Annotated in this window: 58 protein-coding genes and 1 tRNA gene (1 of these 59 cut by a window edge); 31 read left to right on the top strand and 28 right to left on the bottom strand. The window is 61.8% G+C overall.

The genetic code is table 11. The features are described 5' to 3' along the window. Together GTP27_RS00295 and GTP27_RS00290 are read left to right on the top strand one after the other, a co-directional pair. A protein-coding gene (locus tag GTP27_RS00295) for a hypothetical protein (protein WP_161037209.1) crosses the window boundary here: on the top strand, positions 1–171 show its 3' portion. Its footprint begins 144 nt before the window's first position; the window shows 171 of its 315 coding nt (coding positions 145–315); the start codon falls outside the window, past its left edge; it ends in the stop codon at positions 169–171. Positions 172–311: 140 nt separating this feature from the next. After that, entirely contained in the window at positions 312–803 is a 492-nt protein-coding gene (locus GTP27_RS00290) for a chemotaxis protein CheW (RefSeq protein WP_161037208.1), read from the top strand. Here the strand turns inward: GTP27_RS00290 and GTP27_RS00285 are convergent. The 3 genes from GTP27_RS00285 to GTP27_RS00275 form a co-directional block, all read right to left on the bottom strand. After that, a complete protein-coding gene (locus GTP27_RS00285) occupies positions 784–1,515 on the bottom strand; it encodes a ribonuclease HI family protein (RefSeq protein WP_229633254.1) in 732 nt (243 codons plus the stop codon). The genes GTP27_RS00290 and GTP27_RS00285 overlap by 20 nt on opposite strands. Positions 1,516–1,533: 18 nt before the next feature. After that, positions 1,534–2,031 (bottom strand): YXWGXW repeat-containing protein, encoded by a 498-nt coding sequence (locus GTP27_RS00280; protein ID WP_161037207.1) that lies wholly within the window; start codon positions 2,029–2,031, stop codon positions 1,534–1,536. 200 nt (positions 2,032–2,231) lie between these two features. Beyond that, complete coding sequence (locus tag GTP27_RS00275) at positions 2,232–2,468, bottom strand: hypothetical protein (RefSeq protein ID WP_161037206.1); 237 nt, start codon at positions 2,466–2,468, stop codon at positions 2,232–2,234. Positions 2,469–2,671: 203 nt separating this feature from the next. Between GTP27_RS00275 and GTP27_RS00270 the strand changes: the two genes are divergently transcribed. From GTP27_RS00270 to GTP27_RS00225, 10 genes are all read left to right on the top strand, one after another. Continuing rightward, positions 2,672–6,079, top strand: coding sequence for a penicillin-binding transpeptidase domain-containing protein (locus GTP27_RS00270; RefSeq protein ID WP_161037205.1), 3,408 nt, complete (start codon positions 2,672–2,674; stop codon positions 6,077–6,079). 140 nt (positions 6,080–6,219) lie between these two features. After that, positions 6,220–7,536 (top strand): hypothetical protein, encoded by a 1,317-nt coding sequence (locus GTP27_RS00265; protein WP_161037204.1) that lies wholly within the window; start codon positions 6,220–6,222, stop codon positions 7,534–7,536. An 11-nt stretch (positions 7,537–7,547) separates the two neighbouring features. Continuing rightward, positions 7,548–8,141: a glutathione S-transferase family protein gene (locus GTP27_RS00260; protein WP_371865868.1), complete on the top strand. Its 594-nt coding sequence runs from the start codon at positions 7,548–7,550 to the stop codon at positions 8,139–8,141. Next, positions 8,141–9,199, top strand: a complete 1,059-nt coding sequence (locus GTP27_RS00255; RefSeq protein ID WP_161037202.1) for a hypothetical protein — start codon at positions 8,141–8,143, stop codon at positions 9,197–9,199. Before GTP27_RS00260 ends, GTP27_RS00255 begins: the two co-directional genes overlap by 1 nt. Further along, positions 9,196–10,368, top strand: coding sequence for a hypothetical protein (locus GTP27_RS00250; RefSeq protein WP_161037201.1), 1,173 nt, complete (start codon positions 9,196–9,198; stop codon positions 10,366–10,368). The genes GTP27_RS00255 and GTP27_RS00250 overlap by 4 nt, the downstream gene beginning before the upstream one ends. A 93-nt stretch (positions 10,369–10,461) precedes the next feature. After that, positions 10,462–12,555: an SPFH domain-containing protein gene (locus tag GTP27_RS00245; protein WP_161037200.1), complete on the top strand. Its 2,094-nt coding sequence runs from the start codon at positions 10,462–10,464 to the stop codon at positions 12,553–12,555. 18 nt (positions 12,556–12,573) lie between these two features. Next, the gene (locus tag GTP27_RS00240; RefSeq protein WP_161037199.1) at positions 12,574–14,880 is read left to right on the top strand and encodes an SUMF1/EgtB/PvdO family nonheme iron enzyme; all 2,307 of its coding nucleotides are present in this window, start codon (positions 12,574–12,576) and stop codon (positions 14,878–14,880) included. A 57-nt stretch (positions 14,881–14,937) separates the two neighbouring features. Beyond that, positions 14,938–15,282 carry a zinc ribbon domain-containing protein YjdM gene (locus GTP27_RS00235; RefSeq protein WP_161037198.1) on the top strand — a complete coding sequence of 115 codons (345 nt, stop codon included), beginning with the start codon at positions 14,938–14,940 and terminating at the stop codon, positions 15,280–15,282. An 85-nt stretch (positions 15,283–15,367) separates the two neighbouring features. Beyond that, positions 15,368–15,766, top strand: a complete 399-nt coding sequence (locus tag GTP27_RS00230) for an OsmC family protein (protein ID WP_161037197.1) — start codon at positions 15,368–15,370, stop codon at positions 15,764–15,766. 4 nt (positions 15,767–15,770) lie between these two features. Continuing rightward, entirely contained in the window at positions 15,771–16,649 is an 879-nt protein-coding gene (locus tag GTP27_RS00225; protein ID WP_161037196.1) for a pirin family protein, read from the top strand. Positions 16,650–16,715: 66 nt separating this feature from the next. Here the strand turns inward: GTP27_RS00225 and GTP27_RS00220 are convergent, their stop codons facing one another. The 8 genes from GTP27_RS00220 to GTP27_RS00185 form a co-directional block, all read right to left on the bottom strand. Continuing rightward, positions 16,716–18,242 carry an FHA domain-containing protein gene (locus GTP27_RS00220; RefSeq protein ID WP_161037195.1) on the bottom strand — a complete coding sequence of 509 codons (1,527 nt, stop codon included), beginning with the start codon at positions 18,240–18,242 and terminating at the stop codon, positions 16,716–16,718. A gap of 118 nt (positions 18,243–18,360) precedes the next feature. Next, positions 18,361–19,356 carry a PP2C family protein-serine/threonine phosphatase gene (locus GTP27_RS00215; protein ID WP_161037194.1) on the bottom strand — a complete coding sequence of 332 codons (996 nt, stop codon included), beginning with the start codon at positions 19,354–19,356 and terminating at the stop codon, positions 18,361–18,363. An 82-nt stretch (positions 19,357–19,438) separates the two neighbouring features. Then, entirely contained in the window at positions 19,439–19,969 is a 531-nt protein-coding gene (locus GTP27_RS00210) for an SH3 domain-containing protein (RefSeq protein ID WP_161037193.1), read from the bottom strand. Between the two features lie 14 nt (positions 19,970–19,983). Next, entirely contained in the window at positions 19,984–21,657 is a 1,674-nt protein-coding gene (locus GTP27_RS00205) for a hypothetical protein (RefSeq protein WP_161037192.1), read from the bottom strand. A 3-nt stretch (positions 21,658–21,660) separates the two neighbouring features. Continuing rightward, complete coding sequence (locus GTP27_RS00200; RefSeq protein WP_161037191.1) at positions 21,661–24,222, bottom strand: FtsW/RodA/SpoVE family cell cycle protein; 2,562 nt, start codon at positions 24,220–24,222, stop codon at positions 21,661–21,663. A gap of 2 nt (positions 24,223–24,224) precedes the next feature. Beyond that, positions 24,225–25,250 carry a serine/threonine-protein kinase gene (locus tag GTP27_RS00195; protein ID WP_161037190.1) on the bottom strand — a complete coding sequence of 342 codons (1,026 nt, stop codon included), beginning with the start codon at positions 25,248–25,250 and terminating at the stop codon, positions 24,225–24,227. Between the two features lie 114 nt (positions 25,251–25,364). Then, a complete protein-coding gene (locus GTP27_RS00190) occupies positions 25,365–25,796 on the bottom strand; it encodes a YMGG-like glycine zipper-containing protein (protein WP_161037189.1) in 432 nt (143 codons plus the stop codon). A gap of 137 nt (positions 25,797–25,933) precedes the next feature. Next, positions 25,934–26,464, bottom strand: coding sequence for a GNAT family N-acetyltransferase (locus tag GTP27_RS00185; protein WP_161037188.1), 531 nt, complete (start codon positions 26,462–26,464; stop codon positions 25,934–25,936). Between the two features lie 163 nt (positions 26,465–26,627). Between GTP27_RS00185 and GTP27_RS00180 the strand changes: the two genes are divergently transcribed. From GTP27_RS00180 to GTP27_RS00155, 6 genes are all read left to right on the top strand, one after another. Beyond that, a complete protein-coding gene (locus GTP27_RS00180) occupies positions 26,628–28,061 on the top strand; it encodes a M20/M25/M40 family metallo-hydrolase (RefSeq protein WP_161037187.1) in 1,434 nt (477 codons plus the stop codon). 88 nt (positions 28,062–28,149) lie between these two features. Continuing rightward, complete coding sequence (locus GTP27_RS00175) at positions 28,150–28,389, top strand: hypothetical protein (RefSeq protein ID WP_161037186.1); 240 nt, start codon at positions 28,150–28,152, stop codon at positions 28,387–28,389. A gap of 55 nt (positions 28,390–28,444) precedes the next feature. After that, entirely contained in the window at positions 28,445–29,692 is a 1,248-nt protein-coding gene (locus tag GTP27_RS00170) for a voltage-gated chloride channel family protein (RefSeq protein WP_161037185.1), read from the top strand. A 57-nt stretch (positions 29,693–29,749) separates the two neighbouring features. Next, positions 29,750–30,223, top strand: a complete 474-nt coding sequence (locus tag GTP27_RS00165) for a DUF2059 domain-containing protein (RefSeq protein WP_161037184.1) — start codon at positions 29,750–29,752, stop codon at positions 30,221–30,223. A 23-nt stretch (positions 30,224–30,246) separates the two neighbouring features. After that, positions 30,247–30,591 carry a hypothetical protein gene (locus GTP27_RS00160; protein WP_161037183.1) on the top strand — a complete coding sequence of 115 codons (345 nt, stop codon included), beginning with the start codon at positions 30,247–30,249 and terminating at the stop codon, positions 30,589–30,591. Between the two features lie 334 nt (positions 30,592–30,925). Beyond that, positions 30,926–31,153: a DUF6434 domain-containing protein gene (locus GTP27_RS00155; protein WP_161037182.1), complete on the top strand. Its 228-nt coding sequence runs from the start codon at positions 30,926–30,928 to the stop codon at positions 31,151–31,153. Positions 31,154–31,163: 10 nt separating this feature from the next. Here GTP27_RS00155 and GTP27_RS00150 read toward each other — a convergent pair whose 3' ends face one another. Continuing rightward, positions 31,164–31,721, bottom strand: a complete 558-nt coding sequence (locus GTP27_RS00150; protein WP_161037181.1) for a cytochrome b — start codon at positions 31,719–31,721, stop codon at positions 31,164–31,166. 114 nt (positions 31,722–31,835) lie between these two features. Then, positions 31,836–32,021 carry a hypothetical protein gene (locus tag GTP27_RS00145; protein WP_161037180.1) on the bottom strand — a complete coding sequence of 62 codons (186 nt, stop codon included), beginning with the start codon at positions 32,019–32,021 and terminating at the stop codon, positions 31,836–31,838. Between the two features lie 184 nt (positions 32,022–32,205). Between GTP27_RS00145 and GTP27_RS00140 the strand changes: the two genes are divergently transcribed. Beyond that, entirely contained in the window at positions 32,206–32,685 is a 480-nt protein-coding gene (locus GTP27_RS00140) for a DsrE family protein (protein WP_161037179.1), read from the top strand. Between the two features lie 181 nt (positions 32,686–32,866). Here the strand turns inward: GTP27_RS00140 and GTP27_RS00135 are convergent, their stop codons facing one another. Beyond that, entirely contained in the window at positions 32,867–33,214 is a 348-nt protein-coding gene (locus tag GTP27_RS00135) for a CCDC90 family protein (protein ID WP_161037178.1), read from the bottom strand. Positions 33,215–33,729: 515 nt separating this feature from the next. Continuing rightward, positions 33,730–33,814: transfer RNA gene (locus GTP27_RS00130), tRNA-Leu, on the bottom strand. 76 nt (positions 33,815–33,890) lie between these two features. On the opposite strand from GTP27_RS00130, the gene GTP27_RS00125 reads away from it, so the two are divergent. Then, positions 33,891–34,736, top strand: coding sequence for an SIR2 family NAD-dependent protein deacylase (locus GTP27_RS00125; RefSeq protein ID WP_161037177.1), 846 nt, complete (start codon positions 33,891–33,893; stop codon positions 34,734–34,736). A gap of 42 nt (positions 34,737–34,778) precedes the next feature. Here GTP27_RS00125 and GTP27_RS00120 read toward each other — a convergent pair whose 3' ends face one another. After that, positions 34,779–35,000 (bottom strand): hypothetical protein, encoded by a 222-nt coding sequence (locus GTP27_RS00120; RefSeq protein WP_161037176.1) that lies wholly within the window; start codon positions 34,998–35,000, stop codon positions 34,779–34,781. Between the two features lie 302 nt (positions 35,001–35,302). Between GTP27_RS00120 and GTP27_RS00115 the strand changes: the two genes are divergently transcribed. Beyond that, complete coding sequence (locus GTP27_RS00115) at positions 35,303–35,758, top strand: hemerythrin domain-containing protein (protein WP_161037175.1); 456 nt, start codon at positions 35,303–35,305, stop codon at positions 35,756–35,758. 82 nt (positions 35,759–35,840) lie between these two features. Next, the gene (locus GTP27_RS00110; protein ID WP_161037174.1) at positions 35,841–36,188 is read left to right on the top strand and encodes a carboxymuconolactone decarboxylase family protein; all 348 of its coding nucleotides are present in this window, start codon (positions 35,841–35,843) and stop codon (positions 36,186–36,188) included. An 11-nt stretch (positions 36,189–36,199) separates the two neighbouring features. On the opposite strand, the gene GTP27_RS00105 is transcribed toward GTP27_RS00110, so the two are convergent. Next, complete coding sequence (locus tag GTP27_RS00105) at positions 36,200–36,442, bottom strand: hypothetical protein (protein WP_161037173.1); 243 nt, start codon at positions 36,440–36,442, stop codon at positions 36,200–36,202. A 260-nt stretch (positions 36,443–36,702) separates the two neighbouring features. Between GTP27_RS00105 and GTP27_RS00100 the strand changes: the two genes are divergently transcribed. Further along, a complete protein-coding gene (locus tag GTP27_RS00100; RefSeq protein WP_161037172.1) occupies positions 36,703–36,897 on the top strand; it encodes a YgaP family membrane protein in 195 nt (64 codons plus the stop codon). A gap of 89 nt (positions 36,898–36,986) precedes the next feature. On the opposite strand, the gene GTP27_RS00095 is transcribed toward GTP27_RS00100, so the two are convergent. Then, positions 36,987–37,631, bottom strand: coding sequence for a helix-turn-helix domain-containing protein (locus GTP27_RS00095; protein ID WP_161037171.1), 645 nt, complete (start codon positions 37,629–37,631; stop codon positions 36,987–36,989). Positions 37,632–37,781: 150 nt separating this feature from the next. Here GTP27_RS00095 and GTP27_RS00090 point away from each other — a divergent pair, with 150 nt between their 5' ends. Together GTP27_RS00090 and GTP27_RS00085 are read left to right on the top strand one after the other, a co-directional pair. Then, positions 37,782–38,843, top strand: coding sequence for an HD domain-containing phosphohydrolase (locus GTP27_RS00090; RefSeq protein ID WP_161037170.1), 1,062 nt, complete (start codon positions 37,782–37,784; stop codon positions 38,841–38,843). Then, positions 38,840–39,118: a helix-turn-helix domain-containing protein gene (locus GTP27_RS00085; RefSeq protein WP_161037169.1), complete on the top strand. Its 279-nt coding sequence runs from the start codon at positions 38,840–38,842 to the stop codon at positions 39,116–39,118. Before GTP27_RS00090 ends, GTP27_RS00085 begins: the two co-directional genes overlap by 4 nt. 16 nt (positions 39,119–39,134) lie before the next feature. Here GTP27_RS00085 and GTP27_RS00080 read toward each other — a convergent pair whose 3' ends face one another. From GTP27_RS00080 to GTP27_RS00060, 5 genes are all read right to left on the bottom strand, one after another. Then, on the bottom strand, positions 39,135–40,391 hold the full coding sequence (locus GTP27_RS00080; RefSeq protein ID WP_161037168.1) for a cyclic di-GMP phosphodiesterase: 1,257 nt from the start codon (positions 40,389–40,391) through the stop codon (positions 39,135–39,137). Between the two features lie 22 nt (positions 40,392–40,413). Continuing rightward, complete coding sequence (locus GTP27_RS00075) at positions 40,414–41,781, bottom strand: chemotaxis protein CheW (protein WP_161037167.1); 1,368 nt, start codon at positions 41,779–41,781, stop codon at positions 40,414–40,416. Between the two features lies 1 nt (position 41,782). After that, positions 41,783–43,498 (bottom strand): methyl-accepting chemotaxis protein, encoded by a 1,716-nt coding sequence (locus GTP27_RS00070; RefSeq protein WP_161037166.1) that lies wholly within the window; start codon positions 43,496–43,498, stop codon positions 41,783–41,785. Positions 43,499–43,624: 126 nt separating this feature from the next. Beyond that, the gene (gene torT / locus GTP27_RS00065) at positions 43,625–44,770 is read right to left on the bottom strand and encodes a TMAO reductase system periplasmic protein TorT (RefSeq protein WP_161037165.1); all 1,146 of its coding nucleotides are present in this window, start codon (positions 44,768–44,770) and stop codon (positions 43,625–43,627) included. Between the two features lie 159 nt (positions 44,771–44,929). Next, positions 44,930–45,250, bottom strand: a complete 321-nt coding sequence (locus GTP27_RS00060) for a hypothetical protein (protein WP_161037164.1) — start codon at positions 45,248–45,250, stop codon at positions 44,930–44,932. A 155-nt stretch (positions 45,251–45,405) separates the two neighbouring features. Between GTP27_RS00060 and GTP27_RS00055 the strand changes: the two genes are divergently transcribed. Both GTP27_RS00055 and GTP27_RS00050 read left to right on the top strand, forming a co-directional pair. Beyond that, on the top strand, positions 45,406–46,257 hold the full coding sequence (locus GTP27_RS00055) for a hypothetical protein (RefSeq protein WP_161037163.1): 852 nt from the start codon (positions 45,406–45,408) through the stop codon (positions 46,255–46,257). Positions 46,258–46,305: 48 nt separating this feature from the next. Continuing rightward, positions 46,306–48,498 carry a penicillin acylase family protein gene (locus GTP27_RS00050; protein WP_161037162.1) on the top strand — a complete coding sequence of 731 codons (2,193 nt, stop codon included), beginning with the start codon at positions 46,306–46,308 and terminating at the stop codon, positions 48,496–48,498. On the opposite strand, the gene GTP27_RS00045 is transcribed toward GTP27_RS00050, so the two are convergent. Beyond that, the gene (locus GTP27_RS00045; RefSeq protein WP_161037161.1) at positions 48,428–48,868 is read right to left on the bottom strand and encodes an HNH endonuclease; all 441 of its coding nucleotides are present in this window, start codon (positions 48,866–48,868) and stop codon (positions 48,428–48,430) included. The genes GTP27_RS00050 and GTP27_RS00045 overlap by 71 nt on opposite strands. Positions 48,869–49,107: 239 nt before the next feature. On the opposite strand from GTP27_RS00045, the gene GTP27_RS00040 reads away from it, so the two are divergent. The 3 genes from GTP27_RS00040 to GTP27_RS00030 all read left to right on the top strand — a co-directional run bounded on the left by GTP27_RS00040 (position 49,108) and on the right by GTP27_RS00030 (position 51,213). Further along, complete coding sequence (locus GTP27_RS00040) at positions 49,108–49,668, top strand: thymidine kinase (RefSeq protein WP_161037160.1); 561 nt, start codon at positions 49,108–49,110, stop codon at positions 49,666–49,668. 44 nt (positions 49,669–49,712) lie between these two features. Continuing rightward, positions 49,713–50,231 carry a hypothetical protein gene (locus GTP27_RS00035; protein WP_161037159.1) on the top strand — a complete coding sequence of 173 codons (519 nt, stop codon included), beginning with the start codon at positions 49,713–49,715 and terminating at the stop codon, positions 50,229–50,231. Between the two features lie 109 nt (positions 50,232–50,340). Then, the gene (locus GTP27_RS00030) at positions 50,341–51,213 is read left to right on the top strand and encodes a TIGR02285 family protein (RefSeq protein ID WP_161037158.1); all 873 of its coding nucleotides are present in this window, start codon (positions 50,341–50,343) and stop codon (positions 51,211–51,213) included. A 65-nt stretch (positions 51,214–51,278) separates the two neighbouring features. Here GTP27_RS00030 and GTP27_RS00025 read toward each other — a convergent pair whose 3' ends face one another. From GTP27_RS00025 to GTP27_RS00015, 3 genes are read right to left on the bottom strand one after another with little or no spacing between them, the layout of a single operon-like run. Continuing rightward, on the bottom strand, positions 51,279–51,713 hold the full coding sequence (locus tag GTP27_RS00025; RefSeq protein WP_161037157.1) for a copper chaperone PCu(A)C: 435 nt from the start codon (positions 51,711–51,713) through the stop codon (positions 51,279–51,281). Next, positions 51,710–52,348 carry an SCO family protein gene (locus tag GTP27_RS00020; protein ID WP_161037156.1) on the bottom strand — a complete coding sequence of 213 codons (639 nt, stop codon included), beginning with the start codon at positions 52,346–52,348 and terminating at the stop codon, positions 51,710–51,712. The genes GTP27_RS00025 and GTP27_RS00020 overlap by 4 nt, the downstream gene beginning before the upstream one ends. Before the next feature lie 59 nt (positions 52,349–52,407). Then, positions 52,408–52,782 carry a DUF2946 family protein gene (locus GTP27_RS00015; protein WP_161037155.1) on the bottom strand — a complete coding sequence of 125 codons (375 nt, stop codon included), beginning with the start codon at positions 52,780–52,782 and terminating at the stop codon, positions 52,408–52,410. A gap of 169 nt (positions 52,783–52,951) precedes the next feature. Here GTP27_RS00015 and GTP27_RS00010 point away from each other — a divergent pair, with 169 nt between their 5' ends. Continuing rightward, positions 52,952–55,207: a carboxy terminal-processing peptidase gene (locus GTP27_RS00010; RefSeq protein ID WP_161037154.1), complete on the top strand. Its 2,256-nt coding sequence runs from the start codon at positions 52,952–52,954 to the stop codon at positions 55,205–55,207. Positions 55,208–55,407: 200 nt separating this feature from the next. On the opposite strand, the gene GTP27_RS00005 is transcribed toward GTP27_RS00010, so the two are convergent. Next, positions 55,408–55,528 (bottom strand): transposase (locus tag GTP27_RS00005; RefSeq protein WP_161037153.1); only part of this gene is annotated, 121 nt, incomplete at its 5' end.

The following is a 55,528-nucleotide window of genomic DNA, read 5'->3' as shown; positions in this document are numbered from 1 at the left end:
CTGCCTGGCGCGGCGACTGCAAGCCCTGCACGTACTGTTGCAGCGGAGAATGATGCTGTTCCTGCCACCGTGCGTGCTGCACCGCTGCGTCCGCAAACCTTGCCACTGACCCGTGTGCTGCCTGCGGAAGGTCATGGCGCCCCTACCAAGCTGCCCGCCAAACCTCTGTAAAACTGACGGAATCGCGGCAAAAAATCTTCAAATCGAGATTTTTATTGCCTCGAGGCATAAATTTCTGCCCTGCCTGCTGCTTTATTTATTGACTTGGGGTAATATTACGCTCAGTCAATTCTTTCCTGAGGTAAAGCATAATGTCCAACGTCACTGAACTGCACGCTGCTACTCCCGCTGCCGAATATCTGGCATTTACGCTGGGACAGGAGGAATATGGCATCGATATCCAGAAGGTGAGCGAGATCCGCAGCTACGAAACGCCCACCCGTATCGCCAATGCGCCGGAATTCCTCAAAGGCGTGGTCAATCTGCGCGGTATTATCGTGCCGATCGTGGATATGCGCATCAAGTTCAATCTGGGTACGCCCACCTATGACCAGTTTACCGTCGTCATCATTCTGAACATTGGCCACCGCGTGGTAGGCATGGTGGTGGACCGCGTTTCCGATGTCACCACGCTGCTGCCCGAGCAGATGAAGCCGGCACCGGATATCGGCGTGAACATGAACACCGACCACATCATCGGCCTCGGTACCGTGGATGAGCGCATGCTGATACTGGTCGATATCGACAAGATGATGTCCAGCGCCGACATGGGCCTGCTGGAAACTACGGCGCTGGCAGCTTAATTTCCAGCGCCTGCTGTGCCAGATGGTCTGCCGCCGCATTCCGATGCCGTGGCAGCCAGCGCAATTCGACCCTGCCTATTTGCGCCATCAGTGCGCATACCTGCTGCCGGTGCATCGCTAGCCCGCTGGCTCCTTGCCCGGCCGCGATGGCTTGCGGCGTCAGATTCACGTCATTCACCACTACCTGACTGTCGCCACAGATGTCCAGCCGGGTGGCACCGGCCTGTACAGCAGCTTGCAGCAGGGCGGTAAGCGCCAGATATTCCGCTTCGCTACTGTTGCCATAGCCAGCCGGCCGGCTGACGGTGATACTCTGCCCCTGCGGCCCGTGCAGCAGGGCGCCGATGCCGATGCGGCCCGGATTCGGCACGGCCGAACCGTCAAACCAGCCCTGCCACAATTGCCCGTCGCCGCTTGCGGGCTGGCTGCCCGCCGCAAGCCGGCTGCGCGACTGTCGCTGTGCCATGGCCGCGCTACGCGCCTGCTGGCGCAGCTGCACCTGCTGCAAGCCGGCCTGCCGCCGGGCCAGCAGCTGGTCGAGTCCGGCCTTGCCGGCTGCGAGCGTCAGCACCTGCCTGAGCGCCTGTTCTGGCGCTATCTGCTGGCGCGCTGCCAGCCGGGCAGCTTCGGCACGCTCGGCTTTATAGGCGAGTTGCTGTATCTGCTGCATCTGTTCTGCTGCTTCGTATTGCTGCCGGGCTTCGGGGTTCATTCGTATTCTTTGTCCTTATCAATCACGCCGCCGGTTGTCAGGATGGTGATCATACCGGTTCGGCACGCCATCGCCATCCCTGTCGCGATCATAGCGGTTGGGGATACCGTCGTGATCGCGGTCGCCATGGCCGCGGCCATGATGGTATTCGCGCCGGTCGTCGCGCTCCCAGTGCTGGGGACGCGGGGCGCGCGGGACGGTAACCCAGCCGCCCGGCTCGAAGCGCCAGCCTTCACGGTATTCGTGCCAGACCGGGGTCTGATACTGGTAGCCCTGGCGCAGCACTTCCCAGTGGCCGGTGCGCCAGATATAACGGTGGCCGTTCCAGCGCCAGTAGCCGGGCGCCCACACATAGCCGGAGCGTGGCGGCGGCAGGCTTTCGAAGCGCAGCGGCGGCGGTGCATTGCTGACCACGATGCTTACTTCAGTCTGGGCTTGGGCCGGTGTCAGGGGCAGGGCGAGCGTGCCCAGTGCGAGCAGCGTGGCGCTGCAGAGGTGGCTGAGGCGCATGTGCATGATAGTTCTCCATGTGAAATGCGGGTGCATGGAGTAAATATAGCAAGGAGGGGAGGAGGCTGGCGCTGCCTGATGCAAACGCTTACAAGTGATGCAGAAATGATGCAGAGTAAGGTGTGCTGGCGCACGGAGTGGACAAGCCAGCACGCCTGCAGCGACAGCAGATTAATCCGGCAGGCGTGTGGGCAGAAGGGGGGCGTTCAAATCTTGCTCGCAGTGCGGCTCTGGGCGGCCAGCGTGGCAGGGCGTTCCTGCTCCTGCAAGGCCTGTTTCTGTTCCGGGCTCAGGCGCTTGGCGCTGACCACCACCACCTGCATATTGCCGGCGGCAGCGTAGGCTGGCGTAGTTTCTACCGGCTTGTCGAGGGTGTAGCTGGCAGCGCTAGCCAGACCCAGTGCGACCACAAATACGGCTTCGAAGTTTCTCAGGATGTTCATTTTGCTTCCTTTCGACTGTGCGTTGATGTTCGATGTGTGTACGGTATGGCACTGGCCCGCTAGCCTCCAGCGGATTGCGACGAAGCGCCACGCGGACAGCGCGAATTGCAGATAGGCGCGATAAAACGTCGGCCGCGACACGGCGATTTTCGCTGGCCCCCGGCAAGTAGCAGGCGTCGCCAGACTATCCATGCGAGGAAGCCATGTTGCGTTTTATCTCTACCATCGTGCAGACTGCACAGGCGCGCAGTCGCGCCCGTCGTCGCGCCGCCAATTTCCGTGCGGGCGGGACGGATAGAACCCTAGCGCAGCTGCTGCCGACGCGCACGGCTTGGCGTCCGCGCTCGCCGCGCCTGCTGCGCTGGCACTGGCTGCTGATGGCTGGCGTGATGCTAGCCGGTGCTGCGCTGATCGTCGTGCATGCGCGTTTTCTCGCTGGCGGCAGCGGGGTGACGGTGCAGTCTGCCCGTGCCGAGCGCGCGGTGCAGGCGTTTCAGGGCGTGCTGCCCGGGGTGCGCTTCGAGGTACCGGAGCAGGCCGGTATTACGACTAGCCTGCAGCCCGAAGCTGCTTTGCTGGTGCTGGCCGGTATGCAGGCCGCACCACCTGTGCGTATCGATCTGTGCAGCCAGTTGCGTGCGCCGGATGACGCACGCCTGCTGCCGCTGCGTATCGGCTACCGTTTTGAAGATGTACAGCGCTGGGTAGGGCAGAATGAGGAAAGCAAGGCGCCGCAGGCCCTGCGCAATGTGCTGCTGGTATCGCAGCAGGGCGATATGGACGGTATGCCGCTGGTGCAGATCACTGGCAAGGCGGTGCGCGCATTCAGCGACCCTGCCAGCGAACCATTGCAGCTAAGCTGGCAGAGCAAGACTTCCGACGTGCGCTGGCTGAGCGATGCCAGCCTGGGACAGATCGAGCAGGGCAGCGCGGCTACGGTGGGCCTGCGCCAGTTAGGCTGGCTGGTGTGGGGCAAGCGGGCTGCACTGCGCATTGAACGGCGCAACAATATCATCTGCCCGCAGGCGGGCGAGCTGTCCTTGCAGCTGTATCGCGTGGCGCATCGCGACCTGGACGGCAAGGCTGGCGTCAGCACGCCTGCGCCGGCAGCATTGGTGCAGGCATTTCCGGCACGCGGGCGGCCTGTGAGCAGTCTGCTGATGGCAGGTGTGTATCAGGTGCCGGCCAGCCCCGCTGCCGCGCTGGAAGACGCCAGCCTGTTTGCATCCTTGCAGGCGCAAGGCTTGCTGCGTCTGAATAGTCAGGGCAGCATCGAGCTGGCGCCGCCCGACCTGCTGCAGTGGCAGGAACTGGGTACGGCACAGCGGGTGGATGGACCCGCCGCATGGCAGGACGTGGCGCATGATGCCGCTACGCGCAAGCTGCTCAAGCGCCTGTACTATCAGGCCGACGGCGCTTATGTGCGGCAGCAGATAGACCTGTTCAACAGCGAACGCTGGCTGCTTGCATGGCGCGTGCCGAAAGTGGCGCAGGCAGGCGCCGTTGCCGCTACGGTAGATCGGCGCCACACCGATGCACCCGCGCAGTGGCAGGCCGGCATGGTGGCCAAGGATGACGGTGTGTCGGTGCCGCTGGCGACGACGGCTCAGATGCCCGTCGCTGCGTCGCGGCTCTTCGATGCTTTGCCGCAGGGCTGGCAAAGCTGGAACCGGCTGGCCCACTGGCCGCAAAGCTTGCAGGCGCAGCAGCGCAAGGTGCGCTTGCAGTTTGCAGTGCCGCCTGCGGCTCAGGGCAGCACGCCGCTGCGGCTGATGCTGATCGGCCGCGTGCTGCAGGTGTCCGGAGCCAGCGTGCGCAGCATGCCCGCCTGTACAGGGCGGGCCTGCCGTGCTGCCAGCGATGTGCAGCAACTGGTGCTGGACCTGCTGCCGGGGGCACGCAGCGTCGTGCTGGACGTGGTACCGCTGGCTTTCCAGCCGGAAGAAGACCAGAAATACCGCCATCTGTCGCTGGATCACGGCATTTTGCGCTGGCAGGCCTTGCCCGTTGCGGCTGCCGGCAAGGCCAGTTTGCCCGCACAGGCCGGGATACCCGCCGCGCTGCAGCTGAGCGACCGGCATGGCACGCCGCTGTGGCGCGATGGCGCTCCTACTGCCGATGCCGCGCAAGCCGGACTGGCGCCCTTGCTGGGACTGGCCCGCGACCATGGCAGCAGCGTGGCGGGCATGCTGGCCCGTCTGCCGCACGGGCCGCAGCAGGCCCGTTTGTCGCTCGATCTGCCTTTGCAGGCATTGAGCCAGCAGGTGCTGGACTGTGTAGGCCTGCGCCGTGGCCGCTGGGAGGATGGCCAGTGTCGCGCTGCGCAGCCTGTGCCAGAAGGCCGCCATGCCGGCATGGTGATACTGGATGCGGAGAACGGCGATATTCTCGCTGCAGCGGGCGCCGGCACCGGTCTGGTGAATGCAGCCAACTGGGCCGAAGTGCGCGATTTCGACCGTACCAGTCCGGCCCGCAGTCCGCTGCGCCTGCCCGCGTGGCAGCATGATGGCGGCGCGCATCAGAGTCCCGGCTCTACCTTCAAGGTGGTTAGCGCGCTGGGGCTGGAGCTGGCAGCTCGCGACGATAGTCAGCTCGATGCACTGCTGGCAGGCCAGCCTTTACCCGCGCTGAACCAGCTGGCGCGCCAGCGTGGCTTCGGCTTCCAGACCGATGCGGCAAGCTACCCGCTCAATCCCCGTCTGGCCCATGTGACGAATTACCACGAACAGAGTCTGGAGCGGCGCGCGCAGGATGGCAAGCTGGGACTGGCGCAAGCCCTCACGTATAGCATCAATACGTGGTTTGCATGGACTGGTGAACTGAGCGACCGTTCCCTGTTTGGCCGCGCCGAAGGCGGTGCGCCGGATCTGCAGGCGCTCGATGCTGCTGCGCTCGATCCGGTGCGGCCTATCGTGGCGGCTGCCCGCCGGCTGGGTTTCGAGCAGGCGTGCCGGCTTGATGGCGGCCTGCTGCCGGCCGACTACGACTGGCGCTACTGGGACGCGCTGCAAGCCACGCCCGCCCACATCGACCCCATCCACACGCGCCACGAATTGCGCCAGATGAGCATAGGCTTGCGCATGCAGGCCACGCCGCTGCAGATGGCGCTGGCCTCGGCCGCGATTGCCCAGGGGCGGGTGGTCACCCCGCGCCTGCTGCTGGCACTGGACCAGCGCACCAGCGCAGCGCCGGAACCGGCGCCACTGGGCATACGGCTGGACCGCATACGGGCCGGCATGAAGGGTGTGGTCGATATCGGTACCGGCGCCGGTGCTTTCCGCCAGCCGGCGCTGGCCGGATTGCGGCGCGGTCTGTACGGCAAGACCGGTACGGCGCCTACTGGTCCGGATAGCGCCACCGTGTGGTTCACCGGCTGGCTGGAAGCGGGCAGCCTGCCGGGCCAGACGCACCGGCTGGCAGTGGCAATATTCGTCAGCCATTCCGATGCTACGGGTGGCGAGCACGCTGCGCCGGTGCTGGCCACGGTGCTGGCAGCGCTGGTCCGTGCCCAAGCCCAAGCCGGCAGCGACCATGTGCCGGCGCTAGCTGCCGTGCCGGTTGCCAGACTTGCCATGCAAGCCACTCAGAATGGCGAACAGAGGCAGAATTAGCCCTGTCACTGCGCAATTGAGCGGTGCGCCAGTGTGGGATGATCTTAAGGCGTTCGCCCTGTGGCGAACTTTGATCAATCACACAACAGGATAGTATGCGCCTGCCAGGAACGCGGTATCAGGAACCCGGCTGGGAACAAGTGCGGAAATTGCTGGGGCAAGCCAGTGTGCAGGTACTGCGCCAGCTTGCTCCCCATGAACTGCAGGACCCGGCTCTGCTAGATCGCTACGTCGACGAGACGGGCGCGCTGCTGCACGCCTGCCGCCACACGGCGCGTGCAGTGGCCGATGGCAATAGCTATGGCGACAGTGTGGGCGAACTGGCATTAAGCCTGCTCTACGAGCTGCCTGGCCAGCCGGCGTACTGGCAGGCTTTCATGGCCACGCTGGAGACGGAATTCGCCCGTAGTGGCGCATTCTGGCAGGAGCCGGCCTGCGAGGGCATACTGCGCAAGAAGGTCAATGACCTGTATGCAGGCTTGCGCGACCGGCTCGATGCCGATGCCTATATGGTCGCGACGGGACGCGATTGCTCGCCCAACCGCATCTACACTTACCGCATGCTCGATACGGCCTACCGCGAGATCGCCGCGCTATTTGCCGACTGGCAGGCGCATGGCGCCCAGGTGGGGGCCATACTGGGACGCGAGCTGCATGGTATTCCCATCGAAGTGCGGCAGATGAAGTCCGTATCAGGCTGCAAGGCCGAGTGGGTCATTGCATGGAGCGCTACGCTGGAGCAGTTCGGCGGTGCCGCTGGCCCGCTGCATACCCGTTCCAAGCGCTTCGCCAGCCTGAAAAACAGTCCGCAGAAGATCGCTGCCATGCTGGCCGAAATCGGCGAGTACGAGCAGCTCTCGGCCAATCAGGATAGCGTCGAGGCATTCCGTGGCGATGCGGGCGAGGCGGGCGCATGGCTGGAAGACTACTGGCGCGTCGTGCACGAATCCGAGCAGTGCGAGCAGCGCGGCGATTACGCTCAGGCAGACCAGTTGCTGGCGGATTCGGGCGAGGCCGAATACACGGAGGCGACAGACGAGGGCGAGGAGGAGGACGGGCAGGGCGAGGACGGGCAGGACGAGGACGAGGGCGCGGGCGCGCAAGCCGGTCTCGAAGCGCCGGACCAAGCCACCCGACTGCTAGAGCAGGACCGATCCAGCGCCGTTTCCCTGCCCCCCAACTATCTGCAACTGGCGCGGCTGGCGCAGCATGCCGGCAGCCGTATGCTGGGCATCCTGGCGCAGGAGAGTCTGCCGATACGGCTGGCGGTATTCCACAAGCTGCTGGGTGTGGCCGATGACAGTTATCCTGATGTCTGGCTGGACCCGGCGACGGGTGAACTACCCACCTTGCAGCAGCTGGCCGCACTGGATGGCATTTCCATGCCCACCCTGCGCAAGCGCCGCAATGAAGCAATCGATAAGCTGTATGCTGCCCGTGATAGCGTGGCGGTATGAAGGAGAATGCAGTGAAACCCACAATCCCCGAGCTCGAAGCCAGACTGCAGGAGCAACTGCTGCTGGGCCGCGCCGTAGCCGGCGACCGGCTGATGCTGGCCGATGCAACCCTGCTGGGTGCGCTCGACGGCAGCCGTCCGCTGACGCCTGCCGAACGTACCGCCTTGCAGGCTTCGCCCCTGACCTTGCGCCGGTTGCGCCATCTGGCACAGCAGCGCCGCCGCGAGGCGCAGGGGGCGCGCCATAAACACTGCGGCGCAGGCGCAGGCTGGCACGGCAGCCGTGGTCTGCTGCGCGCCGCCGCTACGGCTGCGGCGCTGGATACCCTGCGTACCGAGGATGGCTACTGGACGCTGGACTTTCTGCAGTCGGAACAGGGCTGGCGTGTGGTCCTCGCAGTGGTGGCCGATGCACCGTTTGCTGCACTGGCTGTGCAGCAGGGCTGGCAGGTCAAAGTGCGCGATGGTGCCGGCAGCCTGATACTGCAAGGCGGGCTGGATGGTGACGGCGAGTGCGAAGGCGCATGGCCGCATGCAGCGGCGCCTGCACAGCATTTCCAGCAGCATGGCGCCAGCTTTGCGGTGGAACCGGCAGGGCAGGACTAATGGGCCTATTCTCGCGCCGCAAAGCTGCCCATCCCGATATGCCGGCGCTAGGCAGCACGGTCATCGCACTGGCTTGCGAGGCGGGCAGCATTGCGCCAGCCGGCAGCACGCTGGTGCTGTGCGGCGCCAACGGACAGACGCGCCGGCAGGCTGCGGGCAAGGTCGTGCTGGCGCAGGGCGAGCGCGCGTGGTGCTTCCATGCCGGGCCATACACGTTTGATCTGCTGCCCTTTGCCGCCGCGCCAGAATGGGGCTTGCGTCTGCGCGTGCTGGTTGACGCGGCGGATCCGCGTGTGTCGCAGCAGCGCTTCGATCTGATGCTGCAAAGCGAAGTAGCACAGAAACTGAGCAGCGAACAGTTACGCCTCGCCCTGCAAAGTGCGCTGCAGAGCGCGCTGGCATTAGGCACGCTCGATCTGCCGCCTTGTACCACGGTGGAGGAGTGGCATGCTTTCCGCGCCGGGCTGAACCAGCTGGTGTACACCCGCTTTGGCCTGACGGTGGATGATTGCGTACCGTCCGATCTGGCGCCGCAGGCTGATTATGCCGCCATTCTGCGTGGCCGCGCCATGGCGCCGCTTGCCGCGCCGCTGCCGTTGATGATTACGCCGGCAGTACCGCAGCCGGTGGCGGGGGCGGTAGCCTATGGGGCCAGTGAAGATGCCAGCGGCTTGCGCCGCCTGTTTATCGAACTTCCAGCCCTGTGCAGCGGCCTGCGACTGCTGGAACTACCGGCCGGCGTCAGCACTTTCGAACAGCATCAGGCGCTATTGCTGCGGTTGGGGATGGCCAGCCTGAACGCCACCAGTATGCCCGCGCTGGGCTGGGCGGCGCCGGATCAGCCGTTGCCGGTGCTACAGCAGCAGCGCCGCATCGGCCACACGCTGCTGGCCGTGCAGGCACTCGATGAAGCATGGGCTGTGTTGGCGCGCATGCAGCTTGCGCGCAGTAGCGAATGGCTGGCATTGCTGGACGAAGCCGGGCGTATCTGCGCCAATCTGGAAACAGGTCTGGCCGGGCGACGCCAGTTGTATCCGCCCGTCGAGGAGGCAGCATGAAACAGACCGCTATCTCCGCGAACGCAGTGTGCCGCAGTGTTCTGGCCGATGGGCGTGTGCTGACGATTACCGCCAGCCGCCGGCCGCGCGCCAACCGTGCCGATGTCAAATGCAGCGTTGCAGCAGCACCCGCGCTGGCCCAGCGCATGCAGCAGGTAGTGCGTATGGCCCGCCTGACGGAAGCGGTGCTCGACACGCGCGATCAGGTGGTGCTGAGTATGGACCTTGCGCCTGCAGCGCTGGAGCGCGACTGGGAGCTGGCTGCCGTTCTGGCAGACCGCATGGCGCGCGGCGTCTATACGCCAGCCGATCCGGCCGCCGTCTTTGCCTTTGGTAGCTCCGACGTCTGGCATCTGGGCCGTTTGCGGCTGGCGGAATGGCCAGCTCACGGCGGCGCGCAGCCGCAGCGCCAGCAACAGCCTGCATTGGCCGGCACGGCGGGTATGTATGGCGATGCGGATCCGGCAGACCGCTACAGTAGGGCACTGGCCCTGCTGGGTAGTGGCGGTGTGCTGGTGTATAGCGAAGCCGCAGCAACGCTGCCACATGTAGCGGATAGCCGCTGCTTTGCGATCAGCCATCTGGGCGCCCTGCAGGGCCATGCCGATCAGGCGGACTGTGTGGCCTCCGTGCGCACCTGGTTCCCCCTGTATAGCGGCGGTCTGCATGACAGCCTGGCATGGGTGGAAGTGAGCGTGTATCCGCTCGACGCGGCCGATGCTACGTGCAGTGAAGAAGACAGTATCAGCGCACCCCAGCTGGAACCGTCCCGCTTGCAGGCGCTGCGCCAGACGCTGGCCGCTGCGCGTCATTTCGATGGTCATGGGCTGGGGCGCTGGCGCACGCTGGTGCGCTTCGGCCAGCCGGATTTTCAGGGCGCTTCGTATGAGCTGGCACTGGTGATGGCGGACCGTATGGCGCGCGGACGCGAGTTTCTGCCGCGTGGCCGGCTGATCGCCAGCGGCCAGTCCAGCGCATGGCATGCGGGACAGGTGGAAACGGTGGACGGCCAGCAGGCCAAGCTGGAATTGATAATCCGGCAAGCCGGCGCGGGCGACCGTGTGCTGCTGCCGGCGGACTGGTCGGCAAGCTTACCGGCCGGCTATCAGGCTCGGCTGCGCCAGCGTGGCGCCAGTCTGGCCTGTATCAGCCGCATCGGTATGATTTAAAACGTGCGCAAACGCGCGCAAGAATGGGTTTGCCCTGCTAGAATCGGCTGATGGCAGAGTAATCCGCAAAGTGAATGGTTGAGGGAGTCTGACATGTTCCAGAAGTTTGGTTTTGGTGGCGTCAACTGCCCGCGCTGCGAGCAGAAGAACGACGGCCAGTCGGGCTACTGCCAGCATTGCGGACTCACGCTTGGTGCGCCGCGCAATGCGCCCGTGCTGCGCGATAACCGCTGGATACCGGCTGACGACGAGCTGGCCGTGTATTTCGGCGTAAGTGCCCTGTCCGGCATTTTCACCAAGACACTGCGCGTGCCGGCCATGGCGCGCGCCTATATCCTGCAGGCCGACAAGGCCACCGAAGTGCCGCAGGGCGAATACGAAATCGAAGGATTTTTCACCCGTCTTAACCATCTGCTGCGTAACCAGCATGCAGAAATTCTGATCACCCGCAGTGTGGCTTTGCCGGTCAGCTTCGAATTCGAGCAGTTGCGCACGGCCGAGCAGCTCAAGGTGACGGCCAGTTTTACCGTTAGCCTCGCGGTGGATCAGGTAGCGGCGTTTGCGCGCCATTTCATGACTTCGCCCGGCACGGTGACGACGCGCCATCTGCAGGATTTGCTGGAACCCTCCGTGCGCCAGCTGGCAACGGAATTCATTGCCAGCCGCTCGATACGCGATATGGCTGACAACCCCCATCTGCGCCAGCAGCTCGATGAGCGCCTGCAATCAGGACTGAAGCTGCGTCTGGCCAGCTACGGTCTTGCCGTCGAGCGGGTGGAGACGGTGGCGCTGCGGCATGATAAATATGACCACAACCGCGAACGGGTGGGTAGTCTGTGGCTGGTGGCGGACGAACGGCAGGGCCAGCTCGAACATAGGCGCCAGCTCGACCAGCTATACGACGAGGAAGAATGGCAGGCCATTGCGCGCGAGGAGCGCAAGCTGCACACCGATCTGCGCCGCGCCGAACTGAAGCAGGACGCGACCATCGACAAGGCCGAGCTGACGCTGAAGGAATCCGAGCGCCTGCAGGCGCTGCGCGCGCGCGAAGTGGACCTGTACAGCCGCATCATGGAGGCCAAGACGCGCAAGGTGGCACTGGATAAAGGTGCGGGCACGGTGCTGGCCGATCTCGAACATGAGCTGGCCAAGAACCAGGCGCGCCGCGTCGGCGAGGAAGCGGATTGGGAACATGTACGCCAGCTGGCCCGCATCCGCATGCAGACCGAGCTGGAAGTGCTGCAGCAGACGGCGGCCGAGCAACGCCAGCTGGCGCAGCAGCGCCTGTCGCATCAGTTACGCCAGCAGGCCATTGAAAACCAGATCGAAAATGCCTTGCGCATCGAAGACGAGGCGCAGCGCCGCAATGAACTGCTGGCGCTGCGCGCGCAGGAGAAAGAGGAAAAGCAGCGTGAACTGGCGATCGAAGCGGAAGCGCACCAGCAGCAGCTGCAAAGTCTGACGCTGGCCAGTCTGGCGCGGCGGCGCGAGGCCGAGCGCGTGCAGGAATGGGAGGACCAGCAGGCGCTGGCACGCCAGCGCGATCTGCTGCGGGCCGATGCGGTGAAGGATGCTGCCAATGTGGTCGAGGTGGCGCAGGTGCAGCAGCGGCTGGCCGCATTACAGCGCGAAGGCGCAGCGGCAGAGGCGCTGGCCCAGCACGAAAAGCTGTTGCGTACACTGGAAGCCGACCAGCTGCATACGCGCCAGCAGCAGGCCAGCGCCAAGCAGGCCATGCTCGACCAGCTGGCCATAGACGAACAACGCCAGCTGTTGCGCCAGCGGGAGCAGGAGGCGCAATGGCAGCAGGAACTGCGCAAGCTGGACAAGGAAAGGGAAGAGCGCTATGCCCGCTGGAAGGGTGATTATGAGGTGCTGCTAGCACAGCAGAACCATGAACTGGCCCGCATGGAGACCATGCACCGCATCAGCGACACGGCCAAACTGGCCACAGCCGCCGCGCCGAATGTGCAGGCGCTGGCCGATGTCATGGGATTACAGATACAGGCGGGGATGAACGCAGCACAGATCCATGCCCATGCGCAGGTAGTGGGGGCGGGCCAGCCGGTGGCCGTGGCGGCGCCAGCGGCGCGCTGCAGCAACGGCCATGCGCTGCGTACCGACCATAGCGAAGATAGATTTTGCGCCACCTGTGGCGTGGCCTTGCAGGAAACCAGCAAGGCATAAGAGCCGACATTTCGAATCATGATGCAGACAGCAAGAGACCGGATCCGCGAACTGCGGGCTTTACATGACGACGGGCTATTAAGCCTGCAGGAGTTCGACCGCCGCAAGAACGCCATCCTCGATGCCGAATATGCGCCGCCCGGCGCCAGCGCCGTAGCAACGTTGCCAGCGCGGCAGGGTACGGAGCTGGGCTTTGTCGCGGGGCAGGAGATCGGCCCGCAGAACCGGCGCTACCGGCTGGAGCGGCTGATCGCCATGGGCGGCATGGGGCAGGTCTGGCAGGCCACCGATCTGGCCACGCACGCCGAACTAGGCCATAGCGAAATGGTGGCACTGAAAATTCTGCCGCCCCAGCTCACCCAGAGCGCCACCCACGCCAAGCTGCTGATCGAGGAAGCCACGCAGGCGCGCCGGCTGGCGCATGAAAACATCGTGCGCGTGTATGAATGGGCGCAGGATCCGGCCACCTCCAGCTATTTCATCATCATGGAATATCTGGAAGGCGAAGACCTCGATGCCTATCTGGCAGCACAAGGCAGGCTGGCGCCGGATGCGATCGACCGGCTGCTCGCGCCGGTGGCCGACGCGCTCGATTATGCGTGGGACAAGCACAAGCTGGTACACCGTGACATCAAGCCCGGCAATGTCTACCTGACCAGCCATGGCGATGTGAAGCTGCTCGACTTCGGCATCGCCTCGCGCGTGCGTAATGCCGGCAGCAGTCTCGGTTTGCAGACGCCCAATGCGGGTACGGTGGGCTATCGTGCGCCGGAAGCGGGCACCCGTCAGCGCCAGCCTGCCCGTACGCTCGATGTGTATGCCGTGGCCGTGATGATCTACCAGTTGCTGGAAGGCCGCATGCCGTTCGAGGCCATGCGCATGGCAGATTTCCATCCGTCGCCGCCGCAGGCCCTGAATCCGGCGCAATGGCAGGTGCTGCAGCAGGGCTTTGCCTATCTGGCCGAGCAGCGTCCGCCTTCGGTTGCCGCATTGCTGCAAGCCTTGCGGGCAGCAGCCGGCCCCAGCGAGGAAGAGCTGGCAGCACAGGCACGGCAGGCGCAGGAGGCCGAACAGCAGCGCAAGGCCGAGCAGGCTGCGGCGCAGGCAGCGCACCAAGAACGGCTGGCACAGCAACGCGCCGAAGCCGAGCAGCGCCGCGCACAGGCAGCCGAACTGGCGCAGAAGCGCGAGGCCGAGGCGCGCGCCGCCGCAGTAGAAAAAGCCCGGCTGGAGCAGCAGCGCAAAGTGCTGGAAGCGCGCCAGAAAGCGGAAGCGGAAGCCGCAGCGCAGGCGCGCAAGCAGGCCTTGCGCGAGCAGTTGCTGGCGCGGCGTGAAGCCGATGCGCAGAAAGCGCGCGAAGAGCGCGCCGAGCAGCAGCGCAAGGCCGCCCAGCTGAAAGCGGAAGCTGCCTATCGCGCCGAACAGGAACGCCATCGCAAACAGCAGGCCGAGCGCCATGCCGCCGAGCTGGCGGCTTTGCGCCCTACCGAGCGCAGTCCGGTAGCGGATGCCAATGGCGTACTGCGCGACCGCTTCCTTGACGGCAGCGGTGTGGGGCCCGATCTGGTACTGATACCGACGGGCCGCTTCCAGATGGGGTCGCACGAGCTGGAACGGGCCATGGCCATCAAGGCTGGTGCGCAGAAAGCCTGGCTGGAGCGCGAGTTGCCGCAGCACTGGGTGGGCATCGAATACTCGTTTGCGCTGGGCCGCTTCCCCGTGACGGTAGGGCAGTGGCGCCAGTTTGTGCGCGCCACCGGCTGGGAATCGCTGTCCGATACGGACTGGCGCGCCCCCGGTTTTGCCCAGACGGACGAACATCCGGTGGTGGGCGTGAGCTGGGTCGATGCGCAGAAGTACGTGAGCTGGCTATCCGCCCAGACCGGGCAGACCTATCGACTGCCCAGCGAGGCGGAATGGGAATATGCCTGCCGTGCCGGCACCCGTACTGCTTTCCACATGGGCGACAGCATTAGCACCGAACAGGCCAACTACGACGGCAACTACACCTACAACAATGGCCCGCGCGGCGCTTTCCTGCAGGGTACCAGCAAACTGGGCCAGTTCCAGCCCAATCCGTGGGGACTGTTCGATATGCATGGCAATGTGTGGGAATGGACCCAGGACGTCGTGCACGACAATTACGACGGCGCGCCTAGCGATGGCAGCGCGTGGGAGGAGGGCGGCGACAAGGTGCGCCGCATCCTGCGTGGCGGTTCCTGGCTGTACAACCCGCGCTACCTGCGCTCGGCCGTGCGCAACGGTTTTTCTGCCGTGCTGGCAAATGATATCGTGGGCTTCCGGGTGGCGCGAAAATTGGTCTAGCGGGCGGCGGGGTGTATACTGTCGCCCTCTTTCACCTTTCACTACTGGACTACTACCATGAGCGCACTGCCACCATGCCCTAAATGCCATTCCGAATACACCTATGAAGATGGCGCCATGCTGGTGTGCCCGGAGTGCGCGCACGAGTGGAGCGCCAGCGCCACCGAAGCAGTGGAAGAAGGTGCCCGCGTGTACCGCGACTCGGTCGGCAACATCCTGCAGGACGGTGACACTGTGACCGTGATCAAGGACCTGAAACTCAAGGGCGGTGGCGGCACCGTCAAAGTCGGCACCAAGGTCAAGAATATCCGTCTGGTGGATAACGACCACGATATCGACTGCAAAATCGACGGTTTCGGCGCCATGAGCCTGAAAACGGAATTCGTCAAAAAAGTCGTGTAAAACGCTGGCGCGAGCCGCCTCCTGCGAGCGCGCGCCAAACGGTGTAAATTAGCGGTTCTTTGTATCCTCCATAAAGGACCGCCGTATGACTATCCGAGTATTGCGCGACCAGTCGCTGCCTATGCGCCACATCGTTCATGTGCGCGATCACATCTTCTCGACCGACGGTTCGGAAGCCGAAGGCGGCAGCGATGCCGGCCCTTCGCCCCATGATCTGTACGATGCGGCCCTGAGCTCCTGCAAGGCGCTGACCGTGGTGTGGTACGCCAAGCGCAAGAACATCCCCCTTGAGAACGTGGAAGTCGATATCGAGCGTGACGCCAGCGAAGAGCGTCAGGGCGTGTATCGTCTCGCCGTAACGCTGCATCTGAACGGCGATCTGACGGAAGCGCAACGCGCCGAACTGCTGGCCGCTGCCCAGAAATGCCCCATCCACAAGCTGATGGCCTCCGTCACGACGGAAATTACCACCGTACTGGGCTAGGCATATGGGCGTCGCTAGCCTTATCAAGGGCCACGAGAAAGACCTGGGCGGCGGTTTCCTGGTGCGCCGCTATCTGCCTGCGGCCGTCAAGCAGGCGGTCGGGCCGTTTATATTTTTCGACCATTTCGGTCCGGTCGATGTACCGGCCGATGCCAACCACGATGTGCGGCCGCACCCCCACATCGGTCTGGCCACGGTGACCTATCTGTTCGAAGGCGCGATGGACCACCGCGATAGCGTGGGCAGCGTGCAGCGCATCGAACCGGGCGCCATCAACTGGATGACGGCAGGGCGCGGCATCGTCCATTCGGAACGTACTCCGGCAGATCTGGCGGGGGTGCCGCACCGTACTCACGGCCTGCAACTGTGGGCCGCGCTACCGGTGGCACACGAAGAGACCGAGCCCGGTTTCTGCCACACGCCGGCACAAGCCATCCCGGAATACGACGGCGCAGGGGTATGCGTGCGGGTGCTGGTGGGTTCAGCCTTCGGCCTGACGTCGCCCGTGCAGACCTATAGCAGTACGCTGTATCTGGACGTGATGCTGCAGGCTGGCGCTGTGCTGTCGCTCGATCAGCTTCCGGCGGAAGCCGCCATCTATCCGGTGAGCGGCGAGATTTCGGTGGATGGTCGGGAGCTGGCCTTGCATGCCATGGCTTTGCTGGATACGGCAGCCGTGCCCCGGATCGCTGCGCAAACGGAAGCACGCTTTGTGGTGATAGGCGGCGAGCCACTGGATGGGCATCGCTATATGTCGTGGAATTTTGTCTCGTCGCGCAAGGAGCGCATCGTGCAGGCCAGCGAGGACTGGGAAGCGCAGCGCTTCGATGCGGTGCCCGGCGAAACGGAGTTCATTCCCTTGCCGGCGCGGCTGCCCCGTTAAGGCACGCTAGAAACTTCCGCTGGTGTTGCTGCGGCGGCGCTGCAGCAGTGCTGTCGCCGCGCCGTATCAGGCGGTGGAGAGTGCACTGGCGGCCACCGTCTGATATAGATCGGTGGCGTTGGTGCGTATGATCCAGTGTTCCGGATACGGATCGCTGGCAAAGCGGCTAGGGCGGGCGATGCGGCTCAGCTTATCCAGCGGCGTGGCGGGAGCCAGCGCGGTTTCCTTGCCGGTGACCTGATCCAGATGCCAGAAGCCGCCGTCGCGGTGCAGCAGCACGGGCAGCGCAGCGGCCTGCGGCGTGGCCGGATAGGCTTTGAGCGGATAGCCGGGATGGGTTTCCGGCGTCAGGAGGACATAGCATTCGGCGCTGGCGCCTTGGTCCAGCCGGTGCAGTATCACGCCATGCGGCATGATGGCCGAAACCGTGAGCACCACGATGCCCTTGATGCTGGCAGTGAATTCGATGCGCATGCCGAGGCGCAGCATGGTCGGCTTGTGCTTGCCCGGCCAGACCCCATCGAGCAGCACGCCATAGCGCGACACATCCTCGATTTCGAAACCGGCACCGGCGCGGCGGATCACGGCATGGCGGCCGGACAGACGGCGCGTCAGGCCATTGGTGTCCTGCCCGTCCGCAGTGTAGTGGGTCAGCAGCAGATCGGCTTCCGGATCGACCAGCTCGAAGCGTCCCAGCACGCATTCGTCGAGCGCGAACAGGCGCACCTGACGCTGGGTGCCCGCTTCCGGCGCCACGTTCACCAGACTGGCGGCGCGGCTAGGATGCGGGTGCATCGCTGCACCTTGCGGCATATCGATTTCGATCAGGTCCTCATCCCACGCAATGGTCGGGAAGCTCAGGTCAACTTTACCTGCACTGGCGCCCAGATCCAGCTGGGCTATGCCGGCATTGCGTGCCGTGACGTCGATATCCACACTGTGGCCATCGGGCGCGCTGACGCGGGCGATCGCTGCATCATCGGCCATCACCCGCACGTTCTTGTGGGTGCTGAGGAAGATGCGGTGAATTTCCGTCAGGGTGGCATCGGGGCGGGGCACCAGTATCACGAAGGTGCAGACCCATTTGCGCGTGGCCAGTCCGGCATGGCGGCTCAGTAACTCGATGCTGATCTGGTACTGGCCGTGTTCTTTGCCGCGCGAGGAAAACTCGGCGAATACGGGGCGCCATTCGCCGTTACTGGCGCGCACCAGGGATTGCTGCGAGGCGCCGTTGGGAATCAGATCCGATTGCAGTTGCAGGATCAGTTCGGGCGCGCAGCCTTCGGGCATGCCGCGCAAACTCATCTTCAGTGCCTGACGGCCGCCGGCAGCGCGTGGATCGAAACCGCTGATATGCAGTTGCGGACGGGCAGACTGGGCACGCTGGACGGGGCGGGCGTAATTGGCGGGGATGTTTTCTGCAGGCGCAGCATCGAGCGCCGTGCCGGCGGAGGTGGCACGGGCCGTGCGCATGGCACTGAGCAGGTCAAAACTGGACGGTGCAGGCTGGGCGTGGCCGCCCTCGCAAGTCTGCGCTCCAGGCATGACCCAGTAAGTGCAATGCGGATGCTGGGCGTTACTGCATTTTTTCATGATGAACCGGCACTGGGATAGCCCTCAGTGTAGGCGCTTTTAGGCCATTTTGGCAATCTGCGTAGCTAGCGGAACGCCGATTTTATGACAGGCGGATGGCAGTTTTGCCACGCCAGCATCAATCCTGCGGCTTTGCTGCCTCGGGTAATGCCGTTTCATCAATATTGCCGGATGCTGTGCCGTGCGGGCGCAGCAGGATGGCGCTCAGGTTATCGATGTGCAGGGACGGCGGCGGATTGTGGCGATAGTCCTGATAGAGCGCATCGATGGCAGCCGCTACCGGCAGGCCGGATTGCGCCATTAACCGGGGCCAGCGGGCCACCCACAGATCGGGCCGGGCGCAGGACCAGAAACCATCGGTCGCCAGCAGGTAGAGCGCATCGCTGCGCAGCGTCAGCGCGCGGCGGTCCGGCAGGTGCTGCAGGAAACCGGGCAGGCTGGCTTGATCCAGGCCACGCAGGCTATCGTCCAGCACTTGCGGATTGCTGAAGGCGTTGCCAAGTATGTAGGCCTGCACGATCTGCGGCCGGTGTTCGCCATGCACCTGCTGCCACCATTGCTGCTCGTCGAGCAGGCCGTGCATGGCGTAGGCCGTGGCGGGAACGTGATCGACCGTCAGCGGGCGCGCATCGTCGGCACTGATTTCATACAGACGCGAATCGCCCACGTGATAAAGCATGGGCTGGCCCTGGGGGGGAATTTCCAGCAAAGTGAGGGTGGTGCCGGGGCGGCGGAAAGTATAGTCATCGTGCTGCTGGCGGAATTGCTCTTGCAGGTTGTGGTGCAGGGCATCGAGCTGCGCGCTCAACTGATCCAGGGTGGCGCAGGCGGGAATCTGCAGCAGCGCCTGCGCCACCGCTTCCGCCGCTTCACGGCCATGGCCATGACCGCCCATGCCATCCAGCACAGCAAGGCGCACATGGCCATGTGGCCAGCCTGCAACGGTGACGTGCAGTGCTTGCTGTTGCTGCATGAGCACAGCCTGTCCATGGACATCGATCAGTAGCAGATTGTCCTGATTTTCCGGCACTTGCAGCTTGCTGATGCTGGCCTCGCAGCGTGCAGCAACTTCGAGGCTGGCGCCGAAATCCAGTTGATCGGTCAGGTTGGTCATGGGTGAAGATGCGGGGCGAGGCCGTGTGAAAGGCCACAGCTTAGCCGAAATCCGTCCGGCAGAGGGAGAACTGGCGATAGTTTTAGTGTTCATGGACCGTTCCACCCTGTTCATCGTGACGGCGCAGCCACAGGCTGCTAACCCAGCCAGTGTTGCACTTGCCATGCAGGCAGGCATTGATCTGCCACCAGTCGCCTTCGCGCAGGCCGGTCGGGCTCACCACCGCGCCGGCAGGAATGGTGAGTACGCGTCTGGCGTCCACGCCAGCAGCACGGCGCAGGTTAAGGTCGCGATGAACAGAAAATGCTTGCGTGGCGAGGCCGTCCGCGTCCGCTTCGCGCCGAACCGCCTGCACCGTGATCGCGCTGGCGACGCCTGCCATCCCGTCTACCGCGGCCGGGGGCGTAGCAGCGTTGCTGCTTGTTTCCGCACGAGCCGGCGCCGGTATGAGGCTGGGCATGAAGAGATGGCCGAACAGCAGCGTCCCGCCCAGCGTGAAGGCGAGGGCGCGCAGGTTCAGCCGGCGCCACCAGCTGCGTGGCGTGCAGTAGGCTGCCACAACCAGTGTGGCAGCCAGTGCGACGAGATAGGTGGCGGCTTGGGCGAGGCTCATGGCAGGTCCGCTGCTCAGGCGTCGAAGCGCAGCACATACGGGCCAGCCACGAGATGGTGCCCGCCCGGTAGCAGATATGGCGCCTCGCTCGCATTCTCGATGGCGGCGACAAACGCCAGCTTGTCATCGAGATGGTAGAGCGCCTGTGTTGCATTCAGACGGACAATCAGAAAGCCGCGCGCGGTGGCTTCGAAACTGAAGGCGTTGCGCGATAGGCCGATGCGCTCCACACCTGCCGCCGAATCGCCGCTAGCGCGCTGCAGATAGCGTGCCTCGCCCAGTATGCGCAGTCCTGCCAGTACAGGAGAGTTGCGGCCGAAATTAAAGCGGGCACCGGCAGGTGCGGGGCTGGCAAGGGGGCGGGCAAGACCTAGCAGCGCGCAATAACGGTCGGCCATGGCGGGGGCAGCGGGTATCAGTGCGATGCTGTAGCCGTCGACGGGGGTGAAGGTGGAGGGAGCACTGATACGCTGTCTGCCCTCGGCGCTGGCAGCATACAGCTCGTCATTGCTGGTGACCATAAAACTGATGACGGCGTCCGCATTCGGTGCCAAGGCCATCTGCCGGTTAAACGGCAGTGCCAGTGTCTGCATGCCGGTTTCGCGATAGCGGCTTAGCCGCGGTAGCGCCAGTGCGACGAGGCTGACGCGCTGGCTGCTGGCCGGTGCGTAGGTGGCATCGCTTTCGATGTCGGCGCTGCTGCTACGCCGGCTGGACGGAATTGCCGTCACGTCGGCGGCACTGCTTAAGTTGTTGACGGCGGCCATGCCGTTGGCAGCGCTAGCCTGGCTTCTGCTGGGCGTACCGCCGTGCCGCTCCTGCCAGACGGCAGGACGCGTCTGGGGCGCACTGCCAGCCGTATTCACCCGCGTATCAGTGGTGGCGTTGTGACTGATAGTCGTTGCCGCAGCAACGCCCGGTTGTGCCGAAGGCGTTGTCGCCAGACGGCTACGGGGAGCGGCGCTGGCACTACGGCTGATTTTTAGCAGCAAGCGGGTGCCGCCCGCCACTTCGGGCAGCGTGCGGATGATGTAGTAGCCGCTGCGCGGATCGTAGTTGCACTGGTAGCCCTCCTTGGGGCGCATCTGCACCACGGGTGGCGCGTCCGGACCATCGTTGAGGATGAGCAGGCTGGCATCGGGACCGAAGGGCCAGTGTTCGCTGGTGTGGCTGGCATCGCTACCGGCAGCGCCTATCAGCACTAGCCGCTGGGCCGGATAGATAGGGCATACGGGATGCCACACGGCGCTGTCGCGCGACAGGCTGACGTTGTAGAGAATTTTTTCGTCCGGCGCCGGCAGATAGACGGCATGGCCAAAGCGCACTTCCACTTCGCCCGCCCCCAGTGTGTCGGTTCCGACGACGTCGTAGCGTACGGTCTCGCCCGCGAGCAGGTCGGCAAAGTCTTTCTGGTGCAGGCTGGTAAGCGATTGCACCAGATCGCGGGCACGTGCACCGCGGCTCAGGTGGTAGTCGTCGTCGACCTCTTCCTGTGGCAGTGCCAGCGTGATGTGGCTGAAGCAGCGGGTGGCGGCCCGGCCACGGTGTTCGCGCGGGCAGCGTTCGAGCAGATCGCGCAGCAGCGGGCGGCGCGAGAACAGCGCAAGGCCGGGCGCCTGCCATAAAGCCTCGGCATTGAAGACGTCGGGGATGCGGCGCAATATCTGGTGTTGTACATAGACTGGCATGATTCATTCTCCTTGCATGGATGGCGCACTGAAGGCACTGAACGCTAGCAGGGGGCAAAGGAAAAACAGCAGATGGCTGCCGCCGGCCGAGAGAAAACTCATGGGCTGGCCCATGATGGGGAAGATGGCCAGATTGGTGCCCCAGGAAAGCAGGAAGTGGCCCAGCACCAGCGCCGCGCCGCCGCATAGCGTGAAATAGCGGAAGCGGCCCAGCCATGCCTGACGGAAGTTGCGGGCGCTGCAGGCAAGCTGATAGTTCTGCCATGCGTTGCGTACCAGCCCGCAAAGGAAGAGCGCCTGCAGTACCCACAGCGTCAGGCCCGCCAGCAGGCCGTGGCGATTGAGGAAGAAGCTGGCGGCGAAATCGTCCTGTATGGCGGGCACGTGTAGCACTTCGCCTGCACTCTGGCCTAGTGTCAGCAGACCCAGATGCCCGTCGCTACCCCACCAGCCACCCTCGGCTATCGCTCGTGCGCCAGCCAGCAGTTGCTGGCCCGTATGCGGATGTAGCGCTGGATGCAGCCATACCAGAAAGCGGTCGGCATAAAAGCCCCAGCGTATCAGTTCATCGCTGCCTAGCAGACGCAGTGAGGCGACGCAGGCGGCAGCGAGCAGCATCAGGCCGAGTACCGCAAGGAGCAAAAGGTTGTGGCGCGCAGCCAGTGCATAGGCTAGCGCCATGGCGGTGCACCAGACTAGCAGCAGGATCAGCGGCGAAAAATCATCAACCTGCACCAGCGCCAACCCTAGCAGCATAAGGAATAGCAGTGCGGGTGCGATCAGATGCAGCCAGCGGCTGCTCCGTTGCGCCAGCGTGGCATGTTGCTCTTGCCAGTTAAAACGCAGGGCGAGGCAATGGGCGCTTAGCGCCGTCAGCGCCAGCTTGGCCAGTTCCACAGGCTGCAGATCGAATACGCCGGTTTCGTCACCGAACAGCACCTGCAGTAGCAGGGCGCACAGGGCCAGTGCGGCGTAAGCGGCCAGCAGCCATTCGATCCTGCGCTGCGACCCGTGCAGGCCGTGCGCCTCGCGCCGTTTTAGCCATTGCTGGCAGAGCACAGTGAGCGCCATGGCGATGGCGAGTAGCGCGCTGCTCTTCTGGTAGAAGCGCAGCCAGGTGGACTCGCTGGCGGCAAGGCCGAGTTCCAGCTGCGAGAGCAGGCCCAGAGCAAGCAGGCTGCATGCACAGATTCCGGTAAGCTCGCGGCGATCAGGATGGCTAAGCCAGAGTAGCAGGGCGCAGGCGGCCAGCAGCAGGGATAGGCTGGCAGGCGGCGCCTGCAGGCTGCGCTGCAGGATCAGCGCCGTCAGCCCGCAGCCCGCCAGCAGCAAGGCGGTGGCCGCCGCCAGCATGGGGGCCAGCGCGCCGTGCAGCGCGGGCAGCAGGTGGCGCAGCGGAGATGCGCGTCTGCGACTGTGGTTGGCGAGATCGGCGCGCCTAAGGCTAGCGCTGACATGACGCGGACTGGCGCGAGACTGCAACACATACAGGCAGATGATGCCAGCCAGGCAGCCGCACATTGCCAGCGCCAGTGCTCGGAATGGTGCAGACAGATCGCCAAGGCCTAGCTGGCGGGCCTGCCGGTGCCACTCGATGGACTGGTCCAGCGGCACTTCGGGCGCGGCGTAAAGCCGCACATGCTGGGTGGGCCGCAAGTTCAGCGTATCGCCGCTAATGGCGAGGGCAAAGCGGGTATGGCCGACGATCATGCTGCTGGCTGCTGCGAGCGGCATCTCCTGCAGGCGAATATTCTGCGCGGCTGCCCCGGTTTGCTGCGGTAATAGCATCAAGGGCGCCTGTTCTGCGTCGGGCTGACCGGCATCGAGCACGAAGCGGCCATCGCGCTTGCTGATAATGGCTGAAGCGGAGGCCAGCTGCGGCAGCCCTAGCCGGTTATCGCAATACAGATTACCGCCCAGCGTGAGGGGGCGGGCCAGAGCCAGCCAGCGCGGCACCAGAGTGTTCCAGTTGCTGACCAGCCGTGCCGGCCAGTGCGATTGCGGGCAGGCTGTCTGCCGCAGGCCATCGCGATACAGCACCGCACCGTCGTAGCGCCACTGATGACCAAGCGCGCTGAATGCGAGCTCCTGCCCGCTGTGCGTATCGATACTGAATACGTTCTGAGCTATCTGGAAGCGCTGGCCGCTAGCCAGCTCCGCGCTGCCGCTATGCTGCTCCGTGTCGGCGGTCTGCACCAGCAAGCGGTGCGTGCTGCTGATGTTCTGTACCATCCAGCCTTGCTGGATATCATGGCGCAAGCGCAGGTGGCGCCGGTCCGCCTGGGTTGCTGCCAGTTCCTGCGCGCCCAGATCGACGCTTGCGCCGGGGGGCAGATGGATGCCGATGCTGGCCGGTTGCCATGCTGGGGGAGCACGGTTCAGGGCGACTAGCTGCAATGTCAGCAGTGCCAGCGGCAGCAGCAAGGCGGCGGCTATGGCGGGCAAACTGCGCAGACGGGACGCGGCGTATCCCGGCCCAGTTTGACGGGCGAGGTTTTTCGCCCCACCTTGTGCGGGTGTGTGGGGGCGCGCAACGCGCCCCGGTAAGCGCAGCAGACTGGCCATGATTATGCGCTCCGCATAGTCTGCCAGCCATTGGCGGCAGTGGGGCGGCGCATGCCGCGTACAGGATCGGTGACCTCGAGGTAGTTGCGCTCGTGCGGCATACCCTGTATGGCGTGCAGCATGCGGCTGATCTGGATGGCGTGGCGCGGGCGCTGGGCCGGATCGGGATGCAGCAGGCAGCGCAACAGCAGTAGCGCATTATCACGCGCGTGCGTGGGGAGCGCAGCACAGAAACGGGCAGCTTCATCCTCGTGCAGTGTGGCGGGCAGCGTGCCGCCGCTGGCTTGCAGTATCACTGATGCGCCGGCTGTATTGTGGGCGCGGTAGGCTGCACCAAGGTCTGCGCAGAACTGTAGTGGCGTGCCGCCCGTGACCAGATAGTAGAACATGGCGCCGAGCGAAAAATAGTCGCTGCTGGCCGAGCTCTGATAGCTGCCCTGCGGCTGGGGAAAGAACTGCTCCGGCGCCTGCCAGTTGGCGGTGCCGGCATAGGAATGGAGCTCGGCATGCAGGCCATGGCGGTTGGTGCCGAAGTCCGCCAGCTTGACGTTCTGCAGTCCCCAGTCCAGCAGCACATTGGCCGGTTTCAGGTCGAGATAGCGCCAGCCGTACTGGTGCACTTTGGCCAGTGCCTGATTAATCTGGCTGGTCCATTCGAGCAGACGCGGCAGCGGGATGGCTTCCTGCCGGCTTTTCAGCTGCTGCATGTGTTTGCCCAGATCACAGGCCAGCAGCTCCAGTGCCAGCACGGGCAGCTCCTGATGCCATCCACTGTCGAGCAGGCGGACGATGTGGCGCTCATCCCATGGTTCCAGTGCCTGCAGAAAGCCGATTTCGTTCTGCGCACTGGCAATCCAGCGTTCACGCAGGCCCGGTCCTGCCTTTTCCATCTGTTCGTGATTGATGAATTTGAGCGCCACGTCGCGCGTGCTGGCGGGCCCGCTGGCGCGCCAGATCACGCCATAGGCCGAACGGCCGATTTGCTCCTGCAGCCGGTAGTGCCCCAGTTCCAGCGTTATGATAGTCATGCGATCCCCCCGATTCTGGCTGTGTCGGGACTTGCTAGCGGAGGGAAAGAAAAAAGCCCCTTGCGGAGCACAAGGGGCTTGGATTTGCGGCTTTGATTGGCTTGCGGCAGGCGCTTACCAGCGGTCGTGATCGTGATCGCGGTAGTGGCGATGTTCCCAGCGATCGTCACGATATTCGCGGTACTCACGAACCTCGCGGTAGTAGGGGCGGGCCGGTTCGACATACACGACACGGGGTGGCGGCACATAGTACACGGGCGCCGGTTCGTAATAGACGGGGGCAGGGCGGGTGTAGACGCGGGTTTCGACGTAGCGGCCACCGCGGCCTCGGTCGTAATAACGGTCGTCAGTGCGGATGCTATTGCCCACTGCGGCACCGATCAGGCCACCGACCACGGCACCGTCGCGGCCACCACTGCTATTGCCGATCGCTGCACCGACCACGGCGCCAGCCAGCGTGTTGAACTCGCGTTCGCCAGCATAGGCCGACGACGAGACCGCCGCTGCGGTGACTAAAGCCAGAATCAACGATTTCTTGTTCAACATGGTATTCCCCTTACTAGGCATAGGCCGGACCGGAAAGATCACTGAGCCAGTGACTTCACTATAAAGCAGTGGCGCAAATCCGCCACGTCTTATACACCTGCTTACAAACTCGGGTTGGCGGTAAAGCCTTGTAACAATTAGCGCCTGGTGGCCTGCCATTCGGGGCGCAGCAGGCTAAATAGCTGCACGCTCTGGTAATGGCCGTTGATGAAAAAACTCTCGCGCAGCACGCCCTCGGCACTGAAACCGCATTTTTCGGCCACCCGTACCGAGGCCTTGTTCTCGGGGGCGGTGAGCAATTCCAGCCGGTGATAGGTCTGGGTTCTGAACAGATGGTCCACCAGCAGGCGGCAGGCTTCGCTCACATAGCCTTGTCCGGCCAGCGCTGGATCGAATAGCCGGTAGCCGATTTCGCGCGTGACCGGAGTACGGCTCTTGAAATGGGTGATCACGCCGACGATGTGGTGGTGCTGGTCTTCTATCACGAATAGTTCGCTGTCCTCGGTGACAAAACTGGTCTGGGCAAACTCTTTGCGCAGGGTTTCAGGGGATTTGAACTGGGTGGAGAAGTAGTCGCCGCGTGAGGGAAGGTCGTTTACCAGCGCGATAAAAGTGTTCAGATCGGCCGTGAGCAGGTGACGTACGGTGCACTTTGAACCCTTGAGCATAGGCGCTTTCTTCAACCGGTTGAAGAATCATGGTAGTGCAGTAGCGATAACAAATCAACATGGATGACAAGCGCCGCATGATCGGTTATCGTTTAGATCATTTTTCATTCCTGCCATCCACGGCTCCTGTTTTTTGTCACCATCAGCCCCTACACGGAAACCCATGAAAGCTACCAAGTTTGCCCTCACCGCCCTTGCCAGCGGCCTGTTCGCCGCTGGCGCCGCCCTTGCCGCTGCACCCAATGACCCGGCCACGCTGGCCCGTATCCGCGCCACTGCCATGGAGAGCGACTGGGCCTATGACCGTCTGGCCGACCTGACCGATCTGGTTGGGCCGCGCCTGTCTGGCTCGCCCGGTGCGGCGGCGGCAGTGGAGCAGGTGGCTGAAGCGATGCGCAAGCTGGGCGCCAAAGTTACCCTGCAGCCCGTGAAGGTACCGCACTGGGTGCGTGGCGCCGAGACGGCAGAACTGGTAGATTATGCTGGCCGCCCGGCCGGCATTACGCAAAAAATCGTGCTGACGGCACTCGGCGGTTCCGGCGCCACACCAGCACAGGGTCTGACGGCACCGGTGCTGGTGGTGCGCAGCTTCGAGGAACTGAAAGCCAAATCGGCACTGGTGAAGGGCACTATCGTGCTGCTCGACGTGCCGTTCGATCAGGAACTGGCGGATCGTGGTCATGCCGGTGCAGCTTACGGGCCGGGCGCGGGCTTCCGCTTTGCCGGTCCTAAAATGGCGGCTGAAATGGGGGCAGCAGCAGCGCTGGTGCGTTCGGTAGGTGGTGCCAACTACCGCATTGCCCACACCGGCGCGACCGGGCTGGTTGATGGTAAGCGCATTCCGGCTGCCGCCATTACCACCGAGGATGTGCTGCTGCTGGACCGTTTGCTCAAGCGCGGCCCGGTGAAAATGCATTTGACGCTGACCCCGCAAACCCTGCCTGATGCCGATACCTTTAACGTCATCGCGGACTGGCCCGGCAGCGACAAGGCCGACGAAGTGGTGATCGTTTCCGGCCACCTCGATTCGTGGGATCTGGGCACGGGCGCACACGACGACGGTACCGGTGTGGCCGGTGCCATGGGCGTGATCGAAACGCTGCGCAAGCTCGATCTGCATCCGCGCCGCACCATCCGTGTGATCGCCTGGGCGAATGAAGAAAACGGTACCCGCGGCGGCAAAGCCTATTTCGAGGCAAACAAGCAACTGCTGGACAAGCACTTCGCGGCCATCGAATCGGATAGCGGCGGTGGCCGTCCGTTTGGCCTGATCGGTAGCGTGACGGCACCGATGGTCAAGTATTTTGCGCCGCTGCGCGAAGCGCTGTCGCCTATCGGTGCCGGGGTGTTCGAGCGGCGCGATATCGCCGGTGCAGCCGATACCGGCCCGCTGGAGCGTGCCGGCGTGCCGGTGTTCGAGCCGCTGGTGGATTCTTCGTTCTACTTCAATTATCACCACACGGCTGCCGATACGCTGGACAAGGTGAATACGCTGGAACTCAAGCGCCATGTGGCCGTTCTGACGTCGCTGAGCTGGTACCTCGCCAACATGGAGCAGCCGATAGGCCGTGTCGGCAAGGCTGATAGCGAAGATTAAGCAGCCCTAGTTCCCGCCGCGCGTGCCAGCCGTGCGCATCGTGTCGCCGCTTCATGCTAGGCTAATCCCTACTGGCATGGAGCGCGGCATGGAAAAAATACCCTACAAGGGCTGGTACATACTGCCCACGGCTTTACCGACCACGGACGGCCGCTGGACTGCGGGCTGCGATCTGGCCCGCGTCGAAGCGGACGGGCTGGAAGTGTTCGAGGGCGTCACCATGCAGTTTGTGCGCGCGCGCGAAGCAGACGCCATCCGTGCTGCCTGCGAAGCAGCCATGCGGCAGGTCGATGATATTCTGGCCGATCCACTGGCAGCTCAGGGCTGAACGGCAAGCCGTTTAAATTGTCCTGATCAGAGGATTTTGCTAGTATGCAAAATCCATGAAATCCAGCCATCCATACTCGCTTTTGCAAATTCTGCCTTATCTGGGCAAATGGACGCTTATCGCCGGACTCGTTGCGCTGGCCAGCGGCACTGCTTCCGCACTGTTTCTGTGGGCGCTGGACTGGGCGACGGCAAGCCGCACTACCCATTACTGGCTGATCTGGCTGCTGCCACTGGCCGGCTGGGTGGTAAGCTGGGTGTATCTGAAGGTGGGTACGCAGGTTGAAGCAGGTAACAATCTGCTGATCGACGAGATACACGATCCGCGCAAAGTAGTGCCGCTGCGGATGGCGCCGCTGGTGCTGTTGGCAACAGTGATTTCCCATCTGTTCGGCGCCTCCGTGGGCCGCGAGGGTACGGCGGTGCAGATGGGCGGCTCGCTGGCCGACCAGCTTACCCATTTGTTCCGCTTGCGCCAGGAGGAGCGGCGCATCGTACTGATGGCCGGTATCAGTGCCGGTTTTGCTTCCGTCTTCGGCACGCCGCTGGCCGGCGCCATTTTTGCGCTGGAAGTGCTGGCCATAGGCCGGCTGCGCTACGACGCGATTTTCCCCTGCATGCTGTCAGCCATCCTGGCCGATCAGATCGGTATGGCGTGGGGCATACACCATAGCCATTATGCGGCGGGAGCGATAGTGGCGCTCGGCCCATGGAGCCTGCTGGCCGTGCTGCTGGCAGGACTGGTGTTCGGCCTGACCGCATGGCTGTTTGCCAGCGCAGTCCACGCGCTTACTGCCTTGCTCAAACGGCTGATTCCCTATGCCCCGCTGCGTGCACTGGCTGGCGGGGTGGTGCTGGTGCTGGCGGTAGCAGCGCTGGGCCAGCGCTACACGGGCCTGGGCATACCCGTGATGCTGGAGGCCTTCGCGCATCCGCTACCGTGGTGGGATAGTGCGGGCAAGCTGGTTTTCACGCTGGTTTCGCTGGGCAGCGGTTATAAAGGCGGCGAAGTAACGCCGCTGTTCTTCATCGGTGCGACGCTGGGCAATGCGCTGGCACCGCTGTTGAATCTGCCGTTTGGTATGCTGGCGGCGCTGGGCTTTGTGGCGGTGTTTGCCGGTGCGGCCAATACGCCGCTAGCCTCGACGGTGATGGCGATCGAACTATTCGGGCCGCAGATCGGCCCGTATGCGGCGCTAGCTTGCGTGATGGCCTATCTTTGCTCCGGCCATCGCGGGATCTACAAGGCGCAGACGGTGGCTGTGCACAAGCACAGGATAGGCCCGCCGGACGGCCAGCCCTGAAGGCACCGGCGGCTTTGCTTATCGCTCAGGGGGCGTATTTTCTAAGAGGGACATTGCATGAATGCGCACGCGCGAACATGGATCTTTGCGGTTCTGCTCGGAATTTCGCAGGTGTCGATGGCGAGTTCCAGCGAGCAGGCGGCGGTCGAGTTGGTACAGCGCCAGCACTTGGGCAACAATTTAAAGATGCTTGGTCTTGCCACCGCACAGAAAACGCAGACCTTTGCGATGATGGGATCCCGGCTCGGTCAGGCCGAAGCACAGGTTCTGGTTTCAAAAGAACTCGATGCCTACCTTGGCCAGTATCAGGGACCATGGAACGCCAATCTGGCGAAGATCTACGCACGGCATTTCACTGCGGAGGAACTGACATCGCTGGTCAACCAAGGGAATGCGTCACCATTCATCGCTAAGCTCATGGAAAAACAAAGTATCATCGGGCGCGAGATGCAGCAATTGTCGACCCCAATATTAACGGACTATGTGAGCGCTGCAATGAATAGCGCCTTCGCAAAGTTCTCGAAGAAGTAGACACTTATTGATGGAGAGCGTACTTGAGGTCTGCACCTGTTAAAACGACGCTGATCGCCGCCTTAAGCGCCGTCTTGGGCTTTCTGGCGCTTTACCTTGTGTATATCAAGCTCGAAAATTTTTCCGCTCCGGTCATGCTGGCTGCAGTCTGTCTCTCAGGCGTAGTCATAGGCGCTGGTCAGGGTTTCTTTCTCGATAGGCGTTGGCACAAGGTCATAGGTAACGGAACGTTTATCGGAATATTTATATTGTGCTTACCTGCCGTTGCTGCGACGTACGGGTTTGCTTTGCTGGTGCTGCCGCTGCTGGTGGCTTATGCATGGCTTGTGCTGGCGTCCGCCCGTTTTGGGGCCAGCCTTCGCAAGTAGCTTGATCTTTCAGACATCCCCCCGCGCGTGACAATTGGAGACCTTCTCGCCTTAGCGCGACTGCTATGCTGGCGATTGTTGCGACTCTTATTTGCAATGGCCTTCTTTCATGGCCGCTGATAAATTCAGACCTTGAACGGCTTACTCAAGAGCAGAGGAAAAAAAGCCGAGCTGGAAGCTGATTGAAGATGGCGTCGGCTGTTGGCGTGGTCATTCTTTACTTGGCCCGCGCAGCCCCGTTGAAGCGGCCTAGTCGGGCTGAGGTCGCTCGGCCGGATTGCCTGAAGAGGCCAGCTAATTACTGCCCGATTGCCTGATACAGGAGATATTGCGTATGAAATTCGACTGGCATGTTGGAGAAATATCGCGTGCCACGGAAATTGACCACAATTACCGTAACACGCAAAACGTCAGGCGCTTCCTCGTCCGTGAGTGCGGTGCCGCGTTCAGATTTGACCGCGCATTCATGGCGTGGATACGGAGCGGGCAGGCGAAAAATATGGGTGAGGCTGCGGATCTATGGATCCGCAGCCATACCGGACGTGGTGAGATAGCGCCCTGAATTGCGCAGGCTAACGGCGATCTGCCGTAAATGGCAGCATGCGCTGTAAGACAGTATCTTTCAGTATGTAATGGTGTACCAGTCCTGCTGCAGCATGCAGTCCTGCCAGCACCATTAAGAGATTGGCTGCCCACGCATGCAGTTCTTCCACGTTTCCGCGCAGCGCCTTGTTGGCGGGATCCCAGGCGGGAATCCGGAATAGATTAAAGATATTGTCGCCGCGCACCCATGTGTTTGCTACGCCGAACAACAGCACGGAGATCATGGCCAGATAGAGCAGGTGATGCAAGCCCGTTGCTACCCGCGCCTGCCCGATACTCATGCTGGACGGCGGCGGCAGGTGGCGCGCGCCGGTGCGGCGCCAGTAGAGACGATAGGCGATAGTGGCCAGTAGCACCACTCCCAGTGCGATATGGCTGCTACGCACCCAGACCCGCGGCGCGCCTTTGGGGAACCAGTCTATGGCCTGGCCTATGCACCACAGGGCGAGAACTAACGCAGCGCTAAGCCAGTGCAGGCGTATGGTCAGAGCGTCGTAGCGTATCTGGGGAGGAATGATGCGGTTCATATATGGGCAAGGTTGAGCAGGGCAATACGAAAAGCTCACTGCCTCAGTACGATGACTGTGGCAGTGAGCGTATAGACAAGTAAGCTGAATCTTACCAAGTCGGTAAAGCGGAAGTCAGGCTTTTGTATTGATAATGGTACCAACGGAGCCGGAAACTGCTTTAGCGGGTTCGATTTCGCCAGCTTTGCTGCCATCGTGGTCACCATCAGCGTCCACAGCGACATTCGCAGGGGCGGCAGTATTGACTTGCGCTGCCGGGGTATATTGGGTCGAGGTGCTGCTTCCTATGGCCATGCTCATTTTGAATTCTCCGCGGGTTGAATGTTGATCCTATTCTGATAGCGGCATATTTCTGCAGAACTTTACCTCAGAAAATTAGCTAGCTGAGGACAGGGCATGGGAAGCGGCCCTGAGCGCAGTACGTTTTGCGGACTGGAGATGCTATGCTGAGCAATGATCGTGTCGTCAATACGGAGGATTTCAGTTGAAAAATCAAATAAGGCGGGGTTCCGTTCTGTTTGCCGCAGTTGTTTCGATCGGATTTGTTCCTCCGGTTCGGGCAGAATATGTCGAGCCTAACATCCGGCATGCACAGTACGGCGAGGTCAAGGTGCTTGTGCCCATCACCAGCGACGATCCATCGGTCTGGCTATTCCGTCTGCGTAACGTCGGTAACGGGATTAAGGCTATCAGTGGCCTAGGCGGAAACATGCAGGCGAAAATCGTGCTGTACGGTGCAGGTGTCAAGATGCTGTCGCAACCGGTCGATCCGAAGCTCAAGGAAGCCATCGACGCCGCTCGTGCTGCGGGCGCTCAATTTAATGTCTGCAATGTTACGCTCAAAGGCATGAAGCTCGATTGGCATACGCTTTATGGGCTTCAGGAAGGGGACATTGTTCCTTCCGGATTTGCAGAAGTTGGCTGGCTTGCCACTAACGGCTGGGTTGTGAATCCTGCGAATTAACAGATTTTTCGTCCGATGGCGGGGACTGGAAGCCCCCCCAAGCTATCAAGGAACTTTGAAATGATTGCCGACTATAAATGCGCCAACTTCGGCTTTCACTACCGCAGCATTTCCTGAATTACGAAATTCGACGGTCAAGGTAGGGTTCAGGGTGTTAGCGGCCTAGGAAAATAGCTTCCCTTTAGTGCTTAGAAGTAGTTTCTGGTTGATTCGCTGGCGCCACCACAGGCGGTTGAGCATAGACAACTATAGGAGCTTGCTGTGTGGGCGCAGACTTTGGGGCGGCGTTGTTTAGCACAAAAGTCATGATGGTCACTGAGACAGCGGCAACGCCTATCACTGTTCCAACGATCCATTTTGTCATGTCAGCGAAACCCTTGTGCATATCGGTACGCAATTCAGCAAACTTGGCATCGACCTCAGCGAACTTACCGTCGATCTTGACTTCAACGTTCGCAATACGACCATCCATACGAGTTTCGATGGTTTCAAGTCGAGCATCAAGAAGTTCTTGGGTGATGGAATTCATGGACTCATCATCATTTAGGATTGGGCTACTGTCAACCGGCATAGACTGTTCACGTGTCAGTTTGTTGGCCTCGATTAGTGCTATCTTATGGTCGACAGCTGCTTTTATCTCGCTTGAGATCTGTGTAATGAGCAGCCGAAAGGTTAGCTAAACGGCCTACTAAACGCCGCTACTGCCTGCTGGCGCTAGCTATGGTGACAAGATTCTTGCGCTGGTCCGTGACTATCTGCCTGCGCTTTGGGATGCACGCTGCGTTACGTGGCACCATGGCATCATGAGGTGGCAGGGGCTCTAGTACTAACTTAGCTGACGAGCAGGGAAGCCCTGTATATTTTCAGGAATGGCGGATCGAGTTAATTGGCATGGCAGCTGAAAACAGTAGCCTAAAGGCGCCATTCGAGTCTTGGAACAAGAGGAATGAATAACTGCGTTTTGCGGAACTTATACAGAATTGCGGAGCTCTGGAAGATTTTCTTGCTATGCCATAATGGGCATGTAACCCTCATGTACGCTAATGGTGCTCCGAGCCGGAATCGAACCGGCACGCCTCGCGGCGGCAGATTTTAAGTCTGCAGTGTCTACCAATTTCACCATCGGAGCAACATAGCCCGGCATTATGCCATGAAGCCTGAATAACTGCCATAGCGACAACTGTATAAGCCCTTCAACTGCATCAATGAGCAAACTCTCTGCGCCCGATAGCGCTGACTACCTCAGTGTGGCCGAACTGCTTGCCGAGGCCGATAGCCTGCTGATTACGGCCGGCGCAGGCATGTCTATCGATTCGGGCCTGCCGGACTTTCGCGGCGAACATGGTTTCTGGCGCGCCTATCCCGCGCTGGGACGTCATGGCCTGAGCTTCTACGAGATTGCCAGCCCGCGCGCGTTCCGCGAGAGGCCAGAGCTGGCGTGGGGTTTTTACGGACATCGCTTGCAACTGTACCGCAAGACAGTGCCGCATCAGGGGTACGCGATTCTTCGGGAACTCACCGCCAGCCTGCCACTGGGCGGCTTTGTTTTTACCAGCAATGTGGACGGACATTTCCAGTCCGCCGGCTTCGATCCGGCGCGGGTAGCCGAATGCCATGGCACTATCCATATGCTGCAGTGTCTCGATGGCTGTGGCCATGCCCCGTGGTCGGCACAGCACTTTCATCCCCTGGTGGATAAGGAGAGCTGCCAGCTGCAGTCCGAATTGCCGCGCTGCCCGGCGTGTGGCGCGCTGGCTCGGCCTAACATCCTGATGTTCAGCGATGGTGGCTGGGATGGCGCTGCTGTCGGGCGGCAGGTAGACAGGTTGGAGCGCTGGCTGGGCAGGGGGCGCAGGAGCGTGGTGCTGGAAATAGGTGCGGGTACGGCTATTCCCACCGTCAGGCGCTTCGGTGAAGAGATGGGTGTTCCGCTGGTTAGGCTAAACCCGGATGAGGCGGAGGTGGTCCGGCGTAGCGATATCGGGCTCGCCGCGCCTGCGCTGCGCGGGCTGCAGCAGATCCGCGCCGCGCTTGCTACTTTGCTACGCTGATTCCTGCTGAGCCACTGAGCGTGGCGCTGGCAGGTCTGTGCTTTAGCCCAGCAGCATGAAGCCCAGACTGCCTATCCAGATGAAGGCGCTGCCAAGAAAAGCCTTGTTGCCCCATGAGTATCCGCGTACTTCGCCTTGCCACGCCGCTAGCGCATAGATCAGCGCCAGTATGATCCCCATGGCTGCATTGACGGGGCTGGAGAAATCCCAGACTTTTTTAACGATGAGCGTGCTGATCGCGGCTAGCGCAAGGAGGGCCCGCATCCAGATTGCCAGAGGAAAAGTTTGCATAAGTGGGGCGCAGCGCGCATGGTAATGGGTCGACGCATTATAAACGTGGCGCTTGCCCCTGTCTGTCTAACTTGCTGAGTTGTTATCCACCGCTGACCGGTGCTGCAACCCGTCCAGCAATCTGATCCTGATCAAGTTTTGCAATCTGTCGGTGCTTATTTCTGCTAGTCCGCAGCGCAGAGCCCAGTACTTTGCGACTGTGTGGGGGCGACCACAGTGAGCCGCAGGCGCGGCTTCTATGCTGGCACCTCCTATCCAACGTTAGCGGAGGTTATATGAAACAGCAGAAACAGGACGCACTGGCCATGCTTAAGGCTGATCACCAGCAAGTGCTGGCGCTATTTAAGGATTACGAGGCGCTGAGCGACCGCTCCAAAGTGAGTAAACAGCGTCTGGCTGGGAAAATCTGTACGGAGTTGCGCGTGCATGCAGAGCTCGAAGAACGGCTGTTCTATCCGGCCGTGCGCGCTCAGGTAGACGATGATGATCTGATGGATGAAGCGCTGGTGGAGCATGCCGCGGCCAAGGATCTGATCGCGCAGATCGAAGAGCTGGACCCGGAGGATGACCTCTACGATGCTCGCGTCAAGGTCTTGTCCGAGCAGATCCAGCATCATGTCGAGGAGGAAGAGGGGCCGATGTTTGCCAAAGTACGCAAGGCCGGTATCGATCTGCTGGCTTTGGGCACCCAGATGGCCGAGTTAAAGCAGCAGCTAACCGGCAAGTCCTGAGGATTAGGAATGCCATCCTGACTTGCGTATTTCAATATATTATGAGATATAATATTTTATGGTATAGCGATACGGAGGATATATGAGTGGCATGCCGGAGTACAAAGAACTGACCAAACAAGTATCGGGCAAAATGCGCGACCTGCGCCAGTCCCAGCCTGATCTGATGACCGCCTTCAGCCAGCTGGCCGCAGCCGGTACCAAGGAAGGTGCGCTCGATAAGAAAACCCGTGAACTGGTGGCGCTGGGGATAGCAATTGCCTGCCGTTGCGATGATTGCATCGGTTTCCATGTGCAGGCTCTCGTCAAGCTAGGTACTACCCGTGCCGAACTGGAAGAGGTGCTGGGCACGGCCGTGTACATGGGGGGTGGCCCATCGATGATGTATGCCACCCATGCCCTGAAGGCTTACGAGGAGTTTGCGGCTTGATCTAGATCAGTCTAGTCGCTTTGGGGAGTACCCTGCGGCTCGGCTGTGCCGCCGCGGGTGATTTTTTTCCATCCCTGCTGGCGGTTGTACAGGTAGCGATCTTTGCCGTCCTGGAAAAATGCCAGAGCATAGCCATCGGGAACGCGAGCATTGAGAGCGTCATCGCTGCACGGATAGTCCTTGATCAGGACGCCTTGTTCAGGACATGAACGTCGGTTTTCACCCTGCAGATACACCACGGTGATGCTTTCCATGCTCAAGCTTCTCCTAACCCTATTCCGTTTGCACAGGCAAGAATATACGCTGACCTGACAGGGCCATGGCACTATGTTGCAGAAAGAAGTAAATTGTGTCCAAGACAAGCAACACGATGCTTGCTAGATGCAAAGTAAAACGCCGGTTTTTCACATGCTGCAGCATCGCCGGACGTTTAAGCACAGTCTGCGGCTTGGGTTGTTAGGTGTTGTACCGTCGGCTACATAAGTAGGCCGATATTCACTACAGGAGCTTGAAAATGAAAAAGAATGAAGGTTCGCTGGACCGCGCGCTGCGCGTGGTGGCCGGGCTAGCGCTGGTCGGTCTGGCCGCCAGCGGAAACATCGGCGTCTGGGGCTATATCGGTGTGGTGCCGCTGCTGACCGGAGCGCTCGGCTATTGCCCGCTGTACACCATATTGGGCTTTAACACTTGTCCGCTGGAACGCGAATAAGCTGCAACAGGGCTGGCGCAGGCCAGTGCTGCGCTACCGACAAGGGCATGTACTGCAGCAGCGGTACATGCCCTTGCTGCTTTGCGGAATCAGGCTTCCGCGCTTAGTTCGGGCTGATAGGCAGCAGGCTCTGCTGTCACATTGCGCAATTGCTGCACGCAGCGCGCCTGCAGGTAGTCGCGCAGTTCGCCGGGGTGCACGGTGCGCCCGAAAAACACCGTGCCTTGGGGCAGGATGCCCCGCTCGGCCAGCGTCGCAGCGTCTTGTTCGGACAGGATGACGATGTGCATGGTCCACAGTTTGGGGTCACCCACCAGCGTGTTGAGCATGACGCTACCGTTGATGTGGTTATCTTCCAGATCAACCAGCAATATATCCGGCTGGTGCCGTGCCAGTTCCAGCATGGCCTGATAGATGTTGCTGCAGAATTCCAGCGTAGCGGGCAGGTGCCACTGGCTGTAGCGGCGCTGGAACTGTTCGCGCCGCTCGGTATCGGCTTCTATCATTAACAGGCGCAGGTGGTCGGGTTGGTCCAGTTCCACTAGCTGGTTGCCTGGCTGCGCCTTATAGGCCAGCACCTCTGTCAACGCCAGGCGCCTATGGCCGCCACGGGTTTTCCAGGCGCCGATGGCACCAGCTTCTACCAGCCGCTGTACCGACGAGACCGAAATTCCCAGTATGCTGGCCGCGCGTTGCGTGGTGCACACCGCGCTGGCCTGACTCGTGTTTTTCATTTGCAACGTTCCCCATACAGCAGATTTAAACCAATTCTATCAATAAACAGCACATTTGTCAGAAAATCGTTATAATTGTTTTTATCGGTTTATTTGGAATGATCGGCTGCGTCGCGTTCAGCGCCGCTGCCAGCTCAGGGGAGTAGCGCCATGAATGTACTGATCGTTGACGATAACAAGCTCAATCTCGAACTGTTCTGTCACATGCTGAGCATGCTGGACACGGCGGTGGCCCGTCCCATGGCCGATCCGGTGGCCGCGCTGGCCTGGTGCGAGGCCAACACGCCTGACTTGGTGTTGCTCGATTACATGATGCCGGAACTTGACGGACTGGAATTTCTGCGCCGCTTCCGCGCGCTGCCGGGCAAACAGGAGGTGCCGGTGGTGATGGTTACGGCCGATACGGAAGTGGCCGTGCGGCACGAAGCCTTGCGCCTGAGTGCGAATGATTTCCTGACCAAGCCGGTCAATCATGCCGAACTGAATGCACGCGTCGGCAATCTGCTGGCTTTGCGGCGCGCACAGCTGCAGCTGGCCGAACGGGCCGACTGGCTGACCCACGCCGTGCGCAAGGCGACGGCCGATGTGGTAGCGCGCGAGCACGAGGCGATCTGCCGGCTGTCGCGCGCCGCCGAATACCGTGATCCCGAAACCGGCGGCCACCTGCTGCGCATGGCCGCCTATGCGCGCCTCACGGCCGAAAATCTGGGACTGAACGAAGCCCGCTGTGATCTGATCCGCGATGCAGCGCCCATGCATGACATAGGCAAAGTCGGCATCCCCGATACCATACTGCTCAAGCCGGGGCCGCTGACGGCGGAAGAAATCGAAATCATGCAGCGTCATACCGAGATCGGCGCCAGCATTCTGGCCGGCAGTGAATCGCCGCTGCTGCAGGTGGGCGCCATCATTGCCCAGAGCCACCACGAACGCTATGACGGCAGCGGCTATCCGCGTGGGCTGGCGGGCGATGCAATTCCCCTGTATGGCCGCATCGTGGCCGTTGCCGACGTGTTCGATGCACTGACTTCGACGCGTCCCTACAAGGCGGGCTGGGAAATGCAGCGCGCCATCGAATATATGCGCGATGGCTCGGGTAGCCAGTTCGACCCGCTGTGCGTCGCTGCGCTGCTAGCGGATGTGGATGCTTTGCTGGCTGTCCAGCATGCCTATCAGGCGCATGAACTTGCCGATATCGGGAGCCACGTATGAATGCACAACGCTATCTGGGGCTGGCGGCCGATGCCCGGCCGCATACCCTGCTAGACCACGTATTGCTGCGCCAGCAGTTGAAGAACGATGCGGAACTGAGCCGCGCCTTGCAGCTGGCGCCGTCCAGCCTGAGCAAGATACGCCATGGCCGCACCGGCGTTAGCGCCGAGCTGATGCTGCGCGTGCACGAAGTGTTCGAGATTCCCATTGCCGAACTCAAGCGGCTGGACGCGATACACCAGCAGTATCTGCAGCGCCACCCGCAGGGGGCCTGAGGCAGGGCGCCTGTATCTAATCGGCCATGAAGCGGCCGCAGTCGACGATGCCCCAGGTTGCTTCTTCTTCGCTCGATAGAATGGCTTCCGGTATGCCGGGCAGCGACAGGTCTATCGTCTCCGGTGGCAGATAGACCATAGACTTGAGGGAGTAGATGACCCGTACGATGGGCGCCAGCAGGGATTTGCGGTTGTCCAGCACTACCGCCAGCCGTTCGCTCTTGAGCCGCACCAGCGTGCCGATAGGGTAGATGCCGATGCAGCGGACAAACGCACCGAACAGCGCAGCATCGAACTGGCCTTCCTTGGTCCACTCCGTCATGCGCGCCAGCGAGGTCACGGGCGACCAGCCCTGTTTGTAGGGGCGATTGGAAGTAATGGCGTCATACACATCGCAGATGGCGCCCATCCGCGCCTGCAGGCTGATCTGGTCGCCGGGCAGGGCATCGGGATAGCCCTTGCCGTCGATGCGCTCATGGTGGTGCAGGCAGACATCGCGCGCTACGTCGGGCACATTGGCGGTCTGTGCCAGCAGATCGAAGCCGGCACGGGGATGGCCCTGGATGGTGCTGTATTCGCTTTCGGTCAGGCGGCCCGGCTTGTTGAGGATTTCTACCGGAATCGCCATCTTGCCCACATCATGCAGCAGTCCGGCCAGCCCGCAATCGCGCACCTCGTGGTCGGGCAGCTCCAGCTGGCGTGCCAGCGCCACCATCATGGCGCATACGGCCACCGAGTGCATATAGGTGTAGTCGTCGATCTTTTTCAGCCGCACCAGACTGATCAGCGCGCCCGGATTGCGCAGCACGGAAGCGGCGATTTCGTCCGCCAGCGTGACTGCCGTGCCGGTGTCGATCAGCTTGCCCATGCGCGCGTCATTGAACATTTCGTCGACTGCCTCGCGCGAGATCTTGACGATGCGCTTGGCGCGCTTGAGTTCATCGCTGGTGCTGGTCGGCGCTTCCACCTTGAAGCGGAAATCGGGCGCGGTGCCCTGTACACTGAGGGGCGCGTCGGCGCGGGGAGCGGCTGCGGCGGTAGTTGTAGCGGGTTCTGCCGCTGCAGCGGCAGCGGCATCCGGTGCGGCGACATCGAGGCCGCGCGTCGTGTCGATCCAGACTTCGCGCGCGGTACTGCCTTGCAGCTTTTTCAGGTCGCTCGCCGTCTTGAGCGCGAACGATGCAGTCCAGAACGGGTTATCCAGCCAGGTGCCGCAGACCTTGTGCACATACATACCGACTTGCGCCTGATTGACGGTGATCTTTTTAAACATGTAAGCGGGCTGCTACGATGGGTTAATGGGTGCTGAAAAAGTCCAGCTGCTCCGGCTCAAACAGGGTGTAGCTGGCGTCGCGCGTGCTGATCACGCGGAATGGCTGGCCGGCCACGCGGATGGCACGGGGCAGGGTGGCACTCAAGGCCGGCAGCAGGGTTTCCACGGCATCGACCAGCAGGCCGAGCATGCGCTGGTCATGACAGATCACCAGCATACGTGTGGGACGGGTGCCCAGCGCATGTAGCGGCAACGTCTGGCCACGCCATGTAATGCTACCATCTGCGCTCTCATCAGGGCCAGCGGCGAGCGAAAAATCGGCCGGCAGCAAGCATACCTGTTGCACCAGCTGGATAGGGATGGCGAGCCGGATGCCGGCCCGGCAGACCAGATAGGCTTCGCGTGAACGCTGCTGCGCATGGTCGCTGTTCAGCTGGCGGGCAGTGGTGGCCGTGCGCGGAATCAGGTTCAGCAGCGCTGCCGCGTCGAGCAGTCGGATAGGGCTGGCTTGATCCTCGACAATCAGACCGGCGTAGAGCAGGCCATCGTCAGCGCCGCTCAGCTGGTCCTGACGGAAGCGCCGCAGCGTAATTGCGGCATCGATGGGCAGGCCCAGAAAGCCCTGCTGCTCGCCCACTACCGCCAGCATGGCGGCGCGCGACTGGCGGGCGCCCAGCCCTGCAGGATCGAGCAGGTAGACGTGCTGGCCGCGCCACTCGGCGACGCCGCGCAGCGGGCCGCCCCAGAGAAAAGGCGTGCTCATTTCCGGGCACGGGGTCACTTCATGGATCAGAGAAGCGGGCAGTGCATAACGTTGACCTTCCAGCTCGAAGATGCCCATGGGCGGCAACAGGCGCGGCTCCTCGCTGGCGCTACGCTGCAGCAGCTGCTGCTGCAACTCGGCTGCCTCCATGACACTCTGCAATTGGCGGTTGAGCTCGGCCGCATCCAGCAGGTGCAGGGTGGCGCCATCATCGAAGGTGACGCTGTGCAGCAGGGCGATGCCGGCATGGGGACGGGCCGAGGCCAGCGTGTCTGCCGGCAGCTCGCGCATGCCGCCGAGCTGGTCGACCCGCAGGGCCAGCCTTATGCCGGCCTGTTCAAGTATCACATGATAGCCGCCGGCGGTCGGCGCTGCCGTCATGTCTCCCGTGTCTGCCGCCAGCCAGTGCTCCAGATTGACCGCAGGCAAAGGTTGTTCGTCCAGCGTCAGGCTGCCGCTGAGCAGCGGCGTGCTAGTGCTGAGGGGATCGGGCTGGGCATACGGCCGCGCATGTTGAATCAGCGCCGCATCTACCCCGAAGTGCCAGCTACCGAGCTGCATCAGGGCAAAGATGCCCGGCGTGGCGGCCGGATACAGCGCAGCCTGTGCCGTAGACGGGGCGGACATATCAGGCCTGCTGGGTAGCGGATGCCTGCAGTTCTTCCAGCAGCGTCTGCACGTGCCGGCCTGCGTCGACCTGATGGGTGGTGGCCTTGTCGATCTGGGAGATGGAGGCGCTAGTGTTGTGCACCGACTGCAGGATCTTGTCCAGCGCCATGCTGACCTGATCGCTGATGCGGCCCCCTTCGCTAACGCGCAGCACGTTCTGGTCGATCAGCCGCGCAATGCCATGCGCCACCTGGGCCGATTTCTCCGCCAGCTTGCGTACTTCGTCGGCCACTACCGAGAAGCCCAGTCCATGTTCGCCGGCGCGTGCCGCTTCCACCGCCGCATTGAACGCCAGCAGATTGGTCTGGCTGGCAATATCGCTGATGGCGCCCACCATATCGTGTACTTCCTGCGAGGATTTCTGGATTTCGTGGATGGAGGCCAGCGATTTCTCCAGCAGAGCACGGCCTTCGCGCGCCTGCTGCTCGGTGTTCTGGGCGATGCTGGCAGACTGTTCGGCGCTCATGGCGATACGGTCGATATCGTCGGCCAGCGCGTGCATGATCTTGCCGATCTCGTCGACTTTGTTGCTGACGGTTTCCTCGCGTCCTACCTGCAGGGTGATATCGGTGGCAAACTTCACTACCTTGTAGGGCTTGCCGTTCAGATCGAAGATGGGATTGTAGCTGGCCTGCAGCCAGATGGTTGCACCGTGATTGCCGAGGCGGCGGAAGCGTGCGTTCTTGAACTGGCCTTCACCCAGATCGGCCCAGAAATGGCGGTATTCCGACGATTGCACCATCTGCGCGTCGCAGAACATGCTGTGATGGCGGCCCACGATCTGTTCCAGCGTATAGCCGACACAGCGCAGGAAATTGGCATTGGCAGTCAGAATATTCCCCGTCAGATCGAATTCGATCAGGGCCTGCGAACGGTTGATGGCGGCTAGTTGCCCGGCTGCTTCGTTGCTCTGACGTTTGGCCGCACTGATGTCGGTGGCGTATTTGACGATCTTGACGGGATGGCCCACGGCATCGAGGATGGGGTTGTAGCTGGCCTGTATCCAGACGTCGTTGCCCTGCTTGTCGATGCGGCGGTATTCGCCTGCATGGATTTCACCGGCGATCAGACGGCGCCAGATTTCCTGATAGCTGCGGCTGCCCACATCGGCTGCCGAACAGAACAGGCTGTGGTGCTGGCCCACTACCTCTTCGGCACTATAGCCCATCACTTTGAGGAAGTTGTCATTGGCGCGCAGCACCTTGCCCTGCAGGTCGAATTCGACGACAGCCTGGGCCCGTTCGATGGCGGCGATCTTGCCGCTCATGTCGAGCTGGATGCGGCGGCTTTCGGTGATGTCGGTCATGATTACCAGCGTGCCCAGTCCGGCCAGCGGCAGGAACAGAGCTTTCAGCCAGTGTTCGTTAGCGTCGGCGCGGGCGTGGCGATACTCGCCTTCATGCCTTGCGCCGCCGGCCAGCTTGCGCCAGATGTCGGGCGCGTTCAGTTCGCTGTGATGGATGGCGTCGAACAGGATACTGACATGCTGCTGCAGTGCCTGCTCCTCGCGGATACCGAACACTTCCAGCGCCACGGTGTTGATGAGTTCGACCTGTCCCTCCGGGTTCAGGCGTAATACGGCACGGCTGGCGGCAAGGGCGTCAAACAGGGCATGTTCGGGCGGCGTTGCGGCGGCGTTCAGTGCTGCGGTATTGCGGATTAGCTGCGTCGTCATGGCGGTAACTTGCTCCAGTGAACTTCACGAGGGGAATATTTAATTCCATAAAGCAAGTATAATTGAATTCAACAAAAAAAACACTTTAAATATTTTATTTGTCGAAAACAGACCATTTTCGTGCAACTAACTCTTATTCGGGTCGTATTTAAGCTGCAGTTTGTAGTTTTCCGGTGCAATGGAACTTTCAAATGGATAGCGAACAAAGTTTTGCTGATCGACCATGCCGAGCTGGATCAGTAGGGTGTGGGGCAGGCGGGGCTGGCGCTTTTCCAGCACATTCACCGCGGCATTGATGGCTACCCGGGCCTGGCTGACGGCGCGCGTGTCGGCTGCGGCCGCAATGTCGCCGCTGCGGATTGCGTCGGCAATTTCGCCCGTCAGGTCGAACGCTACCAGCTTGATGCGGTTCGCCTGCCCAGCCACCTTGAGCGGCGCGATGGCAGCTGGGGCACAGCCGGTGCAGCCGATGATGTAATCGAGTTTGCTGCCGAATTTGGCCAGCATCTGGCTGGCCAGTTCGGTCTGCTCGCTAGCATCGCTATCGCCATAGCGGATATCGATGATGTTCACTTCCAGATCGGCCACCTGCGCCGCGTAGCGCGTGCCGTCGACTTCACCTTTTACCCAGCCAGCGCCGAGCGGGCCCGGCAGCAAGCCCAGATTCACGGTTTTGAGGCCCCGCTTGCGTGCATCGTCGAGCACCCAGCGGGTGGCTTGCCGGCCCATTTCACGCAGCGAGGTGGTGATCTTGATGGTCAGGTCATCACTGCGGCTGTCGTTGGCCAGTTCGAATACGGGGATGCCGGCGGCGCGCGCCTTGGCGATCGAGGCATTGTTGGCGGTCATGCCGATTGGAGAAATCACGATGGCGTCGTAACGGGCGGCAATGGCATCGTCCATCAGCTGCAGCTGGCCGGCCAGATCATCGTAGCCGCTAGCGGGCAGGATGTCGATGGCCACGCCGAGGCGGCGCGCTTCGCTGATCAGTGCCGAACTGCACGATACCCAGTAAGGATCTTTGACATGGGGGAACAGAAAAGCGATGCGCCACGGCTTGCTGGCGCGGGCTGCCATGGGGAATACGGTACGTTCCACTTTGCCGCTGGCCAGTGCATCATCGGCCGTGCCGTTGGGCTGGACCGGGCCATAGATGGCATCAACGGGGATGGGACTGTAGCGGACAGGCGTGCTCGCCGGCGGGGCGGAGTAGCTGTACGCAGCGCAGCAGAGCGTCAGGCAGAACAGCGACAAGATGCGGAGTCTGGGCATGTTGCGGTCTCGATAAGACGGACCGGAATCGGGCCCGTTCATCTTATTTTACCTGCAAGTTGCGGCAGAAATGTAAACTATAGTTTCAGTGGTGCAGGTTTCTTGCTGCGAGGCAGCTACGTGCCATGGTGGCTGCGGCACGTAGCAGGGCAGGCTGGCTTAGGCTGGCTGCTGCTCGGTCTGTTCCGGCAGCACTGGCAGTTCTTCCAGCCCCGTCCACGAGGCGGTGGCAACTTCGGTCACCAGTACTTGCACGCCTTCGCTCTGGATTTCGGCGGCAATGCGGAAGATGGCGTCGCGCACTTCGTTGACAGCTTCCTTGCCGTGATAAACATAGGTACCCGCAGGCAGTACATAGCCGCGGCCATCTTCGGCCTTGATGCCGCTGCCCACTTGATATTTGCGCAGTTCATCGGTCAGGCGCGCGATGGTGTCGGCGGCTGGCTGGGCATACGAAACGTGAATGATGTAATTAACCATAGTAGAACCTTAATTGAGGAACGAGCATGATGCGCCAAGGTTTTTACAATTGCAACCCATGCAGCGGGGCGATGGTGTAGCATGCTGGGCGGCGCGGAGCGCGTGTTTGTGCCAGGCCGGGCGCCGTCTGGTATCAGGAAGTGAGGATTTAAATTATGCAAATCAAGATTAACGAAACCCTGCGCAGCTATATCGAACCGCTGACGCAGGCTGAATATACCGCACTGGAGCAGAGTATTCTGCAGGAAGGCTGCCGCGACGCGCTGGTGTTGTGGCAGGACGTGCTGGTGGACGGGCATAACCGCTACCAGATCTGCCAGCAGCACGGCATCCCGTTCAAGGTGACGGAAAACACCAGTTTCCGTAATATGGAAGATGTCAAACTGTGGATGATCGACAACAATCTGGGTCGCCGCAGCATTTCCGACTACCAGCGCGGCGTGCTGGCGTTGCGCAAGAAAGAGATCATGGCAGCGCGTACCGCGGAGCTGGTAGCGCAGGCGGCGGCCGAAGACGCCGCCATCGCCCCGGCGGAAGGGGAGGCCGCCAAAGTGCGGGCGCCGGCCATGCCGCTGACCTCGCGCGAGGACATTGCCCGTGCGGCCAGACTGAGCAGCGCCACCATAGGCCAGATCGAGAAAATCCAGAAAACCGCTACGCCGGAACTGGTGGAGGCAGTGCGCTCCGGTACGATTTCGATTAACGCGGCAGCGACCGTGGCGACGCTGCCGGAAGCGGAACAGCTGGCTGCCGTGGCAGGCGGCAAAAAGGAATTGCAGAAGGCGGCCAAGGAGGTGCGCGAAATGCGCGCGGCGGCGCGTCCGGCCAAGGAAGCCAGGCAGGTTTCTGATACGGCCGGGGCCGAGGGCGGCGGCTATGGCCGGCCCGCCACCGAAGTGGAAGAGCTGCGGGCAGAAAACGCCGTCCTGCGCGAGAAAAATGCTGCGCTGCGCGAAGAAATCACGGCCTTGCAGAAACGTCTGTCCGAGCTGATGGGCGCTGCCTGATCATCGCTACGCCAGTTGTCTAAGCCGTTTAATTGGGGAGCTCCCTGCATGTCCTATCGCCGTCTTGCTGTTGCCCTGCTGTGTGCCACGGCATGTGCCCATACATACGCTGCCGAACCGGCGGCCATTCCGCCCGCAGCCAAGCGGGTCACGATACTGCGCGATACCTGGGGCATACCCCATGTGTACGGCAAGACGGATGCGGATGCCGTGTTCGGCCTGATGTATGCGCAGGCGGAGGACGACTTCAAGCGGGTGGAACGCAATTACATCAATGCCATGGGACGTCTGGCCGAGGTGGAGGGCGAGGGCGAACTGTACCGCGACCTGCGCATGAAGCTGTTCATCTCGCCCGAACAGCTGAAGGCCGAATACCGCCGCAGTCCGGCCTGGCTCAAGCAGCTGATGGTGGCGTTTGCCGATGGCCTCAACTACTATCTGGCCACCCATCCCACGGTCAAACCGGCGCTGATTACCCATTTCGAGCCCTGGATGGCGCTCAGTTTCAGCGAAGGCAGCATAGGCGGCGACATCGAGACGGTCGATCTCAAGCAGCTCGAAGCGCTATACCGCGACGGCGCCCGCCTGCCGCTGGCAACGCCGGATCAACTGGCGCTGGCGGCCGTGCACCGGCCAGCCGAACGCGAGCCGGGCGGTTCCAACGGCTTTGCCATTGCTCCCAGCCTGACCCGCAACGGCTATCCGCTGCTGATGATTAACCCGCACACTTCGTTCTATTTCCGTCCCGAGGTGCAGGTTAGCAGCGAGCAGGGTTTGAATGCCTACGGCGCCGTGACCTGGGGCCAGTTCTTCGTGTATCAGGGCTTTAATGACCGGCTGGGCTGGATGCATACTTCGGGCGGCGGCGATGCTATCGACGAATATCTGGAAACTGTGCGCGAGCAGAACGGCAAGTTCTACTACCGCTATGGCCAGCAGTGGCGCGCCCTCAAACCGGTCGATATTAGCGTGCCCTACCGCACCGCACAGGGCATGGCCAGCAAGGTGGTGCGCGTGTATTACAGCCACCATGGCCCCATCGTGCGGGCGGTGGATGGCAAATGGGTGGCGGTGCGCATAATGAACCAGCCGCGGCAGGCACTGACGCAGTCCTATATCCGCACCAAGGCGCGCAACTACCGCGAGTTCTACCGCGCTATGGAATTGCGCAGCAATTCGTCCAACAATACCGTGTATGCCGATGTGGATGGCAATATCGCCTATTTCCACGGCAATTACATTCCGCGCCGCGATCCCCGCTTCGACTGGAAGCATCCGGTCGATGGCAGCAATCCCGCCACCGAGTGGCATGGCCTGCACAAAGTCGGCGAGACCATACATCTGCTTAATCCGCGCACGGGCTGGATCCAGAACACCAATAACTGGCCCTACACGGCTGCAGGCGAGGCCAGCCCCAAAGCGGCCGACTATCCGGCCTATATGTCGCTGCAAGGCGAGAATGCGCGCGGCATCCATGCGCTGCGCGTCATGCAGGGACAGCGCGATGTCACCATGGATAGCCTGATCGCTGCGGCCTACGACAGCTTGCTGCCCGCCTTCGAGCCTTTGCTGCCGCAGCTGTTCGCCGCCTACGATGCGCTGGCCGACGATACGCCGCAGAAGCAGGCGCTGGCCGGCCAGATTGCAGCCCTGCGCGGCTGGAATATGCGCTACGCGCTGGACTCGGTGCCGACCTCGCTGGCCATTTTCTGGGCTCAGGACCTGAGTAACAGGTATGCGGCCGCTGCGCGGGCGCGCGAGATGCCGCTGCTCGACTACATGGAAAAGATGCTGACGCCGGCCCAGCGGCTGGCGGCGCTGGAACAGGCCAGCGCCAAGCTGGTGGCCGACTTTGGCCAGTGGCAGACGCCATGGGGCGAGATCAACCGCTTCCAGCGTCTGTCGGATGATCTGGTGCAGAATTTCGACGACAACCAGCCCAGTCTGCCGGTGCCGTTTGCTTCGGCCAACTGGGGTTCGCTGGCGGCCTATGGCATGACCAGCAAGAGCAAGACGCGGCGCATCTATGGCGAGCGCGGTAACAGTTTTGTGGCCGTCGTGGAATTCGGGCCGCAGATCCGGGCCCGTAGCGTGCTGGCTGGCGGCCAGAGTGGCGATCCGGCCTCACCGCATTTCAACGATCAGGCCGGCATGTATGTGCGGGGCGAGTTTAAAGAGATATGGTTATCTCGAAAGGACGTCGAAGCGCATCTCGAGCGGCGCTATCATCCGGGCGAGTAATTTCCTCTACCGGCTCGGCCACGGCGGGGGCCTTGATCCAGACCAGATTGCTCACCTTGTTGTTGCGCGGATTGCCGTCGCGGTGGCGCACATGGCTGTGGCCGGCAGGGTTGGGCAGGTGCGCCTCGGCCACCAGATGATGGACCAGAAACTCGCCGGTACGCTTGCCGTTGCGCAGTTTGACCTGCAGGCCGTGCGGGGTGACTTTGGGGCGCACCGCGTGGATCTTGCGGCGGCCGGCCGCGAGGATGCGGCCATCCTTGGAGACTTTGTAGAAATCGCTGCCATGCACGGGCTTGGCCGCAGCCACGCCGATCGAATAGATAGTGGCAATGGCCAGAACGCCGATCAGAATAATAAACAGTTCCATGGTGTGTAAGCCAGAGTAAGAGTTCAGTAAGAGTCCAGTAGTGGTCAGAGTACAGTACGGCAAATCCGTGACGGAATTCCCGATGGCGAGATGTTAACACTGCAGCTGGCCATGGCGTAGGGCGAATAAGCCGCCTATCTCCCCCTATATTTGCGCTTGACGGCGACGCGCAGTTTATAATCGCAGCAGACCAATAGCGCACTAGACGGGCGCATCAACCAGAACGACAGAAGGCTGCAGTGGCAAAACTCTATTTCCGCTACTCTGCGATGAACGCAGGTAAATCCACCGCCATGCTACAGGTGGCACATAATTACGAAGAGCAGGGCCAGAGCGTCCGGCTGTTCACGGCAGCGATCGATAACCGCTACGGCGTGGGCTATGTGACTTCGCGGCTGGGACCGCAGCGCGAGACGGAAGTGTTCGATGCCGAGACCAATTTTCTTGAGCGCATAGATCAGAAGATCGCCTGTCTGCTGATCGACGAGGCGCAGTTCCTCAGCACGGCGCAAGTGCAGCAGTTGCACCAGCTGGCGCAGGTGCGCGGCATACCCGTGATTACCTACGGCCTGCGCACGGATTTCCGTGGCGCGCCTTTCCCCGGTTCGGCCTATCTGCTGGCGCTGGCCGACGATATCGAAGAACTTAAAAATATCTGCACCTGCGGCAAGAAGGCCACCATGAATATCCGCGTGGACGAGCAGGGCAAGCGCATCAAGGACGGCGAGCAGATCAGCATTGGCGGCAACGAGAGCTATCGTCAGGCCTGCGGCCGCTGCTTCTATTCCGAAGTTGTCTGACGCTGGCGCACACCGGCTGATGGCGCGGGCGCAGCGGCGCGTCTATGCCTGAGCTGTCCACGCTATCGCCGGCACTGCTGGCCTCGGCATTGCTGGTGGCGCTCTGGCTGGGGCTGATCAGGGCGCTACGCCACAGCATGTATCTGCTGGCGTTGCTGAGCCTGTGCGCCACCGTGATGCATGAAGCCTGCCACTGGCTGGTGGGGCTGCTGCTGCATGCTCGCCCTGCTAGCGTTTCCCTGTGGCCGCAGCGGCAGGGGCAGCGCTGGATACTAGGCTCGGTCAGCTTCCGCAATCTACACCTAGGCAATGCTGCATTGGTGGCGCTGGCGCCACTGGCCCTGTTCCCGCTAGGCTGGCAGCTTGCGCTGCACTGGCTGCTGCCTGCGTTTCAAGCCGGGCATTATGGCCAGTGGCTGCTGGCAGCTTATGTTGTGGCCTGCTGCGCCTATGGCGGCCTGCCTTCGCTGGTAGATCTGCGGCTGGGCGCCGCCTCGGCCTTGCTGTACGCGTTGCTGCTGGCTGCGCTGTACTGGCTGGCGCACTACGCGGGCTTGCTCTAGCGGCTGCTGCTGCGGCGACCGGAATGCTGCTGTGCATGCTACATTTTTGTGCTGGCAGCCGGAAATGTTGGTTATTATTGCTGGCATGGAGACACAGGACTTATCACGGATGGGGGCATGGCTGGCAGCCGGCTGTTTGTTATGCGGTGCGGCAGCGGCGCAGACGCAGCCGGGGGTGACCTGGCTCAGTTCCTATTTTGCGCCGGTTAATGTCCCTGTTGAAGGTAAGCCGGGCAATGGCATTGCCGACAAGGTGACCGCATACATCGTGGCAAACTGGCCGGAGGCACGGCACCAGTTCGTGCGCGCCAATCCCGACCGTATCTGGCAGATGATCAGGCAGGGCAAAGCGATGTGCAGTACGGCAGCTCTGCGTACGCCGGAACGCGAGAAGCAGGCGTATTTCCGCGATGTTTTCTATTCGCCACCACCCCAGCTGATCATACGCCCCGAAGCGCTGGAGCAGGTGCGCCTGAACGAGCAGGGCCAGGTCGACCCGGCAGAACTGATGAACAACCCCGACCTGCGCGGTGTACTGGTCCGGCAGCGCGCCTACGGGCCTGCGGTGGATAAGGTGTTCAGACAGGTGGGCAACCGGCTCAATGTCGAGCAGCTAGCTGCGCCCAGCAATGGCTCGGGCATGCTGAAGATGGTTGCCCGGGGGCTGGCCGATTACATGATCGAATACGACATCACGCTGGCCTACGCTATGGTGCAGGAGCCCGCGCTGGCGCAGCTGAAGGTACTGCCTTTGAAGGGGGCGGAGAACTTCGTTGTGACGGGCATTGCCTGTCCCCGCAATGCATGGGGACTGGCCACCATCCGCAAGATCGACGCTATCCTGTCAACGCCGGAGGCGGCAGCAGTGATCATCAACGCCGAACTGGGCGGCCTGACCCCGGCCAGCGTGGCCCGTTATGGCACGCTGATACGCGACTATGTACGCCGTTCCGCCAGCGTTGATCCGCAGCGCTACAAATAGCGTCGTCCGTGCCCGCGCGGCTGCTGCATGTCCGGCTGGGCATGCAGCAGCGTGGGCACAGCCGGTCAGTGCTGGTGGCTAGCGGCCAGCGGGCGCACCACAGCTTCCACCGTGACTTTACTGCGCACGTGCTTGGCGTCTTCGATTTCCAGCGTCAGCGGCACTTTGTCGCCTTCTGCCAGTGGGCGCTGCAATTGCATCAGCATCAGGTGGTAGCCGCCCGGCATCAGCTTGACTGGCTTGCCGGCAGGCAGTTCCAGACTTTCCAGCTGGCGCATGCGCATCACATCGTTGGCCATGCTCATTTCGTGCACTTCCACCATGCCTGCGGCGGGCGAGCTGGCGGCAACCAGGCGGCTATCCTGCGTGGCACTGATGGTCATGAAGGCGCCGGTGGCTTTTTGCTGGGCTACGGTGCCGCGCACCCATGCTTCGCTGACGGTCACTTGGGCCATGGCTGGCAGGGCGGCGAGTAATAAGAGGTTAAGCAGACGTTTCATTGGAACAGTCCTTTCAGAAAATTGCTGGTAGGTTTGGTCTGGAGCAGGGTACGCAGGTCGGCAGCGCACTGTTCGGCAGTCTGTTCGTGCCGCAGTGCCAGTCGGATGGCGCCTTTGTCATCGAACACATAGGTGATGGCCGTGTGGTCCATGGTGTAGGAGCTGCCGCTAGCGACTTTGCTGTAATAGATCTTGAAGTCTTTGGCTGTACGCGCGGTCTGCGCCTTATCGCCGCGTATAGCGATAAAGCCCGGATCGAAGGCCTTCATATAGGCGTCCAGCAGGGGCGCAGTATCGCGCTCCGGATCGACAGTGGCAAACAGCACTTGCAGGCGCTGGCCATCGGCACCCAGCAGACGCTTGATTTCCACCGCCCGCGACAAGGCAGTGGGGCAGATGTCGGGGCACTGGGTAAAGCCGAAGAACAGCAGTACCAGCTTGCCGTGAAAATCCTTGATCGAAGCGGGCTTGCCATTAGTGTAGGACAGGCTGATGTCCGGGCCGAGACTGCTGCCCGTGATGTCGATGCCGCTGAGCCTGGGCGCAGCAGCCAGAGCGGGCGTAGGCAGGGCGGCCAGCGACAGGGCGGCCACGCTAGCCGTGGCCAGCACGTTTAAAACGGTACGGCGATGCATAAGTATCCTGAAAAACGTAGGGGGAAGGCTGCAAGGCGCAGCCAGCGGTAGGACGAACTTCAGGACAGGGCAGGCGGAGCGCGCGGCTGGGCCGGATGCCAGTGCGCTGCTGCAGCGACGCTGGCGTAAACGGGATCGGGACGGAGTGCCTTGCCTACCGGCAGGGTGGCTAGCTGCTGTGGAGCAGCAGGCGGGGCCGAGGCATCGCTGGCGGAAGCACAGGACAGGCAGTGCTTGAGACTGTGGGCGCTCCCCGGCGCTTTGGCCGGCGACGGGCTGCGGCAGATATCGGCGGCCCAAGGGCTGGCGTCTGCGCTGAGGCTGGCGCTGGCCCAGACGGGGACGAACAATTGCAGCAAGATCGCCAGACAGACGATCAGGCTGGTGGTTTGCCGCCGCTTCAGAAATGCACCCATGTGCCGATTATAGGACATTTCGGTATTTCCTTTCAGCCAGCTTTAAGCCGCCACAGTAACACTGCAATCTGGCACTGCCTAGCGCTGCCCTATCCTGTAGAATGGAATAGCAGTTATCCGCGCTGCGCATAACCGCTGCGCTTAACCGATTAATATGAGATTGCAAATTTAGTTCCGGAGTAAGCTGATGAAGAAGCAAATGCTGTTGGTCGCCATACTGGCGGCGCTGTCCGTGCAAGTGGGCGCTGCCGTGCCGGAGAAAACCGCCGCCGATACCGTGATCAAGCCGCAGCCGGGCCAGACCCAGGCGGCGCTGTGGGCCTCGCGCGTGCTGGGCAAGCTGCATTACAAGCCCATGCCGCTGGACGACGCCATGTCGGAAAAGATCTTCGACCGCTACTTCAAGTCGCTTGATTCGGAAAAACTGTTCTTTACTCAGGCTGATCTGGACCAGTACAGCATCGTCCGCACCCGCCTCGATGACGCCATCCTTGGCGAAAATCTCAGCGTACCGTTCGCCATCTACAACCTTTACCAGCAGCGCTTTAACGAACGCATCAGCTATGCGCGCGAACTGCTCAAGAGCAAATTCGATTTTTCTTCCGATGAAAGCTACCAGTACGACCGCGAGAAGGCCGAGTGGGTGAAAAGCGATGGCGAACTCAAGGAATTGTGGCGCAAGCGCGTAAAGAACGACTGGCTGCGCCTGAAACTGGCGGGCAAGGACGACAAGAGCATCCGCGAGACGCTCGATAAGCGCTACGAGAACTACATCACCCGCTCGCGCAAGCTGACCAATGAAGACGTGTTCCAGATCTTCATGAATGCCTATGCCATGTCGATCGAGCCGCACACCAATTATCTGGGCCCGCGCGCATCGGAAAACTTCGATATCGCCATGCGTCTGTCGCTGGAAGGCATAGGCTGCGTGCTGCAGACGCGTGACGAATACACGGTGGTGCGCGAGGTGGTGCCCGGTAGTCCGGCTGGCCTGTCCGGCAAGATCAAGGTGGGCGACCGCATCTTCGGCGTGGCCAAGGATGATAAAAGCCCGATGACGGAAGTGCTGGGCTGGCGTATCGATGATGTGGTGGCGCTGATCCGCGGGCCGAAAGATACGACCGTGCGGCTCGATATCCTGCCGGCCGATGCCGGTGTGGATGGCAAGCACACCACCGTGGCGCTGGTGCGCAAGAAGATCAGCATGGAAGAACAGTCGGCCAAGAAGTCGATATACGAAGTCAAGGATGGCGCGACCAAGCGCCGGGTGGGCGTGATCTCGCTGCCGACCTTCTATCAGGACTTCGAAGCGCGCCGCAAAGGTGATCCCGACTACAAGAGCGCCACCCGCGATGTGGCGCGTCTGCTGGCCGAGCTGAAGAAGGAAAAAGTCGACAACGTGCTGATCGATCTGCGCAACAATGGCGGCGGCTCGCTCAGCGAAGCGGTGGAACTGACCGGCCTGTTCATCGATAAAGGTCCGGTGGTGCAGCAGCGTACCGCCGATAACAAGGTGGAAGTGGAGAGCGATACCAATGCCGGCATGGCATGGGACGGCCCGATGGGCGTGCTGGTCAACCGCGGTTCGGCCTCGGCCTCGGAGATTTTTGCTGCCGCCATACAGGATTACGGCCGTGGCGTGATCATCGGCGAACCTAGCTTCGGCAAGGGCACGGTACAGACCATCTTCGCGCTCGACCGTTTCGCCCCGAACGAGAAAGTGCATTATGGCGAGCTGAAGATGACCATTGCCCAGTTCTTCCGCATCAACGGCGGGACTACCCAGTTGCGCGGCGTTACGCCTGACATCAAGCTGCCCACCATGGGCGATTCCGATACCTTTGGCGAATCGAGTTTCGATAATGCGCTGCCATGGGTAAGCATCAAGCCGGCCGTCTACATTCCGGTGGGCGACCTCAAGGAAATGCTGCCGGTGCTGGACAAGAAGCACGAGGCCCGCGTCGCCAAGGATAAAGACTTCCAGTATCTGTCCGAGGACATTGCACTGGTCAAAAAACAGCGCAAGGACAACCTGATTTCGCTCAACGAAGCGGTGCGCCGCAAGGAACGCGAGACGCAGGATGCCCGTGCCAAGCTGCGTGAAGCACGTCTGCTGTCGCCTATCCCCGGCGCTGACGATCCTATCCTGATTCCGGATGCCAAGGAACTGGCCAAACAGGCCGCGGCTGCCAAGGCAGGTAATGGCAAGACGGCGGCGACCAAGGTGGCTGCTGTGAAGGGGGCGTTGCGCACCGATGACGGCCTGCAAGGCGACGAGCGTTCGCTGACGGCGGAGCTGGATGCGGAAAAAGCCGCTAAGGCTGCCAAAGACGTGCTGCTCAACGAAGCCGTGCATATCCTGGCCGATGAAGTGAGCCTGTTGAAGACGGATACGCGCATGGCTTCGCGGGTACTGCCGTATGCGGCGGACAGCGTCAAATAAGCAAGAGCTTGACTTGATGCTAAGAAACTTGGCGCGCAATGACGCGCCAGTTCCGGCAGATATTCACCAAATATATTTCAGGCATTATCAATAAAAATTGGAAATATATTCTGCCATGGAGCATCATCCAGCTGTCTCCTCTATTCTCCTCCAAGGAAATAGATTCAGCCCGCTCCCGTAGCGGGCTTTTTTTTGGTTCTTCACGGATTACCGGGAAACGCAGCTTTGATTTTCAAGAAGAAGAATGCGCTGTCTCTGTAGCCGTAGGCAATCCGTTTCATGACCTTAATGCGATTGTTTATCCCTTCGAGCTGCCCCGTA

The organism is Duganella qianjiadongensis, assembly GCF_009857915.1.
GTDB lineage: Bacteria > Pseudomonadota > Gammaproteobacteria > Burkholderiales > Burkholderiaceae_D > Rugamonas > Rugamonas qianjiadongensis.
The sequence above is the reverse complement of the archived record's forward strand: the minus strand, read 5'-3'. Positions and strand labels throughout refer to the sequence as shown.

Coding starts and splice junctions, on each gene's coding strand:
- GTP27_RS00290 (WP_161037208.1), top strand. CDS start 312: ATGTCCAACGTCACTGAACTGCACGCTGCTACTCCCGCTGCCGAATAT.
- GTP27_RS00285 (WP_229633254.1), bottom strand. CDS start 1,515: ATGAACCCCGAAGCCCGGCAGCAATACGAAGCAGCAGAACAGATGCAG.
- GTP27_RS00280 (WP_161037207.1), bottom strand. CDS start 2,031: ATGCACATGCGCCTCAGCCACCTCTGCAGCGCCACGCTGCTCGCACTG.
- GTP27_RS00275 (WP_161037206.1), bottom strand. CDS start 2,468: ATGAACATCCTGAGAAACTTCGAAGCCGTATTTGTGGTCGCACTGGGT.
- GTP27_RS00270 (WP_161037205.1), top strand. CDS start 2,672: ATGTTGCGTTTTATCTCTACCATCGTGCAGACTGCACAGGCGCGCAGT.
- GTP27_RS00255 (WP_161037202.1), top strand. CDS start 8,141: ATGGGCCTATTCTCGCGCCGCAAAGCTGCCCATCCCGATATGCCGGCG.
- GTP27_RS00250 (WP_161037201.1), top strand. CDS start 9,196: ATGAAACAGACCGCTATCTCCGCGAACGCAGTGTGCCGCAGTGTTCTG.
- GTP27_RS00245 (WP_161037200.1), top strand. CDS start 10,462: ATGTTCCAGAAGTTTGGTTTTGGTGGCGTCAACTGCCCGCGCTGCGAG.
- GTP27_RS00240 (WP_161037199.1), top strand. CDS start 12,574: ATGATGCAGACAGCAAGAGACCGGATCCGCGAACTGCGGGCTTTACAT.
- GTP27_RS00235 (WP_161037198.1), top strand. CDS start 14,938: ATGAGCGCACTGCCACCATGCCCTAAATGCCATTCCGAATACACCTAT.
- GTP27_RS00230 (WP_161037197.1), top strand. CDS start 15,368: ATGACTATCCGAGTATTGCGCGACCAGTCGCTGCCTATGCGCCACATC.
- GTP27_RS00225 (WP_161037196.1), top strand. CDS start 15,771: ATGGGCGTCGCTAGCCTTATCAAGGGCCACGAGAAAGACCTGGGCGGC.
- GTP27_RS00220 (WP_161037195.1), bottom strand. CDS start 18,242: ATGAAAAAATGCAGTAACGCCCAGCATCCGCATTGCACTTACTGGGTC.
- GTP27_RS00215 (WP_161037194.1), bottom strand. CDS start 19,356: ATGACCAACCTGACCGATCAACTGGATTTCGGCGCCAGCCTCGAAGTT.
- GTP27_RS00210 (WP_161037193.1), bottom strand. CDS start 19,969: ATGAGCCTCGCCCAAGCCGCCACCTATCTCGTCGCACTGGCTGCCACA.
- GTP27_RS00205 (WP_161037192.1), bottom strand. CDS start 21,657: ATGCCAGTCTATGTACAACACCAGATATTGCGCCGCATCCCCGACGTC.
- GTP27_RS00200 (WP_161037191.1), bottom strand. CDS start 24,222: ATGGCCAGTCTGCTGCGCTTACCGGGGCGCGTTGCGCGCCCCCACACA.
- GTP27_RS00195 (WP_161037190.1), bottom strand. CDS start 25,250: ATGACTATCATAACGCTGGAACTGGGGCACTACCGGCTGCAGGAGCAA.
- GTP27_RS00190 (WP_161037189.1), bottom strand. CDS start 25,796: ATGTTGAACAAGAAATCGTTGATTCTGGCTTTAGTCACCGCAGCGGCG.
- GTP27_RS00185 (WP_161037188.1), bottom strand. CDS start 26,464: ATGCTCAAGGGTTCAAAGTGCACCGTACGTCACCTGCTCACGGCCGAT.
- GTP27_RS00180 (WP_161037187.1), top strand. CDS start 26,628: ATGAAAGCTACCAAGTTTGCCCTCACCGCCCTTGCCAGCGGCCTGTTC.
- GTP27_RS00175 (WP_161037186.1), top strand. CDS start 28,150: ATGGAAAAAATACCCTACAAGGGCTGGTACATACTGCCCACGGCTTTA.
- GTP27_RS00170 (WP_161037185.1), top strand. CDS start 28,445: ATGAAATCCAGCCATCCATACTCGCTTTTGCAAATTCTGCCTTATCTG.
- GTP27_RS00165 (WP_161037184.1), top strand. CDS start 29,750: ATGAATGCGCACGCGCGAACATGGATCTTTGCGGTTCTGCTCGGAATT.
- GTP27_RS00155 (WP_161037182.1), top strand. CDS start 30,926: ATGAAATTCGACTGGCATGTTGGAGAAATATCGCGTGCCACGGAAATT.
- GTP27_RS00150 (WP_161037181.1), bottom strand. CDS start 31,721: ATGAACCGCATCATTCCTCCCCAGATACGCTACGACGCTCTGACCATA.
- GTP27_RS00145 (WP_161037180.1), bottom strand. CDS start 32,021: ATGAGCATGGCCATAGGAAGCAGCACCTCGACCCAATATACCCCGGCA.
- GTP27_RS00135 (WP_161037178.1), bottom strand. CDS start 33,214: ATGAATTCCATCACCCAAGAACTTCTTGATGCTCGACTTGAAACCATC.
- GTP27_RS00125 (WP_161037177.1), top strand. CDS start 33,891: ATGAGCAAACTCTCTGCGCCCGATAGCGCTGACTACCTCAGTGTGGCC.
- GTP27_RS00120 (WP_161037176.1), bottom strand. CDS start 35,000: ATGCGGGCCCTCCTTGCGCTAGCCGCGATCAGCACGCTCATCGTTAAA.
- GTP27_RS00115 (WP_161037175.1), top strand. CDS start 35,303: ATGAAACAGCAGAAACAGGACGCACTGGCCATGCTTAAGGCTGATCAC.
- GTP27_RS00110 (WP_161037174.1), top strand. CDS start 35,841: ATGAGTGGCATGCCGGAGTACAAAGAACTGACCAAACAAGTATCGGGC.
- GTP27_RS00105 (WP_161037173.1), bottom strand. CDS start 36,442: ATGGAAAGCATCACCGTGGTGTATCTGCAGGGTGAAAACCGACGTTCA.
- GTP27_RS00100 (WP_161037172.1), top strand. CDS start 36,703: ATGAAAAAGAATGAAGGTTCGCTGGACCGCGCGCTGCGCGTGGTGGCC.
- GTP27_RS00095 (WP_161037171.1), bottom strand. CDS start 37,631: ATGAAAAACACGAGTCAGGCCAGCGCGGTGTGCACCACGCAACGCGCG.
- GTP27_RS00090 (WP_161037170.1), top strand. CDS start 37,782: ATGAATGTACTGATCGTTGACGATAACAAGCTCAATCTCGAACTGTTC.
- GTP27_RS00085 (WP_161037169.1), top strand. CDS start 38,840: ATGAATGCACAACGCTATCTGGGGCTGGCGGCCGATGCCCGGCCGCAT.
- GTP27_RS00080 (WP_161037168.1), bottom strand. CDS start 40,391: ATGTTTAAAAAGATCACCGTCAATCAGGCGCAAGTCGGTATGTATGTG.
- GTP27_RS00075 (WP_161037167.1), bottom strand. CDS start 41,781: ATGTCCGCCCCGTCTACGGCACAGGCTGCGCTGTATCCGGCCGCCACG.
- GTP27_RS00070 (WP_161037166.1), bottom strand. CDS start 43,498: ATGACGACGCAGCTAATCCGCAATACCGCAGCACTGAACGCCGCCGCA.
- torT (WP_161037165.1), bottom strand. CDS start 44,770: ATGCCCAGACTCCGCATCTTGTCGCTGTTCTGCCTGACGCTCTGCTGC.
- GTP27_RS00060 (WP_161037164.1), bottom strand. CDS start 45,250: ATGGTTAATTACATCATTCACGTTTCGTATGCCCAGCCAGCCGCCGAC.
- GTP27_RS00055 (WP_161037163.1), top strand. CDS start 45,406: ATGCAAATCAAGATTAACGAAACCCTGCGCAGCTATATCGAACCGCTG.
- GTP27_RS00050 (WP_161037162.1), top strand. CDS start 46,306: ATGTCCTATCGCCGTCTTGCTGTTGCCCTGCTGTGTGCCACGGCATGT.
- GTP27_RS00045 (WP_161037161.1), bottom strand. CDS start 48,868: ATGGAACTGTTTATTATTCTGATCGGCGTTCTGGCCATTGCCACTATC.
- GTP27_RS00035 (WP_161037159.1), top strand. CDS start 49,713: ATGCCTGAGCTGTCCACGCTATCGCCGGCACTGCTGGCCTCGGCATTG.
- GTP27_RS00030 (WP_161037158.1), top strand. CDS start 50,341: ATGGGGGCATGGCTGGCAGCCGGCTGTTTGTTATGCGGTGCGGCAGCG.
- GTP27_RS00025 (WP_161037157.1), bottom strand. CDS start 51,713: ATGAAACGTCTGCTTAACCTCTTATTACTCGCCGCCCTGCCAGCCATG.
- GTP27_RS00020 (WP_161037156.1), bottom strand. CDS start 52,348: ATGCATCGCCGTACCGTTTTAAACGTGCTGGCCACGGCTAGCGTGGCC.
- GTP27_RS00015 (WP_161037155.1), bottom strand. CDS start 52,782: ATGTCCTATAATCGGCACATGGGTGCATTTCTGAAGCGGCGGCAAACC.
- GTP27_RS00010 (WP_161037154.1), top strand. CDS start 52,952: ATGAAGAAGCAAATGCTGTTGGTCGCCATACTGGCGGCGCTGTCCGTG.